The sequence below is a fragment of the Chloroflexota bacterium genome (genome assembly GCA_014360805.1).
Classification (GTDB): domain Bacteria; phylum Chloroflexota; class Anaerolineae; order DTLA01; family DTLA01; genus DTLA01.
This window is the reverse complement of record JACIWU010000017.1, coordinates 1-45,501: the sequence shown is the minus strand read 5'-3', so window position 1 is coordinate 45,501 and position 45,501 is coordinate 1. Positions and strand designations below refer to the sequence as shown.

The window sequence follows — 45,501 nt, the reverse complement described above, 5'->3', positions numbered from 1 at the left end:
AGGGCGTGTCAAGGCTACGCCCAATTCCCCATTCGCGTGGATTGGCGTGATTCGCGGTTACAGGGGCAGAACCCGTCCGGCCTATCGTGTCAAGTCCCGCAGCGCGGCTTCCAGCGTGGGGAAGCGGAACGTGTACCCCAGTTCCAGCAGGCGCTTCGGTTGCGCGCGCTGGCCCTCCAGGAGCAGCGTGGCGACCTCGCCGAACATCAGTCGCATGGCGAACGCGGGAAGGGGAAACCAGGACGGGCGGCGTAGCACCCGCCCGATGACGCGGCTCACCTCGGCGTTGGTCATCACGTCGGGCGCGACCAGGTTGAACGGGCCGGAAGCGGCGGGGTTCTCAATCAGGAACCGAATGGCGCCCACCTCGTCGGCGAGGTGAATCCACGAGACGTACTGCCTGCCGCTGCCGACTGGCCCGCCGACGAACAGGCGAAACGGCAGGAGCATCAGCGGCAGCACCCCGCCCGTTCGGCTGAACACCACCGCCGTGCGGATGACGACACGGCGCACGCCCATGGCTTCCACCGGCGCGGTCGCCGCCTCCCACTGCACGGCCACCTGCGCGAGCCAGTCGGTCCCGGCGGGCGCGGTCTCGTCCAGCACCCGGTCGTCCGCGAACCCGTAGATGCCGATGCCCGACGCCTGGACGACGACGCCGGGCTTGTGGGCGGCCTGCTGCACGGCCTCCACCACGGCGCGGCCCGCGTCCAGGCGGCTCTGGAGGATGAGATACTTGCGCTCGTCCGTCCAACGGCTGGGCAGGAGACCTTCGCCGGCGATGCTGGCGCCCGCCAGGTTCACGATGGCGCCCGCGCCGTCGGCCAGATGCCCCCAGCCCTGCGCCGTGCGCCCGTCCCAGCGTTCCGCGCGGACGCCCGCCGGCAGGCCGGTGGCCTTGTCGGGGTTGCGGGTCAGCACGATGACCTCGTGCCCGGCCTGCGCCAGTTCCGCCGCCAGCGCCGACCCGATGAGTCCCGTCCCACCTGTGATCAGAATCCGCATGGCAAACACCTCCCGAATGGGTTAGCAGCCTCACCCTAGCCCTCTCCCATGGGGAGAGGGTCAGGGTGAGGGGGAACCCCTCTTCCTTCCACCGCTAGCCACCCCAGATCATCCCAGGCAGCGAACCGAAACATGCACCCCGTGTTTCTGCATACAGCCTGTGCGCGCCCTAGTATTGTAGTATGATACACAAAACTTACAAGCGTTTCACGATCTCGGCTCGATTTCACCTTGTGTCGGTGAACTCCGCGCACATTCTCCTCGTGCGTTATCGTGAGCGAAGCCATCTCGCCCGACCTCACCCCCTCGTTCCCCCTCGCCGCCCGCAGAGAGCCAGAGGTCGTAGGCCGGGGGTGAGGTGTATGACCAGGGATTGCCCCGGATGCTCCGCGCCCTCGCAACGAGGTCTACCAACGGACTTTGTAACCGAGTCGCGACCTCTGCCACTGTTGCTCACCTTAGGCCGCGGCCTCAGAGCGCCAGCCCTACCCGATAGCCCGCCTTGACCGCCTCAAACACGCGCCCCACGGAGAACGAATCGCCCAGGTTGTGCACCTCGGCAGCCACCCGCTCGCGCACGCACGCCTCGTACAGGGACTCGTCGGGCTTCATCCCCACGGCGAGCACCACCAGGTCGGCCGCCAGCGTCTCCTCGCGCACTTCCTCGCGGATGGGCCGCGCCAGCGGGTTGGGCACGTTCTCGGGCAGAATGGGCCGCCACGTTACGTATGGGTCGGGCACCGTCGGCGACACGTTGCGCGCAATGACCACCTCGCGCTCGCCGATGCGCTGGATCGTGGCGCAGTTCAGCAGCCGCACGCCCTTGCGCTCCAGGTGATGGATCAGGTGCCCACGGTTCGCCGTGCACACGCCCTTCATGAAGTAGGGCAGCATCTCCACCACCGTTACGTCCTTGCCCAGTTCGTAGGCCAGGAAGTAGGCCGTCTCGCAGCCCACGGACCCGCCGCCCACGACCACGATTTTGCCCTTGCCCTCGGCCAGCGCGGGGTTGCGGAGCACATCCACCGCCTGGACCACATGGGGCAGGTCAGCGCCGGGCACGGGCAGGCCGCATGGCTTCGCGCCCGCGCAGACGACGACGGCGTCAAACCCGCCCGCGCGCAGGTCCTCGGGCGACACGTCCGTGCGGAACCGCACCGTCAGGTCGTAGTCGCGGGCGTGGCGCCCCACCGCGGCGTTCAGGTAGTCCACGTAGTTGGCGACATCGTACTTGATCTTGGGGACGCAGCCGGGGATGAGCGTGCCGCCCGCCTTGTCGTTCCTGTCGTACAGCGTAACGCGATGGCCGCGGCGGGCCGCCGTCGTGGCGCACACCACCCCGGCGGGGCCGGCCCCCACCACGGCGATGCGCTTGGGCTTCTCAGCGCGGGGCGGCGTCTCGGCCAGCAGTTCCTCAAAGCCGGTGCGCGGGTTCACGGCGCACTGGGGATGCCCGCCCTCCAGGAACTCGTTGAGGCAGCCTTCCTGATCGCCGATGCACGGGATGATTTCGCTGACCCGGCCTGCGTAGGCCTTGTTGGGCCATTCGGGGTCGGCCAGCAGAGGCCGCGCCAGCATCACCATGTCGCACATCCCTTCTCGCAAGGCGCGCTCCGCCAGGTCCGGGTAGCCCAGTTTGCCCACGGCCACGATGGGCACATCCAGCCCGGCGTTGGACTTGACGCCGTGCTCGGCGAAGTAGTCCTTGACGATCTTGGCCACCTCCAGGTAGCATCCAGGCGGCATGGACGCCGGCGGGTGCGGCAGCCACCAGTTGTCGTAGCATCCCAAGTCCACGTCAAACATGTCCACCCCGGCGCGCACCAGGTTGACCATGTACTCCAGCGTCATCTCCACCGTGCGCTCGTTGCGGAACCGGCGCAGGCCCTTGACCGACTGCATCCGCTCGCCGTAGGTGGCATTGAGCGCCAGCGACAGGTCAATGCGGTACATGATGGGGTAGCGCGGGCCGGTGCGCTTGCGAATCTCCCGAACCAGTTCAATCCCGAACGCCTGCCAGTCGGCGAATTTGCCCCATTTTCGGCGGTTGAAGGCCGGATTGGTCATCTGCTCCAGGAGATACCCCTCGTGGCCGTGGAGATACACGCCGTCAATGAGCAGGCCCTTGGCGTCGGCGGCAGCCTGGCCCGCGTTCTTGATGATTCTCCAGCACTCGCGGTTGGTCAGCGGGCGGCACGGCACTTCGGGGATGTAGAAGTTGGGATTCCAATAGGACGAGATGGGCAGTTTGTACTTCTTGACCAGGCACTCGGGCGAGCCGACGCGCCCCAGGCCCGGCGTGAGTTGGATGAAGAAGCGCGCGCCGTGGGCGTGGCAGTTCTCCGCCAGGATGCGCCAGCCCGCATAGTTGGTGCGCGAACGGTCAATGCGCGGGAAGTAGGACAGGCCGCCCGGCTCCGTAACCGACGGGTCCACGCCGTGGCTCACGGGGACCAGCCCCGATGTGATCAGGCCCACACCGCCCTTGGCCCGCGCCACGAAGTACTCAATCATCTTGGCGCTGGGTCGGCCCGTCTCGTCGGCCATGCAGATGTTGCCCATCGGCCCCATGACGATGCGGTTGCGAATCTTCACGCCGTTGACCTGGATGGGCTGAAACAGGTGGGTGTACGGGTACAGGTCGGCGGTCATGCGACCATCGCGGAGTTTGCCCTCGTCCGCGAACCAGTCGCCGTAGCCGCTCACCCATTGTCGCAAGCGTTCCTCATAGTCCATAGGGTACTCTCTCCTTGCAGCGGGCTACCCGCAGGTGCAACCGACCGCGGGCGCTATTGTGCAATTCTTCACAAGACATTATACGCCGCCCTCGGAGGATTGTCAAAACCCCCGACCGGGGCGCGATAGAAACCTGCCCTACACTCTATGCGTTTCATGCTGCCGATTATCGGTCTGCCTACTCACGCTCGCTTTTTCATAAGAACGCACGATGTGGTAACACAGCGCCAGGAGGCCCATCGGGAGGTCGCACATTCGGTTGGCGCTGCTCTCTCGGCGGCCATCGTAGGGCAAATTGGCAATTTGCCCTACGTCTAGCGGCCCCCTGTTCTGACGGGCCGAACTGAAGATGCGAGTGTTCTATTGGAGTAGCGAGATTCAATAATCTCCACCGAAATGTGTAGTTTTCCGAATTGACAACGCCGCCGTTGTGGAGTTATGATTGGGCATCAGTTCGCAGGCAACCGTGTCGCTCTCAGTATAGCACAAAAAGCATCCGCGCGAGTCTCGCATGATGAGGATGGACAACTGAAACAAAGGATGCAAATCAACAATATGCGTGCCCAAGGTATTCCACCGGAAGTCCGGCAAAAGGTTGAAGCGATCATAAAGAAATTCAACGAGACCGTTATCAAAGACCCCGACTGCTATTACGTAGCCCGTTACCGGGGGAGGTATGTGTACCTTGATCGGTTTGACCACGGTGTGAAAGGGCCCATCTGTCGCCTGGAGTACACGGGGCGCATGGATGATTGGGACTTTGCGATCTACCTGTACAGCGACGAACGGTACGATCCTGATGAGTGGTTCTTCCCGGGGTCAGACTACGTAGACGGAACGGTTGAAGGAGCGCTGAAAGCCGGGCTGGAGGCATATCCGTAGGATTACAAGCGAAGCCGAGCGCTTGGCAGACGTCGGAGACGCGATCCAGCACAGCCCGCGCATCCACCCGCCGCCGCCCGCCGCGCTCCGCGGCGCAGGTGAAGCGCAGGCCGTCACACGCAGCGCCTTGCCGCGCCCGTGTTGGCGTCCGGCTCCCCGTCGGGCGCGTGCAGAGACCCGCTTGCCAGCCCCCTGCCGCTACTACTTCCCCGGCAGGTTGTACTGGGCGTAGTTGCCCTCAAACTCCGTGGGGATGGTCGTCAGGATTTCCACCCAGCGGATGATGCGGTTGGCGCCCTGCAGGAGTTGCAGGAACGGGCCTTGCGTCTTGAGTTTGCGCATGGTGATGGCCTTGGTGGCGCCCATCTTGCCGCGCAGGATGTCCACCCACACGCCATAGGGTGCCGACAGGGTGAACAACGTCGGCCGCTCGCCGATCCACACCTCGTTCATCTTGCCGTCCACGTTGTCAAACCCGATGATGATGCGCTCGTGGACGCCCTGCGCCGGCTCCGGCTCCAGCACCAGGGTGTACGACTCGTTGTTGCCCTTGGCCAGTTCCAGATACTGCGGGTCTGCATTGGAGCGCCTCTTGACTTCTTCCAAATACTCCAGGCTGGCGAGTTTCATCTGTACCTCCTCATATAGCAGTCAGCGGTCAGCAATCAGCAAACAGTTGACAGCGGGCAGCGGTCAGCCGCCCGCGGGTTGCTCCCCGGCGATTCGGACGAGTACCTTGACCGCGCCCGAACCAGGGGTGTCCAGAAACCTGAACCCCTTGTCCACCACGTCGTCCAGTGCGATCTCGTGGGTTACCAGCGATTCCACATCCACGCGCCCCTGGGCCACGAAGTCAATGGCCGCAGGAAACGCGGCGCGGCCCGCCAGGCTCCCCTCAATGCACAGGTCGCCCAGGGCCACGCTCATGAAGTCGGCCTCCACCGGCTCCACGCACAGGCCGAGGATGAAGATTTGCCCGCCCTTCCGCACCAGGGAGATGGCGTCGCGATAGGGCTGGGGCGCGCCCGTGCAGACGTAGATGACGTCGGGGCCTTGCCCGTCGGTCAGGGCCGACAGCGCCACGTTCACGTTGTCCCGCGTCGGGTCCAGGACGAGCGCCGCGCCCAGTTTCCGCGCCAGCGACGCGCGCGTGGAATCCACCTCGGTTACAGCCACCCGCCGCGCGCCGGCCAGGAGCGCGCACTGTAGCGTGAGCAGGCCGATAGGCCCGGCGCCCATGACCAAGGCGCGGTCGCCCGGCTTGAGCCGCGAGCGGTGCACGCCGTGCAGCGCCACCGACAGCGGCTCCACCAGCGCGCCGCGGCGCAGGCTCACGCCCTCGGGCAGGCGATGCACCCCGCGCACCGGCGCGACGCAGTATTCGGCCATGGCCCCGTCGTGGGTTACGCCGATCATGTACAGGCTCTCGCACGCGTCCAGTCGCCCCTCGCGGCAGGGCAGGCACTGGCCGCAGGGGATGGCGTCGTTGACCACGACGCGGTCGCCGGGCTTCCAGTCCACCACGTCGGGCCCTGCCTCAACGATGACGCCCGAGAACTCGTGCCCGAGAATCAACCCGGGCGCGTACATGCCGGCGTGGTACGCCTCCATGTCGGACCCGCAGATGCCGCAATAGGCCACGCGGATGAGCACCTCGCCCGCGCCGGGTTCGGGCATGGGCACGTCGGCGACCTCAATGTGTCCGATTCCCCGCACAACCGCCGCTTTCATCTCCACCTCCCGCTATCGTGCTGACAAGGCGCGGATGACCCAGGGATGCGAAAGTTCTCTCTGTGCGCTGGTGTCTTTGTGTGAGAACAATGTCCCACACGGAGGCACAAGGACACAAAGGGGGTGAAGGCCCAGAGGATTTCTTCGTGCCTTGGCGTCTTTGTGTGAGGAGAATTCCCCACACAGGAGTTTCTCGGGCTTTTTGTGGCGGCCGATTCCCCATAAAACCCTTGACTCCTTGCAGAGTAGCACTATAATGTGAACGGCGGAGTATGATTCGGTGTACTGCGCGGGCAACTTGTTCCGCGCACGCGGATGGGTTGCCGCGCAGCGCGATCTGCTGGGAGAATTGTACGGCGTTTTTGGCGCATGGCAAATCGCAGGCTAATCCGCCCCGTGTCGCCCGTCGCTGCGGAACAAAAAGACGCGAGAGGAGCGTTCCTCTCGCGTCTTTCGTCGTCGCAAACGAGGCCAGCGGCTTACCCCAGGCCGACGGATACGTCCCGCTTGCTCTGCCAGATGGCCCAGACCAAGATGGCCAGGAGCAGGGCCAGGGCCACGTACATGCCCGGCCTGCCCTGGTTCTCCACAATCAGCGGGGCGGCCAGCAGGCTGATCAGGTTCACTACCTTGATCATCGGGTTGAGGGCCGGCCCGGCCGTATCCTTGAGCGGGTCGCCGCAGGTATCGCCCTCCACAGCGCACTTGTGGGCGGGCGAACCCTTGCCGCCGAAGTGCCCGTCTTCAATGTACTTCTTGGCGTTGTCCAGCGCGCCGCCAGCGATGGCCATGAAGACCGCCAGCAACTGCCCGCTCAGGATCACGCCAGCCAGGAAGGCCCCCAGCGCCTTGACGTCAAAGACGATGCCCACCACCAGCGGCAGGGCCACCGAGAGCGCCACCAGGCTGATGAGTTCCTTTTGCGCGGCGGCCGTCGTGATGCTCACCACCTTCCCATAGTCGGGGGTAACCGTGCCTTCCAGCACGCCCTTGACCCGGAACTGCTTGCGCACCTCGTCCACGACCAGGTTGGCGCCGCGCGTCACGGCACGCAGCGAGTACGAGGAGAACAAGAACGGGAGCGCGCCGCCCAGCAGGAAGCCGATGGTCCCCGTCAGCGTGGAGACTGGGATGCCCTGGTCCAGCAACTTGAGGAACTCGCTGACTCCCATCCTTTCCAGCCCACCGTAGGGCAGCGTCAGGGCGTCGGCCACAAAAGAGAAGAAGAGCGACGTGGCAGCGACCACGGCCGAGGCGATGGCGATCTGCTTGGTGATCGCCTTTGTGGTGTTGCCCACCGCGTCCAACTCGGCCAGGATCTTCCAGGCCTTTTCGCCGACATGGGCCATCTCGCCGATGCCGTTGGCGTTGTCCGAAATCGGCCCGAAGGAATCCATGGCCACATTGTTGCCAGTGTGCGAAAGCATACCGATGCCGACCATGGCGACGCCGTAGAGGGTGTAGATCAGGCCCTCGTTGTGGAAGATCAGGTGGCTGGCAGCCAGCGCCACCACGATGGCCAGCAGGCTCCAAACGCTGGCCTCCATGCCCACCGCCAGACCCGAGAGAATGGTCGTGGCCGAGCCGGTCTTGGTGGATTCGGCGATCTCCTGCACCGGCTTCTTGTGGAGCGAGGTGAACAGCGAGGTCAGCGGGTTGAACACCACGGCCAGGCCCACGCCGACGGCGTTCAGCGTGGCCAGTTGCCACTCCTGGGCGTAGAAGATGGAGAAGACGAAGGCCCAGATGACGGTGTTGATGGAGGACACTTCGTAGGAGCGGAACATGGCCTCTTCGGCGTCCCGTGCGCGCAGGAACTTGATGGGGAACTTCTCCCAGATGGGAACCGTGAAGGTGCCCAGGATGGACGAGATGACGCCGATGGCGCGCACGATCAGGGGATACACAATCCACTGGATATGCCCCGTCAGGCCGTACAAGAAGAGTCCTAGAATCAGGGTGGAGACGATGGTAACCTCGTAGGACTCAAAGATGTCCGCGGCCATACCGGCGCAGTCGCCCACGTTGTCGCCCACCAGGTCGGCGACCACGGCGGCGTTGCGCGGGTCGTCCTCGGGCAGGCCCTGCTCCACCTTGCCCACCAGGTCGGCGCCCACATCGGCCGCCTTAGTGTAGATGCCGCCGCCGATTCGCATGAAGAGGGCGACCAGCGTGCCGCCGAAGCCGAAGCCCAGCAGGGCGTCGGGGGCCGCCTTGCCGAAGACCATGAAGATAATGGTGCCGCCCAACAGCCCCAGGCCGTCAGTCAGCATGCCGGTGAACGTTCCGGCGCGATAGGCGACGGTCAGCGCGCCGTTGTAGTTCTCCTTGACGGCCATGGCGGTTACGCGGATGTTGCCCTCAATGGCGACGCGCATTCCGAGTTGGCCGACCAGGATGGAGAAAGTGGCGCCCGCGATGAAGGCCAGCATCCGCCCGAAGCCGATGCCCAGCCTCGCGGCGGCTTCGTTCCCGCCGAACATCTCCAGGGCCTGATGGCTTGGCCTGACCACATAGACGCTGAAGAAGAGCGCCACGGCCAGCGCGCCCAGGATGGGCAGCATGGTCCGCAACTGCCGCCAGAGATAGGCGTTGGCGCCCACCTTGATGGCGCTCCACACCTGCTGCATGGCCGGGGTGCCCTTGTCTCGCCGCACCGTATCGCGCCAAAGCCAGTAGGCGTAGAGCAGGCTCAGAAAGGCTACACCGATGACACCAAAGAGCATGCCTTGTTCTAGTGGACTCAGTGCCGACACGATTGCCTCCTCCTTGAGAGTATTGAGTCTTCGCCCCCTTGTACAAAACGGCGCTTTCCCAGGTGGGCCGCCGCGAAAGCGCCCTTAGGTCCGCCTTGTACAACGCCGCATGGCCGCGCCATCTCGGTTGAAGCGCCCAACAACAGACGCGAACGGGCTAACGCAACACATGTTGCGCAAGAGACCCTAACGCAAATGTGAGCCGACGCTCGGCGTTCTTTCGGGAGTCCGAAGGGCAGGAGACTGCGCCCTTCTCGGTGGGCGTGCCGACCCACCGAATGGCCGCGATTTTAGCATAGACGCGCGACGGCTGTCAATAATTCGCATTTGCATTTGCGTTCATGCCTGTATGGAATCCAGCACAAGGGCGACGGGAGCCTCCGATGGCACCCAGCACTTCTCCCCGTCCTTCTGGACGAGGGCGACGCGCAACCCGATGCTGGCCGAGCGCCCGATGCCCGCCGCGCCGAGCGGGATGCTCAAGTACAGGTCGTGCGTGCCCCGGCGCACCCGCACGCCCGCCTCCGCCGATGTGTCGCCAGCGAGATGCGCCGTCCAGGGAGCGCCGGTGCCGTCTCCGGTCGGCCAGATGTCCACGATGACGTTCGGGCTCTCCATCGGCTCGTAGGTTTCCAGGCGCAGGTGCAGGCTCTGCTCGTCGCGGTGCAGGCGAAGCCGCCGCACGGGGACGTAGGCCCGCTGGGCAGCCCCCTGGGACGCCGCCAGGGGAACGAGCGTGAGGCTCCGATCCCAGGCCCACGTTTCGGGCCAGCCGCTGGCGGCGGACTGGATGAAAGGAATCGCGTTGTCGGGCCGGCCCCACGCCGCGTCCAACTCGGCCAGGTCGCGGGGCGGCGTCTCGCCCAGGATTCGGTACACGTCCAGCAGCCGCGCACGGTACAGCCAGTCAAACTCGGCCTGCATGGGCGAGCGGTTGCGGCTGGAGTACCACCAGAACCAGTCGCTGCCCTCGGCCTGGTAGATGCGCTCCCACGCGTCGCCGAGGAGTTGCGCGGGCGCGTCGGGATGTGCCGCCTGCCAGTCCATCAGCCGCTGGCGGGTCTGGGCAAGCCACGCCCAGGCGCGATTGTGCTTCTCCTCGCCGATCCACGTGTCCAGGTTCCCGTTGATCCACGAGCCGGTGAACAGGCGGTCAATCCGCGCGCGCGGCGGGTACTTCCGCAGGTATTCGCGCACGGTAACGGGCTTCAGCAGCGGGTCGTCGCCCAGCCGCTGGTACAGGGTCTTCAGGAACGGATTGCCATTCTGCTCGTAGTACTCCCAGGCGTTTTCTCCGTCCAGGATGATGGGCACCAGGTAGGGCAGGCCGTCCGGCTCCAGCCGCTCGCGAATCACGTGCAGGCGGTAGATCATGTCGTCCACGGCGGCCTGCGGGTTCATGCTCTGGTACACGAAGCCGATGCGATCCGACAGCGCGTGGTCGCGGAAGACGGCGGCGACGGGGCGACCCCCGCCGTCCACCCAGTACGGCTGGTAAAGGATGGAGGGGTTCTTGACATGGCCCGCGCCGTCGCGCTCTATTCGTACCCCCAGGCTGCGGGCCAGGATGGCCTCGTCGGACGCGAACCAGGCGAACCCCGCCTCCGCGATCAGGGGCACGACGGCAGCGCCCACCGCCCCCTCCGACGGCCACAGGCCCGCCGGCTTCTTGCCGAATCGCGCGGCGTGGGCCTGGACGGCGCGCGCCAGTTGTTCGCGCGCGTCCTCGGGCGCCGCCAGGGCCACGCTCGGCAGCGCGATGCCCGGCATGGCGACCCGCGCCGAGTCCGTGCTGATGAGGAGCGGCAGGATGGGATGGTAGTAGGGCGACGTGGTGAGTTCCACCTGTCCCTGAGCCGCCAGCGCCTTGTAGGCCGGGATGATGCTCGCGATCACCTCGCGCTGCTTGGCCAGGATGAGGCGAATGTCCTCGGGGGTGTACCCCGCGCCCTTGTGGGAGATGGCCTGGAATTGCGGATCCTGGGCCAGGTTCAGCGAGTCCATCCAGGCCAGGTTGAACAGCGCGATGAGGTCCAGGTAGTCGGCGTCGGAAAAGGCGTCCACATCGCCGCGGGTGGCATCTCTGCGCGCCTTGAGTTCTAGGTAGCGGGCAGACCGCGCCATCACCTTGTGCTCGTTCACGCAGAAGAAGAGCGACAGGATGTAGGCTTTGTCTTCCCTGGACCACGCCGTCTGGGTGCTGAGTTTTAGAGCGCGATCCTGCGCGGCGCCCTCGGCGTAGGCTTCAATCTGCGCCAGGAGCGAGGGGACGAAGTTGACGGTGGCGTGGACTTGGGGATACTGCGCCTGGAGTTCGGCCATGCGGAGGTAGTCCTTGACCGCATGCAGGCGCACCCATGGGAGCGCGTACTCTCCCGTGCGCGGGTCCAGGTAGTCCGGTTGGTGCATGTGCCACAGGATGGCAACGTGCAGCGGGTGGCTCACGCATTCTCCCTGTCGCGAGGTCGCATGTGCGGGAACAGGATGACCTCGCGTATGTTCGGCTGATCCGCCAGCAGCATCGTCAGGCGGTCAATCCCCATGCCGAAACCGCCGGTGGGCGGCATGCCGTAACTCAGCGCGGTGATGAAGTCCTCGTCCATCTGGTGCGCCTCCTCATCTCCGGCGGCGAAATCCCGCGCCTGGGCCAGGAACCGCTCGCGCTGGTCCAGCGGGTCGTTGAGTTCCGAGAAGGCGTTGCAAATCTCCATACCGGCCACGAATCCCTCAAACCGCTCCACGGTGGTCTCGGAGCCGGGCTTCTTCTTGGCCAGCGGCGACACGTCTATCGGGTAGTCTATTAGGAACGTGGGCTGAATCAGGTTGGGTTCCACGTAGGAGCCGAGGAGCGAGTCAATCAGTTTGCCGCGGCTGGACTTGGCCTCCACGTCCAACCCCTTGGCGACGATGGCCTTGAACAGGCTCTCGGCGTCGGGGTATTTCTCGTAGTCCACACCGGTTGCCTCGCGGATGGCATCGCGGAGCGGGATTCTGCGCCAGGGCGGCGTGAGGTCAATCTCGTGTCCCTGGTACGTGATCTTGGTGGTGCCCAGCACCTCGCGGGCGGTGAAGGCGACCATCTCCTCGGCCGTGCGCATGACGTCGTTGTAGTCGGCGTAGGCCTGGTAGAACTCCAACTGCGTGAACTCGGGATTGTGCTTGAAGGAGATGCCCTCGTTGCGGAAGTCGCGGCCGATTTCGTACACCCGCTCGTAGCCGCCGACGATGAGCCGCTTGAGGTACAACTCAAACGAGATGCGCAGGTAGAGGTCCTGGTCCAGTTGATTGTGATGCGTGATGAAGGGGCGGGCGGCCGCCCCGCCGTAGATGGGCTGCAGGATGGGCGTCTCCACTTCCAGGAACCCGCGCTCGTCCAGGAATCGGCGCAGCGCCGCAACGGCCCGCGCCCGAATCCGGAAGATGTCCCGCACTTCGGGGTTGGCCAGCAAATCCAGGTACCGCTGCCGGTGCCGCAGTTCGGTATCCTTCAGCCCGTGCCACTTGTCGGGCAGGGGGCGCAGCGTCTTGGCGGCCAGCGTGATAGAGTCGGCCAGGACGGTGATCTCGCCGGTGCGCGTGCGAAACACGACGCCCGCCACCGAGACGAAATCCCCGATGTCAAACAGTCTGCGGAAGTCGTCGTAGGCTTCTTCGCCCAGGCGATCCACCCGCAGGTAAATCTGAATCCGGCCGGAGCCGTCCTCTATGTGCGCGAAGGTGGACTTGCCCATCTCGCGCACGGTCAGAATGCGCCCCGCCACGGTTACGCGCACTTCGGCGCCTTCGGGCGCGGCCTCAAAGGCGCGCTTGGCTTCTTCCGCCGTGTGGGTTCGCGCCACGCGAGGGGGATAGGGATCTACGCCCTTCTCGCGCAACTTGGCCAGTTTTTCCCGTCGGTACTGTTCCTGATCGGTGAGTCGTTCGGTCATGTTGGCCCTTCCGCCGTTGTGCGGCTATTCCAGGGCGATGATGCGGATGCGGCGCACGCCGCCCGGGGTCTGCACCTGCACGGTCTCGCCCACCCCGCGCATGAGCAGCGCCTTGCCCAGCGGCGACTCGTTGGAGATGCGGCCGCTGGCAGGGTCGGCCTCGGCAGACCCGACGATTTGGAACGTCTCCGGCGGCTCGCCGTCTTCTGCGATGGTTACCTTTGACCCTAACGTAACGCGGTCGGACGTGCCGCCCTCTTCTATCAGCACGTAGTTGTTCAGGATCTGTTCCAGCGTCAGGATGCGGCCTTCTATGAAAGCCTGCTCGTTCTTGGCGTCGTCGTACTCGGCGTTCTCGGTAACGTCGCCTTCCTCTTTTGCGGAGTGGATGCGGGTGGCGACTTCGGGGCGGCGGACGTTCTTGTAGTACTCCAGTTCCTCTTGCAGTTTGCGAAGTCCATCAGGGGTCAGGAAAACCGGTTTCTGTGACATCGGCCCTCTCAATCCTCGCGAAGAGTGTTTTTGGACTTTCTGAGGCAAATAGAAAAAGCGTCTGTCGCCCTTTTCTCTTGGGGGCGTAGCCAGAACGCATTTTCCACACCTGTAACAAAAACCGAGAGACGATTGCCGAGGCACACCGTTCTCTCTGGCGCTATTATACACGGGTTCGCGGTGGTTGCCAAATTGCCACGCCGAGAGATACGATTCCGGATCTTGCCGGCGCCCGCAACGACGGCGTGAGACCCCAAGTGTCTCCAAGCCCCTTGGGGTCTATTCTCCATTCGTGTAGATTCGTGTTATTCGTGGATACAATTGCCGCCACGCACCCAGTACTGTTCGGCGGGGACACCTCTGCCTATTCGCAGCGCATGTTCCCTGACGCGTCGGCGCATGTCGGCCTCGTCCTGCCAGAAGATGGGAATCTGCGACCGGTAGCAGGCGATGGCGTCCAGTTTGGCGGTCAGGTCTTCCTCTGTCAGGTGCGCCGACTGCGGTTGCAATGCGGCCAACGGCGATCGGGCCACAGCCTGGCGCACGGCGTCCTGGTCTTCGGCGTAGGGGTAGTCCTCGTACCAGGCGATTTCCAGGCCGTCGCGCTCCACCAGGTGCAGCACGGCCCGCTGGACGACCTGGTGATCCACGTGCTGCCCGGCGGCGAGCATGGCGTACAACCGAGGGCGGCCCGATTTGCGCCACAGTCGCCGTACCTCGGACGCGAGCGTCCGCGCCTTGACGGGGTCGTGGGCGCTCACGTCGCCGAAGATGGCCTCGCGATCGGGGTATACCGGTTCGCCCGTGCGCGGGTGCAGGCGGTAGATAGCGTCCTCGTAGGGCCAATGGATGGGTTGCGCGCCCAGCACGGCGAGGGCCTCCTCGTCCTCGCGGCGGCGCATGGCGATGGCGTCGCCTTGTGCGCCCCAGCGGGCCTCCAGGGCCTGCGCGAACGGCGAACGCACGTCGGTCTGCGCGCTACCCGCGAAGATGGTCAGCACGCCCACCGCCAGCCCCGCGCGGGTCTGCTGGTGGATGAGTCCCCCACACGACAGTGCGGCGTCGTCCAGGTGCGGCGAAAGGTAGAGGATGTCCATGGTGCCTCGTGGTGATAGGGATTCCGTCTCGCTAGACGATCTTGCGCGGCCGGTACTGGAGCGCCTCGGCAATGTGGTGGAGTTGGATGTCGGCGCTGCCTTCCAGGTCGGCGATGGTACGCGCCAGTTTGAGGATGCGGTGGTAGGCGCGGGCGCTGAGTTGCAACTGGTGCATGGCCGACTTCATTAGGCTCTTGCCGTTGTCGTCAATCTTGCAGAACTCGCGCACCTCGGCGGGGCCCATGTCGGCGTTGCAGGTGAGGGCGGTTCCCGCGAAGCGCTGCTGCTGGCGGTCGCGGGCGGCCTGCACCCTCCGGCGGATGACGGCCGAGGGTTCGCCGCGCCGGTCGTCGGAAAGTTTCTCGTAGTCCACGCGCGGCACTTCCACGTGGATGTCTATGCGATCCAAGAGCGGCCCCGAGATGCGCTTCTGGTAGCGGCTGATGGTGCTCATGGAGCAGGTGCATTCGCGCACCGGGTCGCCGTAGTAGCCGCATGGGCACGGGTTCATGGCCGCGACTAGCATGAAGTTGGCCGGGAAGGTGAGGCTGCCCTGGGCGCGGGCGATGGTTACGATCTTGTCCTCCAGGGGTTGGCGCAGCACCTCCAGCGTGCGCTGGCCGAATTCCGGGAGTTCGTCCAGGAACAGGACGCCGCGATGGGCCAGCGAGATTTCGCCGGGCCGCGGCCAGCGCCCGCCGCCCACAAGCCCCGCATGGCTGATGGTGTGGTGGGGCGCGCGGAACGGGCGATGCCGAATCAGAGGCACGTCCGGCGGGAGGCAATCGGCCACACTGTAGATGCGCGTGGCGTCCAGGGCCTCGTCTATGGTCATCTTGGGCAGGATGGCGGGCAGGGCGCGGGCCAGGAGCGTCTTGCCGGCGCCGGGAGGGCCAACCATGAGGACGTTGTGCCCCCCTGCCGCCGCCACCTCAACGGCCCGCTTGGCGTGCTCCTGCCCCTTGATCTCCGAGAAGTCCACGCAGTAGGTGGGCAGGTCGTCGGTGTCTATGTTCGGCACGTGGTGCGGAAACGGCGGGATCGGCGCCAGCCCCAGGAAATGCTTGACCAGCGAGACCAGATCGTGCACGGGGATCACCGTGATGTCGGGGACGAGGGCGGCCTCGGGCGCGTCGGCCTCCGGCACCAGAAGCGTGGAGAACCCCAGTTGCCGCGCCTGGCTGGCGATGGGCAGCACGCCGTTGGTGTGGCGCACCGTCCCCTCCAGCGACAGTTCGCCCAGGAGGAGCGTATCGGCGGGGATCGGCGGCATCTGCTCGGTGGCGATGAGGACGCCCACCGCGATGGGCAGGTCGTAGGCGGGACCTTCCTTGCGGATGTCGGCGGGGGCCAGGTTCACCGTCAGGCGCGTACCCGGGAACACGAAGCCCGAATTGCGGATGGCGGCCCGCACGCGCTCCTTGGATTCCTGCACGGCGGCGTCCGGAAGGCCCACGATGGTCTGCGATGGGAGGCCGCCGGAGATGTCCACCTCCACCTCCACCACCGCCCCGTCAAGCCCCACGACCGCGCAACTGTGCACTTTTGCCAGCATAACGGCCTCCGCGATGCGCTGGTGCTGCGTCTCAGGTCATGCGAAGTGTAGCACAACTTGCCCGCGCAGCGCAAGCCCGACGACGGCGCTACATGTGCCGGATATGCGGGGGCACGTTTACGGAAACACGAAGGCACAAAGAAAAACCTTCGTGTCTTTGTGCCTTCGTGTGAAGCATTGCCTCCGCGGCGGGCGGCGCGTTACTTCTTCCGCCGCTCGTGCCTGTCGGAATCCCTGAGAAACACGTTGAGGATGAAACTCACGACGCTGATGAGAAGCGCGCCCAGGAAGGCAGGCCCAAATCCGCTGACATGGAAGCCTAGGTTCAACGCTTCGCTGAGGTACGACGTGAGCAGCAACAGGGCCGCATTGATGACGATGGTGAACACGCCCAGCGACAGCAGAATCAGCGGGCACGACAGCAACTTGAGAATCGGCCCCAACAGCGCGTTCACCACGCCGAAGACCAGGGCGATGAGGGCCAGCGACACCCAATCGCCCGTGAGTTCAATGCCCGTAACGACGCGCGCGGCGACATACAACGCCACCGCGTTGATGACCCAACGCCAAAGCGCTCTTGACATGACGGTCTCCCTTACTCTATGAAGATCTCCACGTGCTCCTGATCTTCCTCGTCTTCCACATCCACGATCTTCCCCTGGAGGCCCGACTGGATCGCCTGCTTGATCTCGTCCAGGTTCACGCCCTCCATATCCGGCGCGAACCTGGCGCCCATTTTGAGGCCCACGTCCACCAGACTCATGGGGATGTTCACGTTCACCTTGGCCTTGCCCGAACGCAAATCGGTGATCCGCACGCGGAACCAGCGAGGCGCCGAGGCCGCGCCCGAATACGGGGCCTCTTTGCGACCCGACTCCAGCGCCGCCAGGAGTTTCGCCGCTTCGTCGGCGGTGATCTGGCCTTGCTCCAGCAGTTTCAGGATTTGCATTCGCTCTTCGCTCAATGACATCTTGCCTGCCTCCGTTTGACTAAACCACCCTCACCTGGACGCGCTCCCCGCTTTCGTCGTCCACCACATCCACAAGAAGCAGTTCGCCCACCGCGCCGCTCCCTTGCAATGACAGGATGAGTTCATCCACCGCCGTGTCTCGGAACTGGGGGACGAACGGTCGGGCGACCCTCACACCCCATGCCAACACCGGCAGGGGAAGCGGGAAATCCAGCGCGAACTTGCGGCGGCCTTCCGAATCCGTGATGCGGACGCTGAGCCAGGTTGCGTCGCGCGACGCCGCGCCCAGCGACAGAATCGCCAGCCCCACCAGGAGAAACGGCACCGTCAGCACCATCCACCCCGTGCCCAAAGCCCACAGGGTCAGGGCCGCGCCCGCCAGCGTCCACCCCAGGCCGAACAGGAGCACGAACAGCCAGTATACAGGGCGAGACGCGCGGGGCCGTCCCACCGGTTGAGACAACGACTCCGTCGCCGCGCCCTCGGAGCGGGGGCGTTCCTCGCCGTCGGCGGCCCCCTCGCCCATCGCGTCCAGCAGGCGGGCCGCCTCGTCCGCGGTGATCTTGCCCTCCTGCACCAGTCGGAGAATCTCCCTGTGTTCGGGTTCCATCACACCTCCTCAGAAAACCTCGGCGCGGCCGTGTCCAAGCGGCGCGCCATGATCAGGAGCCAGCGGCTCTCGGCGAAGCCGCGGGCGCGTAGAACATCTATGGCGCTGGTCTCCTCTGCGCCGACGTCGGCCAGCACCGGCAGCGCCGCCGCGTCGGCCAGCAAGTTCAGCATGCGCGACAGCAGCGCCCCCTCAACCTGTCCCCGCACATGGGGCAGCGCCATGAATCGCAGGCGATGGTACTTGCGCCTGGCGATGTTCAGCCGCGCATAGGCCAGCAGCCGCCCGTCTTCCTCCACGACGCACCGACGAGACCGCTGCCCCAGGCGGTTCAGGAGCCAGCCCCCCGACCCGGCCTGCGCTTCGGAGAGCCAGGCGTCCGGCTGCACCGGCTGAATCCGCTGGACCGCTGCCGGCGTGGCCGCCCGCGCCAGGTCGGCGAGGGCCCTGCCATCGCGGAAGGTAACATCGCGCACCAGGCGGCCGAGGCCCAGAGGCGGCTCGGCCACGGGGCGCGGGGGCGATTCCCGCCGAAGCGTTACCTGGCCGCCGAGTTCTGCGAAGCCCAGCGCCTCATACAGGCGGATGGCCGCCTGGTTCTCGCGGCGCACCATCAGGAAGGCACACACGGCCCGCCGCGACGCCACGAACTCCATCGCCGCCTCCATCAGCGCGCGGGCGATGCCCCTGCGCCGGTAGTCGGGGGCCACGACGACATTGCTGATGAGCCAGCAGCCTGGCGCCGCCCATTCGCGGCTTAGCGTTACGTTGCCCACCACGCGGCCATCCTCTTCCCACACGAACCCCGTGAACGCCTCGCCGCCCATGCTCAGCCGATCCAGCGCCCACAGGAGCGGCCCCCACCAGGCCAGGGCGCGGAACTCGGAGGCGACGGACTGTCCGGCGCGGTCCGGCTCCTGCCCGAAGGTCTGCTCAATCAGGTTCGCCACATCGCGCAGGTCGCGGGCCAGGCTCAGCCGGCGCACGCCGCGGAACGGGACCTTGCGCGAGGCGCTCGTTGCCAGCACGACTCTTTACCCCTTCAGCAGTTGGACGGCTTCTTCGGCGGTGATCTTGCCCTGGGCCAGGTCGTTCAGGATGGACCTGCGCTCCTCCACGCTCATGGCCTGCTCGGCCACCTGATACCCCAGGGCGCGGATAACGTCGTTGAGCCGATTGCGGACGGTGGGATAGGACAGGCCCAGTTCGTCCTGCACGCGGTTCAGTTTGCCCTCGCAGCGGATGAACAACTCCACGAAGGCCATCTGGTCAGGCGTCAGGCGGTGGAAACGTTCCAGCGCGAACCGGCCCTCTATGGTGGTGTCGCAGTTCGGGCAATGCAAGCGGGTCGCGATCAGGTCTTCGCCGCAGACAGGGCATTTGCCCAACACGGGTTGCATAATTCCCACGCTCCAAAAGAATTACATTGTGATTCAAAATTATTATACCACGGTTTTGATTCTTGTCAAGTCTGCAAGAAAGAAATTTGAGTGCCCGTCATGCGAGGGGGCGCAGTAAGCCCCCAGTGGGCGTGGGAGTGGGCCGCGTCGCACGCAGGAACACCCGAGGCCCTTACAGCGCCTTGTACACCTTCGCCAGCGACTCACCGTACACCGACAAGTCCCACTCGCAGAAGTAGCCGAATGGCGTTACCGCGACCGAGTACCCCGCGTCGCGCAGGCGCGCCGCAAGCGTCTCCAGCGCGCCCTGGGCGTACTCGGCGGGCGCTGTGGTCTCGGCCAGGTGGGTGAAGGAATGGAGCACGATGTTCTTCAGCCCCCGCTTGTTGGCAATCCACTTGATGTTCTTCAGCGCCTTGGTCAGGAGAGAGGGGCCTTGCGCTTCGTCGCCCGCTTCGGCGTGGATGAAGATGACGGCGGCGTCCAGCACCTCCTGCTCCACCTCCTGGTCTTCTACGAAATCCAGCGTCTTGGAGAACGAGCGAAACCAGAAGCGCTTGGCCTGGAACATCAGGAGTTTCATGGCCTAGCCCACCACCTGGCGGAACACGCGCAGGAAATTGCCGCCGAGAATCTTCTGCACCGAGGCTTCCGAGTAGCCCCGCTCCAGCAGGCCGGCAGTGATGGCCGGCATCCGCGAAACTTCCTCCAGGCCGACGGTCTTCTCGTCGCCGAAGAACCCGTCAAAGTCCGACCCCAGGCCCACATGCTCGTCGCCCATCACGCGCACCATGTGGTCTATGTGATCCAGCACCCGCGCGAGGGTGGCCTGGCCGTCGCGCCCATCCACAAAGGCGGGCACGAACGTTACGCCTACCACGCCGCCGTTGCGGGCGATCTTTTCCAGTTGCGCGTCGGTCAAATTGCGGCGGTGATCGCACACGGCGCGGGCATTGGCGTGCGACGCGATCACGGGAGCCTGGCTCACCTTGAGCACGTCCTCCACGCCGGCGGGCGACAGATGGGCGATGTCCACCAAGATGCCCAGGCGGTTCATCTCCTCCACCAGCGCCACGCCGAAGGTGGTGAGGCCGCCGCCGGTGCGCTCCTCGCCTACGCCGTCGGCGGCCTGGTTGCGGAAGTTCCAGGTCAGCCCGATGTTGCGCACGCCCAGGCGGTGGAACATCCGCAGCACGCCCAGGTCGCCTTCCAGCGCCTCGGCGCCTTCCAGCCCCAGGATGACCCCCAGCGCGCCATCGGCCTTGGCGGCCTCAATGTCGGCGGCGTGGGTAACCAGGCGCGCGCTGCTCCCGGCGGCCTCCAGTTGGCGGTACATGGCGTCTATGACCTGGAGGGCGCGGCGGGTGGCTTGGGCGGGAAGGTACCGCGCCTCCACGAACACGGCGAATATCTGCGCCGTTATGCCGCCTTCGCGCATCCGCGGAAAATCCAGGTGGTGCGACTCGTGCCGGTCCGCCAGGTTGTACGTGCCTTCGGCGGCCAGCAGCGCCGTATCGCAATGGGCGTCTATCACGATGGAGCGGCGGTGCAGGGCTTCAGGATCGGTCATCGTGGCGTTCCTCCGTAGGTGGGATTCCGGCGTTGGCGTCGGATGGGCTGGGGGCCTCGGCTTCGCGGATGGTGCGCGCCAGGCGCAGCAGCGTTCGGCGGAAGGCGCGGGTCCAGCGGGGCGTGCGCGGGATGGTCTCGCGCGACAGGACAATCCGGCGGATGCCGCTGTGCAGGACGTCTTCTTCGGGGGCGGGGGCTTCATCCTTCGGGTTCACGACGCTCTCCCATGCGCACCTTGTCCAACTCCCGCTCGGCGTCCAGCCGCGGGCGGTGGAGCCAGGCAAGGGGTATCTTCAGGTTCAGGATGTCTATGTCGCGGTTCAACTCGGCCAGTTCGCGCTGGAGCGCCGACCAGCGTTTCTGCCACGCGGCCTCGGCCTGCTGTCGGCGCACGCCGCGCCACGGCTCCGGCCTCTGCTCGCAGAGCGCCACGGCACGGCGATAGGACTCCCACTCGCGGACAAGGCGGTCCCGCCACCGCCCGACGCGAGCGCGCACGTCCTTGTCTGCCTCTATCCACTCGGGCGCGAACCCGTGATCCTGCAAAATCTTGAACGCGATCTCCATGTCGGGATCCAGGTACGGATTCCTGGGCAGGTGCACCGGCTTGCCCGCGCCAGGGAGGTTGTCAAAGGCGCCCTTGCGCATCGCCTCCTGGATTTGCTCCTCTATCAGGGCGCTCCAGTCTATTTCCGGTAGCGGCTCCTTGCCCACGATTGACATTCTCCTCGCGCGGCTTATAATCGGCCGCGACATCATCGTTTAGGAGCGACTCCATGACAACGCGGTTCCTGCTCGTGCGCCACGGTCAGACCGCCTGGAACAAAGACCTGCACTTTCGCGGCACGACCGACCTGCCGCTGAGCGACTTGGGCTTCGTCCAGGCGCAACGGATTGCCGAGTGGCTCAAGGGCGAGCCGATTCGCGCCATCTACTCCAGCCCGCTCCTTCGGGCCGTGCAGACGGCTCAACCCCTGGCCGACGCGCTGGGCCTGCCGGTCCAAATCCACCGCGGGCTGATTTCGGCGGACTACGGCGAGTGGCAGGGCCATACCCCCAAGGAAGTCAGCGAACTCTGGCCCGACCTGTACCGCCAGTGGCTCCACGCGCCCCATCTGGTCCAATTCCCCGGCGGCGACTCGCTGCCCATCGTGCTAGAGCGCGCCGTGGCGATGCTCAACGAGTTGAGCGCCGCGCACTCGGGCCAGACCGTCGCCCTGTTCAGCCACGAGATCGTCTGCAAGGCGGTCATGCTCCACATCCTCGGCATGGACCCGTCGGCCTATTGGCGCATGCCGCAGGACAACGGGTGCATCAACGCGTTCCTGTGGGATTCGCACCGCCGGTCTCTCCTCTACCTCAACGACACGTGCCATCTGAGGGGGCTAGACGAAGAGTAAAGACGGCGGCCCCGCTAGGGCACCGTGTACGAGGCCACCACCTTGCCGGTGGCATCCTTCAGAGTGAGCGTGCGGCCCGAAACGAACACCGCCTTGTTGATGCCCCAATACAGATCCACCTCGGTGTTGGTTCCGGCGGCCGTGTGCACTCGCACGCTGCCGCCCTGGAACAGCGACAGGTCGGGGAACGTGAACACATTCCCCTGGCCGTCGTCCAGCGTCCAGCCCTTCAACCGCGCCCACATGCCCCAATTGGTGATCACGGCGAATGAGTCGCGCTCGTCCGGTAGGATCTGGACCGACTCTATGCGCAAATCGGGGCCGGTCGGCGGGGTGTTGGTGGGTATCGGAGTAGCGGCTCCCGTCGGCGCGACGGTGGGGCGCGGCGTCGGGACGGGGGTGATGCTGCCGGGGACAGGGATCACGAGTTTCTGGCCGGCAAACAGGACATCGGGATCGGTGATGTCGTTTGCCGCCATGAGTTCCTGGAGCGAGATGCCGAACTGGAACGCGATGGCCGAGAGGCTGTCGCCGGGCTTCACCGTGTAGGTGGTCGGCTGGGTTGGAGTCGTGGCCGCCGCCGCGACGGGCGACTCCACGGGCGGCACGGGGCTGGGCGAGGGCGCAGGCGCACGCGATGCCGGGGTGGCGCGCCCCAGGGTCAGCGTTACGACAACGCTGATGCCCAGGGCGATGATAGCGTTGATCCCGATGAGAAACGCCATCTGCTGCCAGGTCAGTCCGGTGCGGCCTGGCTGCGTCTCCCTCGGTCGCCAGGGTTGGAACTTCTCGCGCGGCTTCCCTTCCATGCCCCCATTATACACACAGTTGGGCCATTTGGCAATGGGTTGAGCCGGTGGATTCATTTCGGTCTTGTGTTGGCAACGGAGGCGCGAGGTTTCTTTCCTGTGGCCTTCGCGTCCTCTGTGCGCAAACGAAGCGCCTCGCGCGGCGGCTTTGATGAATCCCGAAAACTGCCGTAAAATGAGCCTGTCCCAAGGAGGTCAGCATGGCCACAGATCTCATCCTGGTCGTGGACGACGAGGAGAACATCGTGCGGTTGGTGCGCACGTACCTGGAGAAGGAGGGGTTTTCCGTTGAATGCGCAGGCGACGGCGAGGAGGCCCTTCGCAAAGCCTCTTCGCTCAACCCCGCCCTGATCGTCCTGGACCTGATGCTGCCAAAGGTGGACGGCTGGCAGGTGTGCCGCCGCATCCGCGCGACATCGCAGGTGCCCATCATCATGCTGACGGCGCGCACCGACGACGTGGACAAGATCGTTGGCCTGGAACTGGGGGCCGACGACTACCTCACCAAGCCCTTCAACCCCCACGAGTTGGTCGCCCGTGTGCGGGCCGTGCTCAGGCGCGCCAAAGGTCCCTCCGACTCGGGCGAACCGATCCGCATCGGCGACCTCGTGATAGACCCCCACCGCCGCGAGGTTACCATCCGAGGCCAGCGGGTGGACATGCGCACCAAGGAGTTTGACGTGCTCCTTGTCCTCGCGCAGCACAAGGGCATGGTGGTTACCCGCGAGCAAATCCTGAAACTGGCATGGGGCTACGACTTCTACGGCGAGACCCGCACCGTGGACGTCCATGTTGCCCACGTTCGCAACAAGATTCAATCCAGCGGCGTTTCCATTGAAACCATCTGGGGCGTTGGCTACAAACTGGTGGAGGGGGGCTGACATCAGAATCGGGCATTCCCTGTGGATAACCCGCGAAAGATATCCACCGTCATCCACAAAACCCGCACTCGGCGCGCATCTCGGGCGGCGGCGCACGGATGGTTCTGGCCCTGTCCACAACTTGTCCCCCGGCACGCCGCGCACACAAGACACTACCGCTAGTGGGGATGGCAGCGCTTCACTACAACAAGGCCGAAGAACGGCAGTTTTCCACATGTCCACAAGCCTGCAACTACGGCGGCTATAAAATACAAACTTAATGGAGAAGCAAGGTTATTTCCCAATGCCATCCACAGATGACATCTTCTTGATTATGAGGAGCATCCCATGTCCGAAATGAGATGGAACCCGTTGTTGGGAGAATGGGTCGTTACGGCGACCCACCGGCAAGAGCGCACTTTCCTGCCGCCCCCGGACCATTGCCCCCTGTGCCCGACAAAACCCGGCGGCTTTGAAAGTGAGGTGCCATTTCCCGACTACGATGTGGCCGTGTTTGAGAACAGGTTCCCGACGTTCTTTTCCGCGCCGCCCGCGCCTTCGGTGTCGGCAACGGATTTGTATCCGGTGCGGCCGGCCCAGGGCGTCTGTGAGGTTGTGTTGTACACGCCTCGGCACGATACGACGCTGGCGCAACTGCCGTTGAGCCAGTACGAGAAACTCGTGCGGGTCTGGACGGACCGCTATACCGAATTGGGCAACCTGCCCTATGTGCAGTACGTGCTGATCTTTGAGAACAAGGGCGAGGACATCGGCGTTACCCTGCACCACCCGCACGGGCAAATCTACGCGTTCCCATTCATCCCGCCGGTGTTGGAGCGCGAGATTCAGCAAGCCACGGCGCACGAGGCCCGAACGGGGCGCTGCCTGTTCTGCGACATCCTCGCGGAGGAGAGGGCGGATGGCCGGCGGATGGTGGTCGAGAACGATGGATTCGCGGCCTTCGTCCCGTTCTTCGCCCGTTGGCCCTACGAAGTGCACATCTTCTCGCGGCGGCACATCGGCGCCATGCCCGAATTCACCGCCGCGGAATGCGCCGACTTTGCGCGCATCCTGAAGACCGTGCTCATGAAGTACGACCGCCTGTTCGGCTTCTCGCTACCCTACATGATGCTCATGCACCAGAGGCCGACGGATGGTCAAGCGCACCCTGAATATCATTTCCATGTGGAGTTCTACCCGCCGCACCGAGCCGCCGACAAACTGAAGTATCGCGCCAGTTGCGAATCGGGCGCGGGCACGTTCATCAACGACACGCTCCCCGAGGAGACCGCGGCGCGCCTGCGGGCCATAGAGGTGAATGTAGATGACGCCGAACGATGATCGCCCGGAACGCCTGTGCGTAGCCTTCCGCCGCCAGTGGGGCGCGGAGCCCGTCCTGTGCGCCCGCGCGCCTGGGCGGGTGAATCTCATCGGCGAGCACACCGACTACAACGATGGCTTCGTGCTCCCGATGGCGATTGACCGCGACATCTGGATGGCATTCCGTCCCCGCGAGGATCGCACGGTGCGCCTGTGGTCGCTGGACTTCGGGCAGGCGTCGGTGTTCGCGCTGGATGACTTCGCGAACGACGCTTCCGAGCCGTGGAGCAACTACGTGCGCGGCGTGGCGTGGGCGCTGGGGGAAAAGGGCATAGCGCTGCGCGGGCTAGATGCCGTCATCCAGGGTACCGTCCCTATCGGTGCGGGGCTGTCCTCGTCGGCGGCGCTGGAGGTGGCGGCGGGACTCGCCCTGCTGGCAAGCGCGGGGGAAACGCTCCCGCCGGAAGAATTGGCGCTCGCCTGCCAGCGCGCCGAGAACGCGTTCGTGGGCAACCGCTGCGGCATCATGGATCAGTTCGTCGCGGTGCTGGGGCGCGCGGGGCACGCGCTGTTCCTGGACTGCCGCACGCTGGAATATCGGCACGTGCCCCTGCCCGCGGACTTCCGCATCGTCGTCGCCAACTCCATGGTGAAGCGCGCGCTGGTGGATTCGGCGTACAACGAGCGGCGCAGCCAGTGCGAGGAAGCGGCGAGGATGCTGGGAGTTCGTGCGCTGCGGGATGCGGACGAGGCGGCGCTGGCATCGGCGCGGTCTCGCCTGTCCGACGTGGTGTACCGACGGGCGCGGCATGTCATCACCGAGAACGCCCGCGTCGAGCAGGCCGTGGCCGCCATGCGGCGGGGCGAAGCGGAAACCTTCGGCGCGCTGATGGACGCCTCGCACGCCAGTCTGCGCGACGACTACGAGGTCTCCTGCCGCGAACTGGACGCGCTCGTGGAGATCGCGCGCCGCCAGGTGGGATGCCTGGGCGCGCGGCTGACGGGCGCGGGGTTTGGCGGCTGCACGGTCAACCTGGTGCGGGTGGATGCCGTGGATGCATTCGTTACGGCGTTGCGCAGGGGGTATCGCGAACAGACGGGGCTGGAAGCCGAAATCTACGTGTGCGCCGCGGCGGACGGGGCGGGGGTGTTCGCTCCATAGCCGCCAAGTCCTGCGTGGACTGGCCAAGACACTGACAACTTCCTGCGCTGCTCCCGCCGCAATGGGCGGTTCAGTCAACCCGCCGATACAGCGTGAAGTGCTCTATGACAGTTTCCACTTGGTACTGAGTTTTCAGCCGTTCTACCAACTGCGGGTACCACGACAGGGCCGTCTTGGAGTCCACTCGCTGCACCGGGTTGTAATCCTGCTCTACAACGATGAAATAGAGCGGTCGGCGCAGATCAAGATCCCTTAAGAAGTCGGCGAACCACCGTTGGGTCAGGGGATGTCCCTTTCGGTCAATCACGAAGGGCAGGATTATACTGAAACGAGTCGGGCACCGCCTGTCCGCAAGAAAGTTGATGCCTGCCTCAAATCCCCAAACCTGAACGAAGTCCTCGGGCATCGTGTGGGCGCGCAGGTAGTCCGCGACCTCCATCTCCGCCAGGAACGAGAAATCCCCGCGCCCATAGGTGCTGAACCGTTCGTAGAATTCTGTTGGGGACTTGAGTCCGACAGCGATGCGAATCACATCTCCCGCACGGACGAGACATGGCCAAACCGAGCCAGCGACTCCCAGCGCCAGAACTGTTATGGCGATCCAGGTGTGGAGTCGGTCCGGCGCCTCGCGTAGCCCCCGAATTGTCGCAGCGAGCGCAGTCCCCGCCAGGATGGCCGTGTATGGGAAGATTGGAATCCAATGGTATATCCATTGATGAGGCTGGGCGTACACGGCAAGGACGGCAGCCACGCCCATGAGGAGGACAGGCGCTGGTTTCCGCGCTGTGCGCGTCGCCACAAGCCAGAGCGTGGACGCAATCGCCAGAATGCTGAAGCCCGCCCAGCCGATGCTGAAAAGCGAAGCCAGCGTATCGTCCACCATATCGCGTACCCAGGCGCCCCACGAGGCATGGCGTGCCGTTTCGCGATAGATCACCATGTTGAACGTGCCGACCTGGCTCACTAGTTCACCCAGTGCCCCGGTTGCCACAAAGTACGCCGCTGCCGCCGCCAGGACCGCACCGACGCCAGCGGCAAATGATACGGCATCCAGCAGCCCGTGCGCCCACGCCTCCTTCCGCCGACTCAAGGCGAGCCACAGCACCAGCGCCAAGGGCCATAGCGCCAGGGTTGGCTTATAACACAGGGCGGCGCCAAACAGGCCACCTGCGACGACCAGTCTCCAGCGTTGATGCCCATCACCTCTGCGCACCAGCAGGTATAGCCCTGCCAGACTGAAGACGTTGGCGAAGCATTCAGCCTGGGCGCTGAACCAGGGATCTAGCGGCACGTATAGGAGAGCGTAGGCTGCCATGGCTGCGTATCCAGCCCCTCGCCCGAAAAGGGTCGCCGCTACCCGCGCCGCCAACCAGCAGCCTGCCAGGAGTGCTACCCACTCCACGATGCGGATGCTCATAATGCTGTGCCCGAAGAACCACTCTGCTAGGGCGTAGGTCCAGTAGATGGCAGGCGCCGGATTCTGCCACGTGTCCAGGTAGAGGACTTCTCCGCGAAGGATCAGACTTCCGCCGTATGCGTAGATGCCCTGGTCTCTTCCGAAGGGCAGCGGGAGCAAGAGCAGGCCGAGATGCGCAACAAGGCCGAGAGCGACAACGTCCACCATGCGACCCTGCATACGCAAACCGCGGATCCAGTTGGGACTCAAATCGCTGCTCCCTCAAGCACAGTTCTTGCAATCTGGCCACAAGCAAGCCTTTTGGCTGTGATGCCTGCCAGATACAGGGCGTTGTTTCGGCCAACGTTTCGCCCCTGTCATTGCCGCCGCCAGTGATACTCCGCCTTGCACGTCCAGGTTACGTTGCAGGGTGGATGACCGCCCCTGCTCCCCTATTGCCTGTGCGGGCCGAACTCCGACTAGTCCGTCCCCGCTGCTGCGCGCAATTCCTCCTCAATGCGTTCGGCCAGGTATATTTTGAGCAGCGATTGGTAAGGCACGTCGCGCTTGTTCGCCAACAACTTCAGATCTTCCAGCAACGTTACGGGTAGGCGGATGGAGACGGTTCTCGTCGTCGGTTTCAGGTTCGGCAGCCGCACGGCACGCGCTTGCTTCCAGTCCACGTACTCCGCCGAGTCGTGGGCAGACCAAAACTCGCGCTCCTGCTCTTCGCTCTCAAACTGCGGTATTTCTTTCACCCGTTTCTTCCGCATCTCTGTACACCTCCCGTTCCCGACGGCTCATATCTCGCGCCGAGATTACGCGGAGCAGGTTTTCGCGAACGGTTACGACGACGAACAGACGGCCGGCTACTCCATCTCCACGCTCAGCGCCACGGCCTCGCCGCCGCCCAGGCACAACGTCGCCAGGCCGGTCTTCAGCCCGCGATCCTTGAGCGCATGGAGCAGCGTTACCAGGATGCGCGCGCCGCTGCACCCGATGGGATGGCCCAGGGCGATGGCTCCGCCGTTCACGTTCACCCGCGCCCAGTCCCAGCCCAGCGCCTTGCCGTCGGCCAGCGCCTGCGCGGCGAAAGCCTCGTTGGCCTCTATCAGGTCGTAGTCGTGGATGGTCTTGCCGGTCTGCTCCATCAGCCTCTGCACGGCGTGTACCGGCGCGATGAACAGCCACAGCGGTTCCACGGCGGCCTGGGCGTAGCCGGTGATGGTGGCGATGGGCGGAATGCCGAGTTGGTCGGCTTTCTCGCGGCTCATGACGACAACCGCCGCCGCGCCGTCGGTGATGCCGGGGGAGTTGCCCGCCGTAACGATGCCGCCCGGCTTGAACGCGGGCTGGAGTTTGGCCAGGGCTTCCAGCGTGGTGTCGGCCCGCGGGCACTCGTCAGTGTCAAAGACCAGCGGCGGCCCCTTGCGCTGGGGCACTTCCACGGGCACGATTTCCGCCTTGAACTTGCCGGCCTGGATCGCGGCGATGGCCTTCATCTGGCTTTCGTAGGCAAAGCGGTCCAACTCCTCGCGGGTCAGGTGATACTGTTCGGCGATGAATTCCGCGGAGTTGCCCATGTGGTGGTTGGCGAAGGCGCACCACAGACCGTCGTGGACGACGGCGTCCACCACCTTGCCGTCGCCGAGCCGGTAGCCGGCGCGCGCCTGCGGCAGGATGTACGGCGCCATGCTCATGTTCTCCATGCCGCCCGCGACGAAGATGTCGCCGTCGCCCGCTTTGATGGCCTGGGCCGCGAGCATCACCGTCTTGAGACCGGAGCCGCACACCTTGTTGACGGTCGTCGCGCCGACGGTGGGCGGCAGGCCGGCGTAGATGGCCGCCTGGCGGGCGGGAGCCTGGCCCACTCCCGCCGGCACAACGCACCCCATGAGGACTTCGTCAATGGCCGCGGGGTCTGGAATGCCCGCGCGCTTCACCGCCTCCTTGACGGCGACGGCCCCAAGACGCGGGGCGGGGGTTGTGGACAGGGTTCCCATGAACTTGCCGATGGGGGTGCGCACCGCGCTGACAATGACCGCGTCCCGTTTGATTTTCATCGCCTTCCTCCTTGAAGTGTTGTGAACAATCTCCGCTGATTGTATCAGGACGTGCCGCTCCTCCGTGATGGCAAGGGCACATTGCATCACGGGTTACGGTTGCTCCTCCAAGACACGAGGCCGCCGAAGTCCTTGTCGCGGGTAACAAGAATACGGCTCTGCTCACGGGTCGCCTGTAGCAGTTCCATATCGCCGGCGCGCGACAAGCCAGCCGTTGCCGGATAGACATCCTGATCCAGGAGGAATCTCATGGTGCTACAGCCATGATGTGAACGTCTTCCGCCGCCAGCACCTCAATGGCATCGTGGGCCAGCCCTCTGTGCCGCGCACTCGCCGCTCAACCAGAGTATACTATGTACGCCCCAGGCCGTCAAGGGTGCTGTGGCGCGGGGCGTTCCTGCCCCAGCCCCCGCATGTGATACGCCACAATCCCCAGCGCGACGCGCACATTCAGCGACGCGCCCTTGCCCCACGGTGGTATCACACGGTCATCCTTTGCGGTACATGTGAATTTCAGGCGAGCACTCCCAGGAACACACCCCGGTTCACTGCAGGTTCTCCAAATCTGCCAAATCCTGCAATCGTCCCACGGCCTTCTTGTTCTTCTTCAGGTTTTCCAGGTCTATGAAGTTCACGATAACGCCGTCTACTTCAACCTCCACACGCGAAGCGTAGCAGGTGCCAAACTCCACGCCCAACGCCGTTGTGAGCAAGTCTATCCGATTCGGTGGGTACCCGAGCTGAATGACCTGATCCGGGACGAGGAAGTCCTCGGCCTTCAGTCCCAATGAGCCAAATCCGAACTGTTCCAAAGCCTTCACGATCCTGGCTGCGTTTTCGGGAGTCGGCTCTATCCAAATGTCTATGTCCTTGGTGTACCGGGGATAGCCATGGATGGCGACCGCATACCCACCGATGACCAGGTACCTAACGAGGTTGTCGTTTAACGATATGATAAACTCTTTGAAGTCTTGGTTCAGCACCGTGCTTCCACCTGTGGTATTCGCGGCGGATTTCTTCTAGGGCAGCGAGTCTCGCTTGGTACGATAGGGTCTGCCAATAGGCGAAATCGGTTGGTTGCTCGGAAATACGCACTTTCCTGTAAACTTTGCTGATGCGTCTTTCTTTCATCTGTGCTTTCTGACCCATCCTTGCCCACACATGCCTGCAATCGTATTATAGACCCTGAACTGCCGGTCGTCAACGGCCAGCGGACGGGGGTGAGTCTGTCTTCTGGCGGATGTGGTACACCACAATCGCCAGCGCCACGTGGACGTTGAGCGACGCACCCTTGCCCCACATGGGGATGAACACGGCCTCGTCGCATAGCGCCAGCGTGGCCTTCGTTACGCCGTGATCCTCGTGGCCCACCACCAGGCACACCTTGTCGGGCCAGTCCACGGCATGGTACGGGGCGGCGTCGGCGGTGAGTTCCAGCGCGTAGACGCGATACCCGTCGTCCTTGACCTGGCGGATGGCATCGGCGGCGTCGGGCACGTAGCGCCACGGGACGCGGGCGTGCTTGCCGCGGCCCACCTTGGCCACCGTGGGGTTGTCGGGCGTCGGCGTGATGCCGGTGAGGATGAGTTCATCCAGCGCGGCGGCGTCGGCGATGCGGAAGATGGAACCGACATTGACGGGATACTCCACGCTTTGCAGGATGGCGACGATGCTGTGGGCGATGGGCAACTCCCGCCGCACCTGGCGGTGAAACCGCTTCAAGTCCGTCCCGCGCAACGGTTTCATGTCATCGCTCCCATGTGGCCCGCCAATACCATTTTACCGCCGAGCACGCGGAGACCGCAGAGAGTTACCCTGAAATCTCCGCGTTCTCGCCGGTCTCCACGGTGAGAATCTTTTACGAGCGTAGGGCAGGTTTCCACACCTGCCTCCTGCCTCCGGCGGCTATGGAAAGCCGCCCTACGAAACTTCCACACAGAGACACAGGAGCACAAAGGGATTGTTTTCTGTGCCTTTATCTCTTCGTGTCTTTGTGCCTCTGTGTGAGAAAACGATCCCAACAGAGATCACAGAGCATCAAGGAGTACTCTCCCCCTCGGCGATCTCTGCGGCGGGAGCCTTTCCGCGCAGCAGGCTTCGCAATCGCCCCATTGGAATGGCGGCCAACACCACGTCCAGGTCTTTCCCGCGGAACCCGCCGACAAGCCACAGGACGACCGGATACGCGACGATCGCCAGCAGCAGCCCCAGCAGCAGGCTCACGGGGCGCATCGCCCACAGGATTCCCGCGCACGCCAGCGACGCCACCAGCGGCTGCCACGTGATGCCCACCCACGGCACGCGCGTCAGGTGCTTGCGCACGGCGTAGTAGAACGGCAGCAGGAGCGCGATCTCCGAGAAGATGAGGATCGCCGCCGCGGCCTGGTATCCGTACCTCGGCACGAACAGGAAGTTCATCACCACGTTGAAGGTCATCCCGATGAGGAACGCTTTGGTCAGGAATCGCTGCTGGTCAATGGCGATGAGCACGTACTGGGTAACGGCGTTGATGAACCCGAAGGGCCGCGAGAGAATCAGCAGTTGCAGCGCGATCATGGATTGGGGCAGGTAGCGGCTCCCGCCCAGCACGGCGATGAGTTCGCGGGAGATGAACAGCGTGATGACGGTAACGGGCAAGATGAACATCAGGAGCAGGCGCAGCGACAGGATGTAGGCGCGCACCAGCGACTCCCGTGCCGATTCAGCGTAGCGCGACATGAGCGGGAAGATGGCCAGCGTGAAGTACGACGGCACGATTTGCAGCGCGTCAATCCAGCGGTGGGCGGCCGAGTAGTATCCCACCTCCGCGTCGCCCCGATACTGCTGGAGGAACTGAATGTCAATGCGGAAGAAGATAGTGGCCAGCAGGTGGTTGATCATCAGCGGGTACGAGTCGGACAGGAGGCGGTAGCCGAAACTTGGCTCAAACTCCAGGCGCGGGCGGAAGTAGAACCGCGCCGCCAGGATGCCCAGGATGAGCAGCGTAATCACGTTGACCACCACCGACACGCCCGCCAGCCCCACCACTCCCCAGCCCAGCAGCAGCACCAGCGCCCCCAACATCACCCGCAGAATCGTCGTAACCGACGAGATGGCCGCGGGGTACTCCATCTGCTCGTGGGCGTAGAACACCGACGAGATGGCCTCGGCGAAACTGCTGAAGATCAGCCCGATGCTGAACAGCAGCACCGCCCACACGGTCTCCATGGCCATGTTGCCGACCCGCGCCGAAAGCACCAGGATGCCCGCCAGGATGGGCAAGGACACCGCCCACAACAGCAGCCGTAGCACGAGGGTGTTGCCCAGGTAGCGGCGCTGCTCTTCGGGCTTCTTGGACGCCTCGCGGGTCAGGAGCGTCCCCAGGCCGAACAGGACGAGGATCTCAAAGTACCCGATGAGGTTGACGGCCGTCTGGTAGCGCCCCGCGCCCACCGGGGCCAGGATGCGCAACATGAGCATGGCGAACACCAGGTCAATGAAGCGGTTCAGCAGCGACATCCCCATCAGCACCAGCGAGTTCTTCGCCACGCGCTTCACCGCCGAGTCGCCCGCGTCGGCGCGGTAGAAGCGCCGCCACACGGCGAACACCGCCAGCAGCACCATGGACATGGCCGCCAGGAACGACGCATACAGCCCCAACTTGAACGACATGGGCGTGTACTTGAAGCGGATGGTGTACGTGCCCGGCTCCAGGTACACGGCGCGGAAGTTGCCGTCGGCGCGGTAGAGGGCCAGTTCGCGCTCGTCGGCGTCGCCCTCGGCCCTGGCATACGCCTTCCATCCCGGGAAGTAACTGTCGGCGAGCACCACCAGGCTGGGTTGGGCCAGGCTGGCCTTCAGAAACACCTCGTTGCCCGCGTAGGATTCCACGGCCACCGGCGCGTACTGGGCAGGCTGCGCGGCGGCCTGGGCGCGGAACCCATGCTCCTCTTCCAGGACAACGTACATGCGCGGGTCGTACTGCTTCAGCGCGTCGCCCACCTTCTCGCGGGGCACGACGACGGCGGCGGTGGCCGGCAGCGCGAAGGCGCGCGGCATGGCGTTCTGGTTCTCGTACACCCGCACCTCGCCGCTGTACACAAGTCGGTAGCCTGGGCGGTCAATCTCCTGCGTCGCGATGACGTACTTCACGTTCAACAGGTGTAGCAGCGGCGAGTCCAGCGAGTTCAATTCCGACAGCGGCGCGATGCGGTTGTACAGCAGTTCGTCCTGCGCCTCAATCCACCCCATGTATTCTACGTACTGCTTGGGGATGATGGAGTCGTAGCCCCGAATGTCCTGGAAGCCGAAGATCATGCCCGAATTGGCGTTGAAGGGCTTTTCGCCGGGCGCGATAAACGTGGTGAACCGCCACAGGCCCTGGTCGCGCTGGAGGAAGTCCACCACCGGCGGCTTGAACTCCAGCAGCGCGGGGTCGGTTCGGGGGTTGAACCCGATGCCCACCACGAACAGGTCCAGGGCGACGACGGCTGCGGCGGCGATTTTCCACCCGTGCCCGCGCGCCCGCGCCGCCCACCGCACTACCAGGCCCGACAGGAGCAGGAACAGGCCGAACAGGAAGAAGTTGCGGAACTGATACGAGTACAGCATGGCGCCGTCGGCGAAGGCGCGCTGCGCCAGCCCCTGCGTCTGGACGAAGCGGTCGGCCAGGCGGAGCGTGAACCCGCCCATCGCGCGGGACAGCAGGAGCGCGCCAAGTCCCAGCGCCCCGACCGCCGCCGCGAAACCGGCCAGCCATCGGGTCGCGCGGTTCACGCGCTCGGAATCGGCCGCCCAGCGGGAGAGCGCCGTAACCCCAAGGCCCGCCAGCACTGCCACGCTGAGCGTGTAGGCGAAGACCCAGCGGAACGGCGAATGCAACTGGTTGGCGCCGGGGACCAGGTAGAAGAACAGCGCGTACAGCGGCGTGCCGAACGCCATCAGCACCGACACGACGGCCAGCGACGCGAAAATCCACACGGCGGCGCCGCGCCTGCGGATGACGGCGATCACGGCCAGCAGCAGCGGCAGGATGCCGACGTAACTTCCCGCCTCCACGTAGTTCTTCCACGTGGGCAGCCCCTTTGTCCACGCGATTTCAGTGATGGGTTCGCCCAGGGCGTTGGTGGTAACGGGCACAACCTGCCACCGGAACAGGTCAAAGTACTGGTGGTGGCTGGGGTTGCCGAAGAAGTCGGGGACGAAGAAGGTGATGATCTGCCGCCAGGGATAGGCCCAGCCGACGACCTGCTGGTAACTCGCGGCCCCCTGACGGAAGTTCTGGCGGACCAGTTCGTACAGGGGAACCCACTGCACCGCGCCCAGGCCGATGCCCAGCACCCCCAGCGCCGCCAGCCAGGCCACCGCCCGCCCCGCCATGGGCCAGAAGGCCCGCTGGTGCCGCAACCCCATGGCGACGAGCCGCCCCGCCGCGTAGTAGGCCAGGATGATGGCCACGTACACCATGATCTCCACGTGGCCCGCCAAAATCTGCATGCCCAGGCCGGCGGCCCCCACGAGCACCCACAGCGCGGCCCTCCAGTGGCTGGCCGACGCCTCGGCCAGGCGCAGCAGTTTCTCGGCCACCCACAGCAGGAAGGGCAGCCACGTAACCGCGGCGACGATCATGGGGAAGTCCACGCTCACCACCATGAAGGCGCTGAAGGTGAACGTAACCCCTGCCACAAACGCCCCCGCGCGGCTGGCCCCCAACGTCCGCACGAATAGGTGCGTAAACAACCCCGCCAGCACGAAATGGATGTACGTGAACACGCCGTAGGCCAGGGGCAGCGGCAGCACGTAGTACACGAGGCTCAGGGGATACATGGCCGAATGCTGCCCCGCCGCCAGGAAGGGAACCCCCGCGAACAGGTAGGGGTTCCACAGAGGAATCTGCCGCTGGTGGAGCGACTGGAGGATGAACTGCTTCCAGACGTAGTTCTCCAGGATGAGGTCGCTCAGCAGTTCGTTGTGGGGGAAGCGAACGCCGAGCGACGCCGCGAAGGTACGCCACGGCTCAAAGGCGAACAGGTTGTCCGCCGGCAGCAGGGTCTTGCCCCCGAAGATGACGGGCCAGAAGAAGATCAGCGGGAGCAGCGCGAATCCCAGCACAGGGAGCCACCTGCGCCCGCGAGGAGTCTGGAAGAACCGAAGCCCTGCGCCGAAACCAACCTTGACGCCGCTCACCCGCCCCCTCGGAGCCGCCGATACCGCCAGCGAATCTCAAACACGCGCCATGCGGCCTCTAGTTTCACGGGAATGGTCATCTTGGACCTGCCGATACGCCGATCCTCAAAGAAAATGGGAATCTCCAGTACTCTCAACCCTAACTTCTCGCTCAGGTAGGCCATCTCCACCTGGAAGATGTACCCGCCGGAGTGCACGCGGTCCAGGTCTATGCGCTCCAACGCCTCGCGCCGCCAGCACTTGAACCCCGCCGTGGCGTCGCGCGTCTTGACGCCCAGGATCAGCCGCGTGTACACGCTGTTGGCGAACCAACTCAACAGGTAGCGGCCCAGGCCCCATTGCTCGTCCAGCCGCCCGCCCTCCACATAGCGGGAGCCGACCACGACATCGTACTCTGGCATCTTCTCCAGGAATACGGGTATGTAGTTCGGCGAGTGGGAAAAGTCGGCATCCATCTGGATGATGTAGTCGGCGCCGTGGGCCATGGCGTAGCGGAAGCCCGTAACGTAGGCCGTGCCTAGCCCCATCTTGCCGGGGCGGTGGATGACGTGCAGGCGGCCCGGGTATTTGGCGGCCAGGGCGTCGGCCACCTCGCCCGTGCCGTCCGGCGAGGCGTCGTCCACGACTAGAATCTGCAGATCCTGCACCGGCTGGGCAAACAGTTCGGCCACAAGGGTGGGCAGGTTGTCGGCCTCGTTGTAGGTCGGTATGACAACCATGGTCAAACGGGTTGCGTCCGTCATCAAGCATCCCTTCTCAGCATAGGGTGGTGGTGCGATTATAGCCCTTTCGGCGGGGCGGGTCAAACGCGGTTTGTCTGACATGTGCGTGAATTCTCTCCGAAAGTCGTCGGTGGCATATTGCTAACCGCGCGCAAATGCGTTATAATAGGTGTGCACGCACAGGGGACTCACATCTTTCGCCTCCATTGCCACCAGGGATCTTGAGAAGCGACTGCCGGCACGGGGGCTTTTTTCGCTCACGGGCCGAGCAAAATTGTCATAGCGGCCAGGCAAATTCCGGACATTGCCTATGGAAACCAAAATCCTTCTGATTGACGACGACCTCTTGGAAGCGGAGCGAATCCAGGCTTCTTTGCGGCGCGCGGGTTTTCACGTGCAGATGGCTCCGCCCAGCCGCAAGGCGGTACGCCTGGCAAAGGGGCAAGGCTACGCCCTGGTTGTCCTCAGCCTGAACGGCCACACCACATCTCCCCAATCCTTTGGCAACTCGCTGCGGCGCGCCATCGGCTCCACGCCGTTGGTGTTCGTGCCGCCCGAGGGCGTCCAAGTGCCGGCGGCGGAGAATCAGCGCGTGCTGGATCGTCCGACCACAACCCGCCGAATCTTGTACCATGTGCGGCGACTGCTCTCGCAACAGAAACCCAGACCCATTCACGTGGGCGACCTGACGCTGGACTACGAGAACCAGTGCGTGTGGAAAGGCGAGGAGCGATGCCCGCTGACCCCCAAGGAGTTCCGCCTCCTGGAGTTCTTCATGACCCGCCCCCGCGAGGTTCTGTCCAAGAAGCAGATTCTGGAGGCCGTGTGGGATACGACGTACATGGGCTACATCCGCACCATCTACGTGCACATCCGCTGGCTGCGGAAGAAGTTGGAGGCGGACCCCTGCCGCCCCGAGTACATCCGCACGGTGCGCGGCATCGGGTACGTGTTCAGTTGCCCCGAAGCGCCCGCGCCCGAAGGATAGGCTACGCCGGGCCAGCCCGTGCGCGGCCTCTCGCCCCATTTTGTAGTCCTTCGCAAACCGTGCTAGAATACGCAGCGACATTGACCTAGGCGTTCATCGTGCCGAGGGGGAGGAGAACAGTGCATACCCCCGTCCTAGTGCTGAACCACAATTTCCAACCGTTGCACGTATGCAGCACGCGCCGGGCCATGACCCTGCTCTACCTGGGCAAGGCGGAAGTCGTGGAGAATGGCCGCGGGTACGTGCGAACGCCCTCGCGCTTGCTGCCCCGCCCGTCGGTCATTCGGCTCCATCGGACCGTGATGCGTCCCTATCCGCGCGTGCGCCTCAGTAAGAAGGAAATCTTCCGGCGCGACAACTACACGTGCCAGTACTGTGGGCAGCCATCCAAGCACCTCACGGTGGACCATGTGATTCCCCGCCACAGGGGCGGCACGCCCACTTGGGACAACCTGGTGTCGGCGTGTCCCGCGTGCAATCGGCGCAAGGGCGGGCGGACGCCCCAAGAGGCCCAAATGCGGCTTCTGCGGCCCGCGTTTGAGCCGCGCGCCAACAGCCTGTACCTGTTTCGCCACTACCTGGACGAATACGAGGAATGGCGCAAGTTCGTTGAAGGCTGGTGAGTCGCCGAGGCTTTCCGCAAGATGTCCGAACGACCCGCCCACAGAGGCGGGTCGTTTTATTGCCGGGCTTGCGGCTCCGGGGCGCCCTGCGCGATGTCCACCAGCGCGTACAGCCCTCCGGAGACGAGCGAGTGCCCGCCGAGCAGGACGGGGACGGGCGCAGCGGCGGCGGCCTGGGTGATCGCCTTCAGCGCGGGGTCGGCGATGTCGTCCGGGCGGAGCAGGTCCGAGCGGTACCGGTCCGCGTTGGTCGGCCACTTGCCCAGGTGCGACAGGAGCACGCGGCTGTCCAGCAGGACCAGGTCGGCCACTTCTGCCAGGGCCTGGAACAGCCCTTCGGGGCCGCGCTCGCCCAGGAGATACCCCAGGACCGTCCGCACTTCGCCCCTGTCCATGCGGCCGCTGGCCCTCATCCCGCGCTCCTCGGCCAGGACGGCCACCGTGCACGGGGTGTGCGCTTCCAGGTAGGCGCGCGCGGCCGCCCCTACCCTCCCCGCCAGCAGGACGCGAGCGCCGGGCTTCCGCAGGACCTCCAGCGCGCGCCGGATGGGAGACAGGTCCAGCCCGACGCCGTCCAGATACGCGCGCAGGCGCGGGGGGCAAGCGGGATGCGCCTGGCAGATCATCAGGTCCACGGGCGTGTCCAGGTCAAACAGGCTTGCGACGCTCGGCGGGAGGGCCAGCGCCTCCAGGCCGGCCTGTCGCGCCAGTCGCCACGCCAGGTCGTTGTCGGTGTCGGGAGGCTCAATGCGGCCGATGGCCTCGCCTGGCGTGAAGGCGACGAGGTCCGAGGAGTAGAAATTGTTGGCCACAAGCCGATTCTCGCCCTGCGCCACGGTGTCCGAAATCCAGCGAAGGTCGTCCTCTGTGAGGAATATGCCGCTGCCGCCTCCCGCGTAGAAGGGCCGCGCCAGGCGGTGCGCCGTTACCAGGTCGCGCAGGCGCCGCCCGAAGTGGAAGGCTCCGCTGTCCAGGGCCACTTCGGCGTCGGGGTGCGAGGCGCGAATCCTCGCCGCGAAACGCGCCGAATTGGCGGCCACCAGCATCCGCCCGATGCTCCCCACGCGGGCGGCGCGGTCCAGCCAGTCCAGCGTGGCGGCGCGCCAGGCTTCCGCCATCATCTGCTCTTCGGGCGTCGTCTCGTCTCCGCCCACCATGAGGATCAGTTCCACATGCGCCGACATTCGGCCCCTCCAAATTCGGCGGGGCTAGAGCGTCTGCCCTAGCCCCGTCCCGCACATTGGATCGGTGTTTGTGAGGGTTGCGCGCCCGTGCGGCAGGCGGCCCTAGACGACCTCCGGCTCCAGCAGGCCGTAGTCGCCGTCATGCCGACGGTAAACCACGCTCAGGCGGTCGGTGTTCACGTTCATAAAGATGAAGAAGTCGTGCCCCAGGAGTTCCATCTGCTCAATGGCTTCGGTCTCGTCCATGCGGTCCACGCGGAACCGCTTGGTGCGGACGATGTGGGGTTCTTCCTCCTCCGCTTCGCTCACGGGGACCGGGGGCATCTCCCCGGGGCTTGGGCGGCCGCGGCGACGCTGCTTGCCCTTGTACCGCGCGATCTGGCGGTGCATCTTGTCCACCGCGGCGTCAATGGAGGCGAACATATCGGCGGATTTCTCCTCCACGCGGAGGATCGTGCCGCTGCTGCGCACCGTTACCTGCACAACCTGGCGGTCCTGGGCGCTCTTGGTCTTCTCCACGGCCAATTCCACACGCGCCTCGTCAATGGTGGGAAGGTACCGATCCAGTTTGCCGATCTTCTTCTCCACGTATGACCGTAGCCAGTCCGTAACCTCCACGTTCTTGCCCGTGATGATCAGTTGCATCTCCCTGCTCCTTATGGTTTAGGATATCGTGCCGAGAAACTCGGGATGTGTTCAACGCTCCATGACAAAGGCCGACCTGTGGCATTTGCCCGTGGAGGTCGGCCTCACCTTTCCCCCGAAGCGCTCATCTATACCGCCTATCCGTGGTCGCGACAGGAAAAGACGGGTTACGATTGCAGATCCATTATAGCGCACAAGTGTCCATTTGGCAATAAGCGAATTCGGATTTTGGCGCGACCGCGGTATAATAGGGACTATGAGGAAGCACGCCGCGATGTTCAGCACGCCTGGGGCCAGAACGGAGCCGTACCGCAGGGGTAGGGACGCAATGCGACGCGCCCTTACCGTGGCCCTGTGCCTGGCGCTCGTGCTCCTTGCGGCATGCGGGCATGTGTGGACGCTCCCGACGGACACGCCGGCCCCGTCGGCGGCTGCCATCACGCCTTCGCCGGCGCCGCCCACGCCCACCGGCACCCCCCGCCCGCCGCAGCCGGTTTGGCTTCCGACGCGCACGCCCGCGCCCACGCCGACGCCCGTCATCTACGTGGTGCAGAAGGGCGACACGCTCATCGGTATCGCGAGGCAGTTCGGCGTCTCGGCCACCGTGTTGCAAACGGCCAACGGCATCGTGGATCCAAGGCGGCTGCAAATCGGCCAAGAGTTGCTCATCCCGCCGCCCGAGCAGGGGACGGCGCAGGCGCTGCCGACGCCCACGCCTGTGTCCGTGCGCGTGGAGCGGCTGAGCGTGCACGCTCTGCCTGCCGGGGGCTTCTGCGTCCTCGGCGAGGTAGTGAATCCGCTGCCCCAGGCGGTGGAACGCGTGGCGGTGGAGGTAACCCTGCTGGACGGCGCGGGAGGCGTGGTTGCCCAGGAGCAGGCGGCCACCTTGCTGGAGGTCCTTCCCGCGGGCGAGGCGGCGGCCTTTGCGGTCCTGTTTCCCCATGCGCCGACTTTCGCGAACTACCGCGTCGCCGTCGTGAGCGCGGACGTGCTCCAGCACCTGGGTCACCTGTACCTGGATTTCGGCGTGCCTTCTCATGAGTTGCGGACCGTCCGCAACGGGTCGGTTGAGGTGGCGGGGACGGTGCGCAACGAAGGCGCGGCCATCGCCAGGCCCTTCGCCGTCGTAACGTGCTACGACGCCGAGGGCCGCCCCGTCGCGGTTCGCGAAGTGCCCACCGACCCACCGGTCCTCGGCCCGGGCGAGCAGGGGGCGTTCCGCGTGAGCCTGACGCCGCTGGGGGCGGCCATTGACCGCTGCCGCGTGCAGGCGCAGGGGGAAAGTCTCGGCGAATGAGCGTTGCAGAGGACACGAAATCTCGCGAGAAACGCGAAAGGCACCTCGCGGGTTGCGTGCTCCAAACGTTGTCGGAGTTACGCGCATAAACCTGTTACCGTTTGCCAGAGGAATGTCGTTGTGGTAGAGCCGGAAATCTCGGAAGTCCATCCAGTCTCGGCTGGCCCGGAGCGCGGGGAAAGCCCTGCGCGCAAGGCGGGCGTGTTGCGCCGCTTCCACATCGCCGAGGCGCTGATGGTGCTGGGCGTGGTTCTCATCGTCGCGTTCGCGGTCCTGTGGGCGCGGCGGGGCCAAGACGACGCGGGGTTGCCCGCAGCGGTGCAGCCCACGCCATTCCCGACGGTCGCGCCGCCCACGCTCACCCCGACGCCCCCGCCGACCGAATCGCCCGTCGCGGGCGCGCCCGCAACGGTGGCCCTGCCCACGATAGCCCGCAGCACGCCTGCGGTGGCGATGCCCGCGCCGGCCACATCGCCCCCGACCCGCATCGTCATCCCCGCCATCAACCTGGACGCGCCCGTGGTGGAGGTCGGCTGGAAAGTGGTGGAGCGCGACGGGCAGACGACAACCGAGTGGGAGGTAGCCGACTACGCGGCGGGATTCCACATCGGCTCGGCCTATCCGGGCAACGTCGGGAATACGGTCCTATCGGGCCACCACAACGTGCGGGGCAAGGTGTTCCGGTATCTGGTGAACGTGAACCCGGGAGACCTCGTCATCCTGTACGCCGATGGCCGGGCCTACTACTACCGGGTGGAGAGCAAGCAGATTCTGCCCGAAAAGTACGCCTCGGATGAGCAGCAGCGGAAGAATGCGGAACTCATCGGATACTTTCCCGACGAGCGGCTGACCCTGGTAACCTGCTGGCCCTACACCAGCAACACCCATCGCGTCGTGGTCGTTGCGCGGCCCGTTCCCCCACCCGCCGACGCGAAGTAGCCGTTCACCACAGCAGGGCAATTCCTGAACCGCGAACGGACGCGAATCTGGGCGAATGTGCAATCCACGAATACTACGAGTGGACACGAATTGTTTGGCTCTATTCGTGTAGATTCGCGCTATTCGTGGATAACCGGGTGCCCGCCACCAGCGGCGAAGACGTTGGCCAGCGCAGCCCACTCCTCCAGGCGCAGCGTTTCGGCGCGCCGCTTCGGATCCACGCCCGCGGCCTTGAGCGCGGCTTCGGCCTGCTCCGGCGGGATGCCCAGCCCCGCGCTCAAGGCGTTGCGCAGTTGCTTGCGCCGCTGCGAGAAGCCCGCCCTTGCCACGCGGAACAGCAGCGCCTCGTCGGCCACGGGGGCCACGGGCGAGGGTCGCGTTTCCAGCCGCAGGATGGCCGAATCCACCTTGGGCGCGGGGGTGAAGGCTCCTGCCGGGATGCGGGTTACGATGCGCGAGGCCGCGTACCACTGCACCGCCACGGCCAGCAGGCTCATGGCGCCTGGCCGCGCGCAGATTCGCTGCGCCACTTCCCACTGCACCGTCAGCACGGCCAGCGAGGGGCGCACGTCCGCCTCCAACAGCAGGCGGAGCACCGCCGAGGTGATGTAGTAGGGCAGGTTGGCGACGACCTTGTACGGGAGGGAGCGCGCCAGGTGCGGGCGGAGAAGTTGCCCGATGTCGGTGGCCAGGATGTCGGCGTGTACCAGCGACAGTCGCGGATGGCCCGCGAAACGCTCTTCTAGCAGGCGTACCATGCGGGGGTCCAGTTCCACGGCGACGACGTGCCCCGCATGGGCCAGCAAGTGCTCGGTTAGGTTGCCCGTCCCCGGCCCGATTTCCAGCACCACGTCGTCGGGTGACAGGTCTGCCGCTTCCACGATCTTGCGCAGGTACACGGGGTCGGCGAGGAAGTTCTGACCCAGGCTCTTCTTCGGGCGCACAGGGCCTTCGTCCAGGATGCCCTGCAGCCGGGACATGGCGCGCCTACCTGGACTCTACCGGCCAGTCCGGCAGGACATACCGAATCTGGTCGGGCGGGGGCGGCGGGGCCAACAGGTAAACGTCCACCCACTTCTTCCACAACACCAGGTTATCCTCATCGTAGCACAGGTCAATGCGCAGGCCCTTGATGGCGCCGCCGGTGTCGCCCACGTCGCCGATGCCGTAGCCCGGGACGTACATCTTGGTCTTCAAGTTGACGACGGTCGGGTCCACGGCGATGATGCCCTTCCTGGCCCGCCAGCCCACGCGCGTGATTCCATATTCGGGGTGGTCTCGCGTCTTGCCCGACGTGGCCGCCGTGTACGACGTGGCCAGCACGCGCAACTTGCGCCAGTATTGGATCGTGCCGTAGGGGGTCTCCAACTCGCGGATGACGATCTTGGTGCCGTAGGCGAAGACCTGGTCCTTCGGTTCCAGCGCCACCCATTCGTCCATGACGTCGCGCTGCACCTCCACGCCATCGCGGACAACGGTGCGCACGCGGCGCTTGCGCAGGCCGTCTTCGCCGGGCCGGAGCAGCCGCCGCTGGTCAATCTCCAGCGTCGGGTCCGGCTGCCACACGACCGAGTAGCCGATGGGCTCCTGCTCAATGGTGAACGTCTGGCGCAACCTGACCACCTGGATTCGCATCCCTGTGTGCAGGGGCGTGTCGGCGGGCGGGTCGGTGTAGTCCATGCCGACCAGGACGATTCCCGCCTGGGCCAGCGCGTCGCCGACGGTCGCGCCCTGAACGCGGGCCGAGACCAGGCGCGAGTCCACCTCTATCTCCACGGGGATGGCGCGGCGGATGTAGAGGACCAATCCGGGCGCGACAGGCGTGTCGGCTTCGGGGAAGACCGCATCGCCTTCCAGCAGGCTCACCCCGGCGGCCGCGAGCGCCTCGCCTACGGTGGGCGCGGTGGTGAGGATTTGCGCCGTTACGCCGCCGTCGCTCACGGTCAGGGGGATGGCGCGGCGAACTTCCACCGTCAGCGTGGCCCGCTGGCCGATGTCGCGGCCGCCTCGGCTGGATGCCGCGCGCGGGTTCGCCTCCAAGCCGGACGGCAGGGCTGCGGCCTGCCCGTCCACCAGGATCAGGTCGCGGTCGCCCACGTGGATGCCGGCCTCTTCCAGGATTTGCGACGGAGTGGCCGCGCGCGTCCGGACGGTGAAGACGTGGCCGTCCGCGCGAATGGTAATCGTGCGCGCCCGATGCACCGTAATGGCCATATGCGGGGTCAGCGGGGTTTCCAGGCTCGGCCACACGGCGTCGGCAGCCGAAAGGCGAACCCCCTGCTGTTCCAGAAGCGCGCCCACCGTGGCCGCGTGCGTAGTAACGGGGTGGAACTGCCCGTCCACCCACAGCGCGATCGGCGTGGCCGTCTGCGCGTAGGCGCGCCATCCGAACGCCACCAACAGGATGACGAGCATCGCGAGGGCAACCGCCCGCGCCGCATGCCCCAGCCCACGCGCTGATTTTGTGGCATCCTGCCTCATTGCCTGGTCGCAGGATAGAGGGTACATCATCCTCCTGTGAGATCCCTTGGCCGTGTCCCGGCCATAAACGAAGGGTCGTGCACCCTTCCTTGACCTGCATCCCCCGGCTTGCCCGATCAGCCAACTCCGGCCAGGCGACCCTGTGTCGCCCAGAAGGCACTCCTTACCGTTGCTTCCTCCCGGACCTGGCGGGGTTCGGAGGTTTCTGCCGCACAGGACCCAGCCTTCAACGCCGCTTGACCGAAGCAGTCCCAGGAAATCGCAGGCCGCAAAAGGGCATTCAACCCCGCTGTAGCGGATTGCGGGTACAGGGCACCGCTAGCTCCCCGTTTAGCACGACCCAGGTTCATGTTACCCGATGGCGTCGGGAATGTCAAATGAAATGAAAAGGCGGAGAGGGTGGGATTCGAACCCACGGAGGATTGCTCCTCACGCGATTTCCAATCGCGCCGATTCGTCCACTCTCGCACCTCTCCGCGCACGAGCGAGGGCATTATACCCGCGCGGGGTGGAATTGGCAACTCGGCAGCGCGGAAGGCGCGGTTTCAAAGGAGCGTAGGGCAGGTTCCCATACTGCCCCCTGCCTTTGGCGGCTATGGAAAGCCGCCCTACGTGTCTTGGCATTGCGCCACCAACCCCTTGCGAGCGTAGGGCAGGTTTCCATACCTGCCCCTTGCCTTCGGCGGCTGTGGAAAGCCGCCCTATGTGTCTT

Annotated in this window: 41 protein-coding genes, 1 tRNA gene and 1 other RNA gene; 9 read left to right on the top strand and 34 right to left on the bottom strand. The window is 65.1% G+C overall.

All coding sequences use genetic code 11. The features are described from left to right. Nucleotides 1–81 precede the first annotated feature (81 nt). Together H5T65_04700 and H5T65_04695 are read right to left on the bottom strand one after the other, a co-directional pair. Nucleotides 82–1,005 (bottom strand): TIGR01777 family protein, encoded by a 924-nt coding sequence (locus tag H5T65_04700; GenBank protein MBC7258523.1) that lies wholly within the window; start codon nt 1,003–1,005, stop codon nt 82–84. Nucleotides 1,006–1,476: 471 nt separating this feature from the next. Beyond that, nucleotides 1,477–3,741 carry an FAD-dependent oxidoreductase gene (locus H5T65_04695; protein MBC7258522.1) on the bottom strand — a complete coding sequence of 755 codons (2,265 nt, stop codon included), beginning with the start codon at nt 3,739–3,741 and terminating at the stop codon, nt 1,477–1,479. 540 nt (nt 3,742–4,281) lie between these two features. Here H5T65_04695 and H5T65_04690 point away from each other — a divergent pair. Beyond that, entirely contained in the window at nt 4,282–4,623 is a 342-nt protein-coding gene (locus H5T65_04690; GenBank protein ID MBC7258521.1) for a hypothetical protein, read from the top strand. Between the two features lie 201 nt (nt 4,624–4,824). On the opposite strand, the gene H5T65_04685 is transcribed toward H5T65_04690, so the two are convergent. The 17 genes from H5T65_04685 to H5T65_04605 form a co-directional block, all read right to left on the bottom strand. After that, the gene (locus tag H5T65_04685) at nt 4,825–5,253 is read right to left on the bottom strand and encodes an SCP2 sterol-binding domain-containing protein (protein MBC7258520.1); all 429 of its coding nucleotides are present in this window, start codon (nt 5,251–5,253) and stop codon (nt 4,825–4,827) included. A gap of 63 nt (nt 5,254–5,316) precedes the next feature. Next, nucleotides 5,317–6,354, bottom strand: coding sequence for an alcohol dehydrogenase catalytic domain-containing protein (locus tag H5T65_04680; protein ID MBC7258519.1), 1,038 nt, complete (start codon nt 6,352–6,354; stop codon nt 5,317–5,319). A gap of 479 nt (nt 6,355–6,833) precedes the next feature. Then, nucleotides 6,834–9,080, bottom strand: coding sequence for a sodium-translocating pyrophosphatase (locus H5T65_04675; GenBank protein MBC7258518.1), 2,247 nt, complete (start codon nt 9,078–9,080; stop codon nt 6,834–6,836). A gap of 369 nt (nt 9,081–9,449) precedes the next feature. Further along, a complete protein-coding gene (locus H5T65_04670) occupies nt 9,450–11,555 on the bottom strand; it encodes a glycoside hydrolase (GenBank protein MBC7258517.1) in 2,106 nt (701 codons plus the stop codon). Then, nucleotides 11,552–13,039 carry a lysine--tRNA ligase gene (lysS, locus tag H5T65_04665; protein ID MBC7258516.1) on the bottom strand — a complete coding sequence of 496 codons (1,488 nt, stop codon included), beginning with the start codon at nt 13,037–13,039 and terminating at the stop codon, nt 11,552–11,554. The genes H5T65_04670 and lysS overlap by 4 nt, the downstream gene beginning before the upstream one ends. Before the next feature lie 24 nt (nt 13,040–13,063). Continuing rightward, the gene (gene greA, locus H5T65_04660) at nt 13,064–13,531 is read right to left on the bottom strand and encodes a transcription elongation factor GreA (protein ID MBC7258515.1); all 468 of its coding nucleotides are present in this window, start codon (nt 13,529–13,531) and stop codon (nt 13,064–13,066) included. A gap of 305 nt (nt 13,532–13,836) precedes the next feature. Then, a complete protein-coding gene (locus H5T65_04655) occupies nt 13,837–14,628 on the bottom strand; it encodes a PIG-L family deacetylase (GenBank protein ID MBC7258514.1) in 792 nt (263 codons plus the stop codon). A 31-nt stretch (nt 14,629–14,659) separates the two neighbouring features. Then, nucleotides 14,660–16,183, bottom strand: a complete 1,524-nt coding sequence (locus H5T65_04650; GenBank protein ID MBC7258513.1) for a YifB family Mg chelatase-like AAA ATPase — start codon at nt 16,181–16,183, stop codon at nt 14,660–14,662. 200 nt (nt 16,184–16,383) lie between these two features. Next, nucleotides 16,384–16,767 carry a phage holin family protein gene (locus H5T65_04645; protein MBC7258512.1) on the bottom strand — a complete coding sequence of 128 codons (384 nt, stop codon included), beginning with the start codon at nt 16,765–16,767 and terminating at the stop codon, nt 16,384–16,386. An 11-nt stretch (nt 16,768–16,778) separates the two neighbouring features. After that, nucleotides 16,779–17,153 (bottom strand): hypothetical protein, encoded by a 375-nt coding sequence (locus tag H5T65_04640; protein ID MBC7258511.1) that lies wholly within the window; start codon nt 17,151–17,153, stop codon nt 16,779–16,781. A 19-nt stretch (nt 17,154–17,172) separates the two neighbouring features. Next, nucleotides 17,173–17,763, bottom strand: coding sequence for a hypothetical protein (locus H5T65_04635; protein ID MBC7258510.1), 591 nt, complete (start codon nt 17,761–17,763; stop codon nt 17,173–17,175). Then, nucleotides 17,763–18,791, bottom strand: a complete 1,029-nt coding sequence (locus H5T65_04630; protein MBC7258509.1) for a GNAT family N-acetyltransferase — start codon at nt 18,789–18,791, stop codon at nt 17,763–17,765. The genes H5T65_04635 and H5T65_04630 overlap by 1 nt, the downstream gene beginning before the upstream one ends. 6 nt (nt 18,792–18,797) lie before the next feature. After that, the gene (locus H5T65_04625) at nt 18,798–19,166 is read right to left on the bottom strand and encodes a DUF2089 domain-containing protein (GenBank protein ID MBC7258508.1); all 369 of its coding nucleotides are present in this window, start codon (nt 19,164–19,166) and stop codon (nt 18,798–18,800) included. A 169-nt stretch (nt 19,167–19,335) separates the two neighbouring features. Further along, nucleotides 19,336–19,746, bottom strand: coding sequence for a hypothetical protein (locus tag H5T65_04620; GenBank protein ID MBC7258507.1), 411 nt, complete (start codon nt 19,744–19,746; stop codon nt 19,336–19,338). Nucleotides 19,747–19,749: 3 nt separating this feature from the next. Beyond that, a complete protein-coding gene (locus tag H5T65_04615) occupies nt 19,750–20,733 on the bottom strand; it encodes a membrane dipeptidase (GenBank protein MBC7258506.1) in 984 nt (327 codons plus the stop codon). Then, nucleotides 20,720–20,950 (bottom strand): hypothetical protein, encoded by a 231-nt coding sequence (locus H5T65_04610; GenBank protein MBC7258505.1) that lies wholly within the window; start codon nt 20,948–20,950, stop codon nt 20,720–20,722. Before H5T65_04610 ends, H5T65_04615 begins: the two co-directional genes overlap by 14 nt. After that, nucleotides 20,934–21,449, bottom strand: a complete 516-nt coding sequence (locus H5T65_04605) for a DUF1992 domain-containing protein (protein MBC7258504.1) — start codon at nt 21,447–21,449, stop codon at nt 20,934–20,936. Before H5T65_04605 ends, H5T65_04610 begins: the two co-directional genes overlap by 17 nt. Nucleotides 21,450–21,511: 62 nt before the next feature. Here H5T65_04605 and H5T65_04600 point away from each other — a divergent pair, with 62 nt between their 5' ends. Then, nucleotides 21,512–22,135, top strand: a complete 624-nt coding sequence (locus tag H5T65_04600) for a histidine phosphatase family protein (GenBank protein ID MBC7258503.1) — start codon at nt 21,512–21,514, stop codon at nt 22,133–22,135. Between the two features lie 14 nt (nt 22,136–22,149). On the opposite strand, the gene H5T65_04595 is transcribed toward H5T65_04600, so the two are convergent. Next, the gene (locus H5T65_04595; GenBank protein ID MBC7258502.1) at nt 22,150–22,944 is read right to left on the bottom strand and encodes a LysM peptidoglycan-binding domain-containing protein; all 795 of its coding nucleotides are present in this window, start codon (nt 22,942–22,944) and stop codon (nt 22,150–22,152) included. 200 nt (nt 22,945–23,144) lie between these two features. Here H5T65_04595 and H5T65_04590 point away from each other — a divergent pair, with 200 nt between their 5' ends. The 3 genes from H5T65_04590 to H5T65_04580 all read left to right on the top strand — a co-directional run bounded on the left by H5T65_04590 (nt 23,145) and on the right by H5T65_04580 (nt 26,286). Then, nucleotides 23,145–23,825, top strand: coding sequence for a response regulator transcription factor (locus tag H5T65_04590; protein ID MBC7258501.1), 681 nt, complete (start codon nt 23,145–23,147; stop codon nt 23,823–23,825). 327 nt (nt 23,826–24,152) lie between these two features. Further along, the gene (gene galT, locus H5T65_04585) at nt 24,153–25,145 is read left to right on the top strand and encodes a galactose-1-phosphate uridylyltransferase (GenBank protein ID MBC7258500.1); all 993 of its coding nucleotides are present in this window, start codon (nt 24,153–24,155) and stop codon (nt 25,143–25,145) included. Next, nucleotides 25,129–26,286 (top strand): galactokinase, encoded by a 1,158-nt coding sequence (locus tag H5T65_04580; protein MBC7258499.1) that lies wholly within the window; start codon nt 25,129–25,131, stop codon nt 26,284–26,286. Before galT ends, H5T65_04580 begins: the two co-directional genes overlap by 17 nt. 70 nt (nt 26,287–26,356) lie before the next feature. On the opposite strand, the gene H5T65_04575 is transcribed toward H5T65_04580, so the two are convergent. From H5T65_04575 to H5T65_04540, 8 genes are all read right to left on the bottom strand, one after another. After that, the gene (locus H5T65_04575) at nt 26,357–27,910 is read right to left on the bottom strand and encodes a glycosyltransferase family 39 protein (GenBank protein ID MBC7258498.1); all 1,554 of its coding nucleotides are present in this window, start codon (nt 27,908–27,910) and stop codon (nt 26,357–26,359) included. A gap of 251 nt (nt 27,911–28,161) precedes the next feature. Continuing rightward, on the bottom strand, nt 28,162–28,455 hold the full coding sequence (locus H5T65_04570) for a BrnA antitoxin family protein (GenBank protein ID MBC7258497.1): 294 nt from the start codon (nt 28,453–28,455) through the stop codon (nt 28,162–28,164). A 96-nt stretch (nt 28,456–28,551) separates the two neighbouring features. Next, nucleotides 28,552–29,745, bottom strand: coding sequence for an acetyl-CoA C-acetyltransferase (locus tag H5T65_04565; GenBank protein ID MBC7258496.1), 1,194 nt, complete (start codon nt 29,743–29,745; stop codon nt 28,552–28,554). A gap of 86 nt (nt 29,746–29,831) precedes the next feature. Continuing rightward, entirely contained in the window at nt 29,832–29,996 is a 165-nt protein-coding gene (locus tag H5T65_04560) for a DUF5615 family PIN-like protein (protein MBC7258495.1), read from the bottom strand. A 294-nt stretch (nt 29,997–30,290) separates the two neighbouring features. Then, nucleotides 30,291–30,728, bottom strand: a complete 438-nt coding sequence (locus tag H5T65_04555; GenBank protein MBC7258494.1) for a hypothetical protein — start codon at nt 30,726–30,728, stop codon at nt 30,291–30,293. A 217-nt stretch (nt 30,729–30,945) separates the two neighbouring features. Then, nucleotides 30,946–31,491 (bottom strand): RNA methyltransferase, encoded by a 546-nt coding sequence (locus H5T65_04550; protein ID MBC7258493.1) that lies wholly within the window; start codon nt 31,489–31,491, stop codon nt 30,946–30,948. A gap of 291 nt (nt 31,492–31,782) precedes the next feature. Continuing rightward, entirely contained in the window at nt 31,783–35,910 is a 4,128-nt protein-coding gene (locus H5T65_04545) for an oligosaccharide flippase family protein (protein MBC7258492.1), read from the bottom strand. Then, nucleotides 35,907–36,653: a polyprenol monophosphomannose synthase gene (locus tag H5T65_04540; protein MBC7258491.1), complete on the bottom strand. Its 747-nt coding sequence runs from the start codon at nt 36,651–36,653 to the stop codon at nt 35,907–35,909. Before H5T65_04540 ends, H5T65_04545 begins: the two co-directional genes overlap by 4 nt. A gap of 289 nt (nt 36,654–36,942) precedes the next feature. Here H5T65_04540 and H5T65_04535 point away from each other — a divergent pair, with 289 nt between their 5' ends. Together H5T65_04535 and H5T65_04530 are read left to right on the top strand one after the other, a co-directional pair. Continuing rightward, nucleotides 36,943–37,620: a response regulator transcription factor gene (locus H5T65_04535; GenBank protein ID MBC7258490.1), complete on the top strand. Its 678-nt coding sequence runs from the start codon at nt 36,943–36,945 to the stop codon at nt 37,618–37,620. Between the two features lie 119 nt (nt 37,621–37,739). Next, the gene (locus H5T65_04530; GenBank protein ID MBC7258489.1) at nt 37,740–38,243 is read left to right on the top strand and encodes an HNH endonuclease; all 504 of its coding nucleotides are present in this window, start codon (nt 37,740–37,742) and stop codon (nt 38,241–38,243) included. Between the two features lie 56 nt (nt 38,244–38,299). Here the strand turns inward: H5T65_04530 and H5T65_04525 are convergent, their stop codons facing one another. Continuing rightward, a complete protein-coding gene (locus tag H5T65_04525) occupies nt 38,300–39,427 on the bottom strand; it encodes a hypothetical protein (GenBank protein MBC7258488.1) in 1,128 nt (375 codons plus the stop codon). 102 nt (nt 39,428–39,529) lie between these two features. Beyond that, nucleotides 39,530–40,072 (bottom strand): ribosome-associated translation inhibitor RaiA, encoded by a 543-nt coding sequence (gene raiA, locus H5T65_04520; protein ID MBC7258487.1) that lies wholly within the window; start codon nt 40,070–40,072, stop codon nt 39,530–39,532. A gap of 328 nt (nt 40,073–40,400) precedes the next feature. Here raiA and H5T65_04515 point away from each other — a divergent pair, with 328 nt between their 5' ends. Further along, the gene (locus tag H5T65_04515; GenBank protein MBC7258486.1) at nt 40,401–41,369 is read left to right on the top strand and encodes a LysM peptidoglycan-binding domain-containing protein; all 969 of its coding nucleotides are present in this window, start codon (nt 40,401–40,403) and stop codon (nt 41,367–41,369) included. Nucleotides 41,370–41,489: 120 nt separating this feature from the next. Beyond that, nucleotides 41,490–42,308: a sortase gene (locus H5T65_04510; protein MBC7258485.1), complete on the top strand. Its 819-nt coding sequence runs from the start codon at nt 41,490–41,492 to the stop codon at nt 42,306–42,308. 119 nt (nt 42,309–42,427) lie between these two features. Here the strand turns inward: H5T65_04510 and rsmA are convergent, their stop codons facing one another. From rsmA to H5T65_04490, 4 genes are all read right to left on the bottom strand, one after another. Continuing rightward, complete coding sequence (rsmA, locus tag H5T65_04505) at nt 42,428–43,288, bottom strand: 16S rRNA (adenine(1518)-N(6)/adenine(1519)-N(6))-dimethyltransferase RsmA (GenBank protein MBC7258484.1); 861 nt, start codon at nt 43,286–43,288, stop codon at nt 42,428–42,430. Between the two features lie 7 nt (nt 43,289–43,295). Next, entirely contained in the window at nt 43,296–44,789 is a 1,494-nt protein-coding gene (locus tag H5T65_04500; protein MBC7258483.1) for a DUF348 domain-containing protein, read from the bottom strand. A gap of 75 nt (nt 44,790–44,864) precedes the next feature. After that, nucleotides 44,865–45,128: signal recognition particle sRNA large type (gene ffs, locus H5T65_04495), an RNA gene on the bottom strand. A gap of 52 nt (nt 45,129–45,180) precedes the next feature. Continuing rightward, nucleotides 45,181–45,265: transfer RNA gene (locus tag H5T65_04490), tRNA-Ser, on the bottom strand. Between the last annotated feature and the right edge of the window lie 236 nt (nt 45,266–45,501).

Coding starts and splice junctions, on each gene's coding strand:
- greA (MBC7258515.1), bottom strand. CDS start 13,531: ATGTCACAGAAACCGGTTTTCCTGACCCCTGATGGACTTCGCAAACTG.
- H5T65_04655 (MBC7258514.1), bottom strand. CDS start 14,628: ATGGACATCCTCTACCTTTCGCCGCACCTGGACGACGCCGCACTGTCG.
- H5T65_04570 (MBC7258497.1), bottom strand. CDS start 28,455: ATGCGGAAGAAACGGGTGAAAGAAATACCGCAGTTTGAGAGCGAAGAG.
- H5T65_04535 (MBC7258490.1), top strand. CDS start 36,943: ATGGAAACCAAAATCCTTCTGATTGACGACGACCTCTTGGAAGCGGAG.
- H5T65_04500 (MBC7258483.1), bottom strand. CDS start 44,789: ATGAGGCAGGATGCCACAAAATCAGCGCGTGGGCTGGGGCATGCGGCG.
- H5T65_04565 (MBC7258496.1), bottom strand. CDS start 29,745: ATGAAAATCAAACGGGACGCGGTCATTGTCAGCGCGGTGCGCACCCCC.
- H5T65_04695 (MBC7258522.1), bottom strand. CDS start 3,741: ATGGACTATGAGGAACGCTTGCGACAATGGGTGAGCGGCTACGGCGAC.
- H5T65_04690 (MBC7258521.1), top strand. CDS start 4,282: ATGCAAATCAACAATATGCGTGCCCAAGGTATTCCACCGGAAGTCCGG.
- H5T65_04645 (MBC7258512.1), bottom strand. CDS start 16,767: ATGTCAAGAGCGCTTTGGCGTTGGGTCATCAACGCGGTGGCGTTGTAT.
- H5T65_04680 (MBC7258519.1), bottom strand. CDS start 6,354: ATGAAAGCGGCGGTTGTGCGGGGAATCGGACACATTGAGGTCGCCGAC.
- H5T65_04515 (MBC7258486.1), top strand. CDS start 40,401: ATGCGACGCGCCCTTACCGTGGCCCTGTGCCTGGCGCTCGTGCTCCTT.
- H5T65_04600 (MBC7258503.1), top strand. CDS start 21,512: ATGACAACGCGGTTCCTGCTCGTGCGCCACGGTCAGACCGCCTGGAAC.
- raiA (MBC7258487.1), bottom strand. CDS start 40,072: ATGCAACTGATCATCACGGGCAAGAACGTGGAGGTTACGGACTGGCTA.
- H5T65_04675 (MBC7258518.1), bottom strand. CDS start 9,080: ATGCTCTTTGGTGTCATCGGTGTAGCCTTTCTGAGCCTGCTCTACGCC.
- galT (MBC7258500.1), top strand. CDS start 24,153: ATGTCCGAAATGAGATGGAACCCGTTGTTGGGAGAATGGGTCGTTACG.
- H5T65_04575 (MBC7258498.1), bottom strand. CDS start 27,910: ATGGTGGACGTTGTCGCTCTCGGCCTTGTTGCGCATCTCGGCCTGCTC.
- H5T65_04590 (MBC7258501.1), top strand. CDS start 23,145: ATGGCCACAGATCTCATCCTGGTCGTGGACGACGAGGAGAACATCGTG.
- H5T65_04540 (MBC7258491.1), bottom strand. CDS start 36,653: ATGACGGACGCAACCCGTTTGACCATGGTTGTCATACCGACCTACAAC.
- H5T65_04550 (MBC7258493.1), bottom strand. CDS start 31,491: ATGAAACCGTTGCGCGGGACGGACTTGAAGCGGTTTCACCGCCAGGTG.
- H5T65_04700 (MBC7258523.1), bottom strand. CDS start 1,005: ATGCGGATTCTGATCACAGGTGGGACGGGACTCATCGGGTCGGCGCTG.
- H5T65_04560 (MBC7258495.1), bottom strand. CDS start 29,996: ATGAGATTCCTCCTGGATCAGGATGTCTATCCGGCAACGGCTGGCTTG.
- H5T65_04640 (MBC7258511.1), bottom strand. CDS start 17,153: ATGTCATTGAGCGAAGAGCGAATGCAAATCCTGAAACTGCTGGAGCAA.
- rsmA (MBC7258484.1), bottom strand. CDS start 43,288: ATGTCCCGGCTGCAGGGCATCCTGGACGAAGGCCCTGTGCGCCCGAAG.
- H5T65_04595 (MBC7258502.1), bottom strand. CDS start 22,944: ATGGAAGGGAAGCCGCGCGAGAAGTTCCAACCCTGGCGACCGAGGGAG.
- H5T65_04615 (MBC7258506.1), bottom strand. CDS start 20,733: ATGACCGATCCTGAAGCCCTGCACCGCCGCTCCATCGTGATAGACGCC.
- H5T65_04650 (MBC7258513.1), bottom strand. CDS start 16,183: ATGCTGGCAAAAGTGCACAGTTGCGCGGTCGTGGGGCTTGACGGGGCG.
- H5T65_04685 (MBC7258520.1), bottom strand. CDS start 5,253: ATGAAACTCGCCAGCCTGGAGTATTTGGAAGAAGTCAAGAGGCGCTCC.
- lysS (MBC7258516.1), bottom strand. CDS start 13,039: ATGACCGAACGACTCACCGATCAGGAACAGTACCGACGGGAAAAACTG.
- H5T65_04635 (MBC7258510.1), bottom strand. CDS start 17,763: ATGGAACCCGAACACAGGGAGATTCTCCGACTGGTGCAGGAGGGCAAG.
- H5T65_04580 (MBC7258499.1), top strand. CDS start 25,129: ATGACGCCGAACGATGATCGCCCGGAACGCCTGTGCGTAGCCTTCCGC.
- H5T65_04620 (MBC7258507.1), bottom strand. CDS start 19,746: ATGAAACTCCTGATGTTCCAGGCCAAGCGCTTCTGGTTTCGCTCGTTC.
- H5T65_04525 (MBC7258488.1), bottom strand. CDS start 39,427: ATGTCGGCGCATGTGGAACTGATCCTCATGGTGGGCGGAGACGAGACG.